The sequence below is a fragment of the Amycolatopsis sp. MJM2582 genome, assembly GCF_000754115.1.
Lineage (GTDB): Bacteria > Actinomycetota > Actinomycetes > Mycobacteriales > Pseudonocardiaceae > Amycolatopsis > Amycolatopsis japonica.
The window spans coordinates 398,212-453,224 of sequence record NZ_JPLW01000004.1 but is presented as its reverse complement, the minus strand read 5'-3'; the positions used below and the strand labels follow the sequence as shown (position 1 = coordinate 453,224).

Below are 55,013 nucleotides of genomic sequence, written 5' to 3'. Positions count from 1 at the left end.
TATGCTCCTCGAAAGTTGGAACGTTGTTCTAACTAATGGATCATTGTTACAGGAGGATAGCGATGACCACCGAGGAGATCATCACCGCGTTGGAACGTGCCTGGAACGCGGGCGACGGTGAGGCGTGGGCGGCGAACTTCGCCGAGGACGCGGACTTCGTCGACGTCGTCGGCCGGATCCAGCGCGGCCGCGCGACGATCGCGCGCGAGAGCCAGAACATCTTCGACACCATCTACCGGGGAAGCACGCTGAGGATCCGCCAGGTGTCGAGCCGCCCGCTCGGCGGCGGGTTCGACCTCGTGCACACCGCGACCGTGCTGACCATCCCCGCCGGGCCCCTGGCCGGGGAAGCACGGGCGGTGCAGACGAAACTCGTCCACGGCGGGCTGATCGTCGCGTTCCACAACACGATCCGCGGCGATATCGCGACGTTCACCCAGCACGACAAGGACCTCGCGGCCCGCTCGCCCCAAGAGTGGGAGCTCAAGCAGGGGCGTTGATCGGCCGCAGCCGTCGCGGCCCGGTGTCGGGACGGGACGGTGGCGGGCCCAGCACGATCCGGGCGTTGGCCACGAAAGCGCCGTCCGGCGAGGCGAGGATCGGGTCGAGCGTCATCGACCGGACCTCGGGGTTGTCCTCGGCGAGCGCCGCGACGCGCAGCACGATGTCCTGGAGCGCGGCCAGATCCGCCGGTTCGTCGCCGCGGTAGCCGGTGAGCAGCGGCGACGTCCTCGGTTCGCGGAGCAGGGTGGCGGCGTCGACGTCGGTCAGCGGCACGGCGCGGTAGGCCCGGTCCCCCAGCAGCGTGCTGACCAGACCGGACAGCCCGAACGACACGAGCGTGCCGAACGACGGGTCGTCCTGCAGCCCGATCACGCAGGACAGCCCCTTGGGCGCCATCCGCTGGACGTAGACCTCGTCGTCGCCGGAGATCTCCCGCAGATCGAGGTACGCCCGGCGCACTCCGTCCACAGAGGACAGATCGAGCCGCACCCCGGCGAGGTCCGGCCTCCCGCGCAGCCGTTCGTCGATGGCCTTGAGCGTGACCGGGAAGCCCAGGTCCTCGGCCGCTTTCACCGCTTCGTCCGCGGAGGTCACGACCCGGAACGGGACGACGTCGATGCCGTAGCAGCCCAGGAGCCGGACCACGTCGTCGTCGGAGAGCAGCGTCGTCTTGCCGTCCTCGGCCGCCAGCAGTTCGGCGACGATCACCTGCGCCTGCTCGGCGTGCAGGCCGGCGGGACGCACCAGGTTGCCCTGCGGCCGCTGCCGCCAGGCGGCGTACCGCACGACCCGCGCGAGCGCGTTCACCGCGCGTTCCGGGCTCGGGTACGACGGGACCGAACCCCGCGTCGGCACGCCGTCCTCCGACAGCACGGCCAGCTCGTCCGGCACGCCCTCGACGGCGAGGAAGGTCGACACGATCGGCTTGTTCTTGTCCATCTCGACTACGGCCTCCCGCAACGCACGGGCGTACGCGGTCCCCGGGATCGCGAGCGGTGGCACGAAAACCACGACGAGCGCGTCGGTGTCCGGGGAGTTGAGCGCCTCGCGCACGGCGGCGGCGAATTCCTCCGGGCTCGCCTGCGGCCCGACGTCGACCGGGTCGGCGGTCAGCCGGAGGCCGTGCGCCCGCGCCGTGTCGGCGGCGAGCAACCCGATGGCGCTGGAGTTGCCCACGATGGCGATCCGCGGCCCGGCGGGCAGCGGCTGATGGGCGAAGACCAGCGCGGTGTCGAAGAGCTGCGCGAGCGTGTCGACGCGGACGACACCCGCCTGCTCGAACAGGGCCTGGACACTGGATTCGTCGACCTCCGCCGAGGTCGCGGCGAGCTGCGGGCGGACGGCGTGCCTGCCGGATTTCACCGCCACCACCGGCTTCGTCCGCGCCAGCCGCCGCGCGAGCCGCGCGAACTTGCGCGGGTTGCCGAACGATTCCAGGTACAGCAGGACGAGATCGGTCGCCGGATCGGTCTCCCAGTACTGGAGCAGGTCGTTGCCCGAGACGTCGGCCCGGTTCCCCGCCGAGACGAACGTCGAAAGCCCGAGGCCGCGTGCTTCGGCGTCGGCCAGGATCGCGGTGCCCAGCGCGCCGGACTGGCAGAAGAACCCGGTGCGGCCGCGCGCGGGCAGGCGGGGCGCGAGGGTGGCGTTGAGCCGGACCGAGGCGTCGGTGTTGAGCACGCCCAGCGCGTTCGGGCCGACGACGCGCATACCGTGCGCCCTGGCCTCCCCGACCAGCCTCAGTTCGGCGTGCAGCCCGTGCGGCCCGGCCTCGGCGAACCCGCCGGAGACGATCAGGAGGGTCTTGACGCCTTTGGCCAGCGCACCGTCCAAAACGGACTCGACGGCCTCGGCGGGCACGGCGACCAGCGCGAGGTCGACGTCCTCGGGGATGTCCACGACGGACGGATAGGCACGGACGCCGCGGACGGACTTGTGCTCCGGGTTGACCGGGTAGACCGTGCCGGCGAAATCGGCGCTGAGCAGGTTGGTGAGGGCGACGTAGCCGATCTTCGTCGGATCGGTGGACGCACCGATCACCGCGACCGACTTCGGATGCAGCAGGTTGTGCACGCTGCGGGCCTCCGCGGCCTGCTCCCGGGAGCGGGCGACCGCGAGCGACTCCTCGGTCGGGTCGATGTCGAACTCCAGGTGCAGCACGCCTTCTTCGATCTCGCGGCTGACCTGGTAGCCCGCGTCACGGAACACGCGCACCATGCCCGCGTTCTCGGCGAGCACCTCGGCGACGAAGCGGCGCAGCCCGGATTCCGAGGCGGCCGCGGCCAGATGCTCCAGGAGGATCGACCCGAGCCCGCGGCCCTGATGGGCGTCGTCGACGACGAACGCGACCTCGGCCGACGGCCCGTGTTCCAGCCGTTCGTACCGGCCGACCGCGACGATGTCGTCGCCGAGCAGCGCGACGAACGCGACCCGGTCGTGGTGGTCGACGACGGAGAACCGTTCGAGGTCGCGCTGCGGGATCCGCGGATAGGCGCCGAAGTACCGGAAGTACCGGGTGCGTTCGGACAACCGGCCGTGGAAGGCGACGAGGCCGTCGGCGTCGCTCGGGATCACCGGGCGCAGGTGCACCGTGCCGCCGTCGGAGAGCAGGACGTCGGCCTCCCACTCACGCGGGTAGTCGTAGGGGTCGCGTTTGATGTCCTCACTGACCATGTTCAGTCCCTCGGATCGTCCGGATCGAGGCCGTGCAGGGGGAAGATCGCGCGGCGGGTGTCGCGGATGGCGATGTCGACCGGTTCGTCCTCGCCGTCTCCCCACGGGACGAAGGCGGTGTCGCGGTCGTCGGACATGCCGGGCGGGATCTCGGCCTTCGGCGCCGCCCTGGAGATCGACGCGACCCAGTTCGGCGGCAGCGACGTCGCCGGGTCGACGTCGCGGTCGAGCACGGTGGCGAGCAGATGGGTCCAGGACCGGGGCACCACCCGGATCAGCTGGTAGCCACCGCCGCCGACGGCCAGCCAGCGGCCATCGGTATGCGTCTCGGCCAGTTCGCGCAGCCTGCGGTAGATGGCGCGATGGCCGTCCACGGAAAGCGAGAGGTCCGCCAGCGGGTCTTCTTCGTGCGAGTCGACGCCGCATTGGGTGACGAGGATCTGCGGCCGGAACTGCTCCAGCAGCGACGGCACCACCGCCTCGAACGCCCGCAGCCAGCCGCCGTCACGGGTCCCGGGCGGCAGCGGCAGGTTGACCGAGGTGCCCTCGGCCCCGCCCTTGCCGATCTCCGCCGAATAGCCCGTGCCCGGCCAGAGCGTGAACGGGTGCTGGTGCAGGGAAACGGTCAGCACCCGCGGGTCGTCGTAGAACGCCGTCTGCACGCCGTCGCCGTGGTGGACGTCGGTGTCGACGTACGCGACGCGATCGAAGCCGTGGTCCAGCAACCACGAGATCGCGACCGAGCAGTCGTTGTAGACGCAGAAGCCCGACGCCTTGCCCGGCATCGCGTGATGCAGGCCGCCGGCGATGTTGACCGCCCTGGTCGCCTCGCCCTCGGCGATCTTCCGCGCGGCCAGCAGCGTCGAGCCGACGACGAGCGCGGAGGCCTCGTGCATCCCGGTGAACACCGGGTTGTCCTCGGTGCCGAGCCCGTGCGCGAAATCGGCACCGGTCATCGGCGCCTGCCGGACGGCCTCGATGTACTCGCCGAGGTGCACGCGGCGCAGCTCGTCCTCGCCCGCCGGGCCGGGGATCAGCAGTTCGACCCCGTCGAGCACGCCGAGTTCGGTGGCGAGCCGGATGGTCAGCTCGAGCCGCACCGGATTGAACGGATGCTCGCCGCCGAGGTCGTAACCCAGCAGCGAGGAGTCCCATACGACGGCCGGTGCTCGCATGGTCGGAACTCTAGTGCCCGGACGCGGCTCGTGCGCCGTTCCGCGGGTCAGCCGGGCAGATCCCCGGTGGCCACCGGGCGCTCCGGATCGCGGGACCAGTGCGACCACGAACCCGCGTACAGCGCCGCGGGCTCCGGGTGGCCGGCGACCTCGAGCGCGAGCACGACGGACGAGGCGGTGACGCCCGATCCACAGTAGACACCGACCGGTGTCTCCGGGGCCACGCCGAGCCCTTCGAACCGCTCGGCCAGCTCCGAGGCATCACGCCAGCGACCGTCCTCCCCGACGTGCCCGGAGAAGGGCGCGTTGACCGCGCCGGGGATATGCCCGGCGCGCGGGTCGATCGGCTCGGTCTCGCCCGCGTACCTCGGCCGCGCCCGTGCGTCGAAGAGCAGCCCGTCCCTCGCGAGTGTGGCGGCCCCGGCCGCGTCGAGCACCGGCATGCCGCCCGGCTCGACGACGATGTCGCCCTCCGCCGGTGACGGGATCTCGTCGGTGAGCGGGCGCTCTTCCTCCGCCCACGCGGCGAACCCGCCGTCCAGCACGGCGACCTCGGCGTGCCCGGCCCAGCGCAGCAGCCACCACGCCCGGGCCGCGACCGAACCGTCGGAGTCGTCGTAGACCACCACCGGGTGACCGGTGCGGACCCCGGCCGCCCGCAGGTGCCGCTGCAACGTCTCCGGCTCGGGCAACGGGTGACGGCCGCCCTCCCCCGGCTCCCCGGCGAGCGCCGTGTCGAGGTCGACGTACACCGCGCCCGGGAGATGCGCCTCACGGTAGGAATCGGCGCCGGGCGGCCCGGCGAGCCGCCAGCGGACGTCGAGGACTACGGAGCGTGCGGATTCCGGCCCGGAGAGCCGCTCGGCGAGTTCGCTGGTGGTGATCATGGGGCGCATGGGCCCATCTTCCCGTGCCCCACGTCTCCATGCCCAGCTTGGGGGACTTTTCCCGCCTCGGTGCTTGTTCTCCCCACGCCTGCGTCGCTGTCGGTGCCAGCGACTACGATGAGCAACGCGGACGAAGGGGACAGCGTGAACGATCTCATCGACACCACAGAGATGTACTTGCGTACCATCTACGAGCTCGAAGAAGAAGGTGTCGTCCCGCTGCGGGCCCGGATCGCGGAGCGGCTGCAGCAGAGCGGCCCGACCGTGAGCCAGACCGTCGCCAGGATGGAACGCGACGGACTGGTCGTGGTCGCGGACGACAGGCACCTGCAGCTGACCGAGCACGGTCGCGAGCTCGCCATCGCGGTCATGCGCAAGCACCGGCTGGCCGAGCGCCTCCTGGTCGATGTCATCGGCCTGGAATGGGAGCACGTCCACAACGAGGCCTGCCGCTGGGAACACGTGATGAGCGAGGCCGTCGAGCGCAAGCTGGTGAAGCTGCTCGACCACCCGACCACGTCGCCCTACGGCAACCCGATCCCGGGGCTGGACAAGCTCGGCGACGGTGATCCCGCCCCGCCCGCCGAAGCCGACCTCGTGCGGCTCGACGAGTTCGCCCGCATGGGCGGCGGCGAGGTCGAGATCCGCCGCATCGCCGAGCACGTGCAGCTGGACGAGACGCTCATGACGGAGCTCAAGTCGGTCGGCATCGTCCCCGGCAGCCGGGTCAAGGTCGGCAAGACGGCGCCCGGCGGCACCATCGAGGTCACCGGCGGGAGCAGCACCGCGCAGGTGCCCGTCTCGGCGTTGCACGCCGTGCTGGCGCAGGCCAGGTGAGCGCCGCGTCCGACGCCGCGGAGACCTTCCAGGACCTCCACGGCCGGGCTCCGGCCGGCGTCTGGTCCGCACCGGGCCGGGTGAACCTGATCGGTGAGCACACCGACTACAACGACGGTTTCGTGCTGCCGTTCGCCCTCCCGCACCGGCTCGCCGCCGCGGCGTCGCCGCGCGAGGACGGTGTGCTGACCGTGGCCACCCTCGGCTCGGACGGGCGGGTCCAGGAATCCGGCCCGCTCACCATCGCCGATCTGCGGCCCGGCTCGGTGGAGGGGTGGGCCGCGTACCCGGCCGGGGTCGCGTGGGTCCTGCGGGACCAGGGCCTCACCGGCGGCGCGGACGTGGCGCTCGCGGGGAACGTGCCCTCGGGGGCTGGCCTTTCCTCCTCCCACGCGCTCGAATGCGCCGTCGCGCTCGCCCTCCTGGGGCTGGCGGGCATCAACCCGGGGACCGGCGCGGGTGCGCCGACCCTGCACGAGGTGGCCCGCTGGGTGCAGCGTTCGGAGAACGACTTCGTCGGGGCGCCGACCGGCCTGCTCGACCAGACCGCTTCCCTGTGCTGCACGGAATCGAACGTGCTGTTCCTCGACGTCCGTTCCGGCGAGCTGGAGCAGGTGCCGTTCCCGCTGGAGGAATCCGGCGTCCGGATCCTGATCATGGACAGCCGCACGAAGCATTCGCACGCCGAGGGCGGCTACGGCGAACGCCGCCGGGGCTGTGAGCGCGCCGCGGAGCTGCTCGAAGTGAAGGCGCTGCGGGACATCGGCGTCGACGGGCTGGACACCGCCCTCGCCAAGCTGCCGGACGAGCTCGTGCCGCTGGTGCGCCATGTGGTGACGGAGAACCAGCGCGTCCTCGACACCGTGGACCTGTTGCGGGCGGGCCGGATCACCGAGATCGGCCCTCAGCTCGACGCCTCGCACGTGAGCATGCGCGACGACTACCGGATCTCCACCCGTGAACTCGACCTCGCCGTCGATTCGGCCCGCGAAGCCGGGGCGCTCGGCGCGCGGATGACCGGCGGCGGCTTCGGCGGGTCGGCGATCGCGCTGGTCCGCGAGTCCGATGTGGACACCGTGGGCCGGGCGGTGAAGGCCGCGTACGAAGCGGCGGAGCTGCGCCACCCCAGGCTGTTCACCGCCGTGCCGTCGCGTGGCGCGGGCCGCGACGAGCTCTAGCCGCCGCACCACCCCCGGGCGCGCACCGTGCCCGGGGGCGAGGACACTGGGCCGCGACCGCATCCGCAGCAGAAAGGCGCGAACGTGACCGACGAACCGACCAAGACCCTGAAGCTGATGGTGACGGGCGGAGCCGGTTATGTGGGCAGCGTCTGCGCGGCCCGCCTCATCGAGGCCGGGCACGACGTCACCGTGGTCGACGACCTCTCCACCGGGCACGCCGACGCGGTGCACCCGGACGCGACCTTCGTCGAGGGTGACGCCGCCGAGGTCGCCCGGCGCCTGCTCGGTGACGGCTTCGACGGTGTCCTCCACTTCGCCGCCAAGTCGCTGGTGGGCGAATCGATGACGGATCCGGCGAAGTACTGGGAAGGCAACGTCCTCACCTCGCTCCGCCTGCTCGAGGCGATGCGCGACCACGGCACGAAGCGGCTGGTGTTCTCCTCCACCGCGGCCACCTACGGCGAACCCGAGTCCTCCCCCATCCCGGAGACTGCGCCGACCCAGCCGACCAACACCTACGGCGCGACGAAGCTGGCCATCGACCACGCGATCACGTCGTTCTCGCGCGCCCACGGCATCGCCGCGGTCAGCCTGCGCTACTTCAACGTCGCCGGCGCCTACGGCTCCTTCGGCGAGCGGCACACCACCGAAACCCACCTGATCCCCCTCGTGCTCCAGGTCGCCACCGGGGACCGCGAGCGGATCCAGATCTTCGGTGACGACTACCCGACTTCGGACGGCACCGCCATCCGCGACTACATCCACGTGGTCGACCTCGCCGACGCGCACCTGCTGGCCCTGCGGCACGCGGCCGACGGCGAACACCGCATCTACAACCTCGGCAGCGGCACCGGTTTCTCGGTGCTCGAGGTGATCGAGGCGTGCCGCCGCACCACCGGTCACGAGATCCCCGCCGCGGTCGCGCCGCGCCGCGCGGGCGACCCGTCGGTGCTGGTGGCCTCCAGCGAGCGGGCCGGTGACGAGCTCGGCTGGAAGCCCGAGCGCACCGACCTCGACGGCATCGTGGCCGACGCCTGGGCGTTCACCCAGTCCCGCCAGAACGTCTGAGCCTGATTTCCGGTGGTCCTGCGGCTTGCTGCCGCAGGACCACCTCGATCAGATCGGACGGCGGCACCATCGCGTTGAGGGCCGTGCTCAGCAGCTCCGCCAGCCGGTGCCCGGGGTCGGCCTCGGCGGCCCTGGCCAAGGCCATCCCGGCGGTCGCCAGGTCACCTCGGACGTAGGCGGCGTGCGCCTTCAGGACGAGCGCCTCGGCCGCTTCGGGTGCCGGGAGCTCCCGGGCCAGGATGAGCCAGAGGTCCTCCGCCACGCGGGCGAGCGACGAGTCCGCGGGGACGGCCGTGAGCAGACAGGCGCCGCGAACCTCGACCAGGGAAAGCGCCCAGGCCAGCCGGACGGCTTGGTCGTCGCTGATCGCCCGGTCTCCGCTGTCGGCGCGGGTGAGGGCGGCGTTCACCTCGGCGACTCCGGCCGGGACGGGATCTTCCCCTCGCCACGGCGGATCGGCCATCCTGGTGAGCAGATCGGCACGTCTGGCGAGCGTCTCCGGCGCGACGGGGTCGAAGAGCCGCTCGACCTCGTCCCGGCTCGCGTGGGTGACGTGCCCGGCGCCGGTGACGACCGCTGCGGCCACCGAGTCCCGCGGATCCGGCAGGATCCCGCCACAGGTCCGCTCCCGGTAACAGCCCCACCGCACGTCGGCGGCGATCCGGGGCGCCCACACCGCATGTGTCACCGAGATCTCGTACTCGGCGAGCGAGGCTTCCAGGCGCCGGATGAACCGGCGCCGCGGTGGCCGCCCCGCCTTGTTCGCGGCGCCACCGCCGACCACCGCGAGGGTGGCACCGGTGTGGCCGGACACGGCGAGCCTGATCGCCAGGTCACGCGCCTGGTCTTGTTCCAGGCCGGGCGGCGGGAGGTCCACGCGCATGACGAGGCCTTGTTTCATCCGTCCCGGGCCGCGCAGGCCGAAGACGACGACGGAGTCCTCGGGGTGGAATCCGAGGAGGTACGGGATCGCGGCGAGCAGGTCCGCCGGATCCGTCAGATCGACCTTGGTCCTGCCGGTCGGGGTGGAAGTGGTCATGCCCCCACCCTGCGGCGGGAATGGGGCCGCGGGGTGGGGGCATGACAGATCTGTGGACAGCCGGGACCGTTGTGGACAACCGCCGCGGGACCGATCGTGGGACGCCGATCCTGTCGGTGAGGTGATCTACAGTGTCCGGCTCCGAGGGATCAGCCGCAGTGTTCGAACGGGCTCTCGTAAGCGTTCGATCCGACCGAACCGCCCCACTTGACGCAGGTCGAGGCGGCCGTCTTCTTCACCGGTCCGGCGTAGTAGGTGAAGCTGCCCGAGTCGGTCACGCGGGCCGAACCCTGCACCTCGAGGAACGCCGAAACCGGCGAGGCGGTGCCGAGCGAAACGGCCTTCAGCGTGGTGACGCAGTTGGCCCCGGTCGAGGCGTTGTACAGCAGGTACGCGGTTCCCGAACCGTTCGCGAGCCCCTGCGAGTCGACGACCGAGAAGCCGCTGCCGCACACCTCGGTGGCCTCGTACGGGTTGCCGCCGCACGAGTTCTTGCTGGTGAAGTTCGTGTGGCCGTAGTACGGCACCGCGACCCCGTTCAGCATCGCCTTCTGCACCACGCCGTTGAGCCGCTCTTCGAAGTGCAGGTGCGGACCGGTCACCCCGCCGGTCGCGCCGGCCGTGCCGATCTGCTTGCCGAGGCTGACGGCCTGGCCGACCGAGACGGACTGCGTCGACAGGTGGGCGTAGCGGGTACGCCAGCCGCCACCGTGGTCGATCTCGACCCAGCGCCCGTAGCTCGTGCTGCCTTCGTTGGCGACCCGGGTGACGGTACCGCCCGCCGAGGCCAGCACCGGCATCCCGGTGATCCCCGACTTCTGGAAGTCGACCGAGTTCGCCGGGCTGTGCCCGCTGAACGTCGCCGCCGTGACCGTGACGCCGCATTTGAAGGGGACCTGGAAGTTCGGGGCGGCCGACGCCTGCGTCGTACCGGCGAGGGTCAGGCCGAGCGCGGGGATGACGGCGGCCGCGGCGAGCACTGCGAAACGGCGCAACCTGGACATGGAGACCTCCATCAGGTGGGGAAGCCGGACAGGACGGAGCAAAGCCGGGGGAAATACATTTTCCGTACAAGCCCGAGGTCGGGTCGGCGTTTTCCATCCGAAACGCCGGATGCCACGTCCCGGGCGGGACGTGGCATCCGGAAAGCGCGGCCCTGATCAGCCGAAGGCGGCACGCAGCGCGGGTTTGCCGCCCGCCACCGGCAGCACCAGCGTGGTGCGGTTCAGTTCGACCGAGACACCGGCGCCCGGCTTCGGCCGGAGCGTGTAGTCGTGGTCGCTGGAGGCCACCAGGAACTCGATCTTGTGCCCGGCCGCGAGCAGGTAGTCCTTCGCGACCAGTTCCACCTCGACCTTGTAGTTCTCACCAGGGGTGATCGGGTCGGTGCGGGCGGGGTCGCGCCGGTTCTGCGGGTCGGTCCAGCCCCGGGTGATCACTTTCGCCGTCCCGTCCGGGGCGCGGTCGAGGAGCACCGCGGTCACGTTCGCGGCAGGCTTGTCGAAGGACAGCGACAGGTCGGTCTTCACGGTTCCGGAAAGCCGTACGGGCTGCTTCGCCGCGGTGGTCGAGTACAGCAGGCGGTTGCCCGAAGACGTGGCGGCCGCCAGCTGTTCGATCGTCTTGCCCGCGTCGTCCGCCAGCGTCTCGACGGCGGCCTTGCCCGGGACGGGGTTCCGCGTGTCGAGCTTGCCCTTCGAAGAACCGCCGGGCCACGGGTAGAGCTTGACGTCCTGGGTGCCGGGCAGCGGCCATTCCGGCTCGTCCACCCACGACTTGTCCTCACGCTGGATGGTGGCCTTCGGCTCGCGCTCGATGCCGTTGTCGATGCCGTAGAGGTAGTGCGACATCCACTTGTTCAGCGTGGCGAGCCAGACGTCGCGGCGGAGGCTGTACGGGTCGGCGTGCCCGGCCTGGTGCAGCCAGATCTTGTGCTCGACACCGCGCGCCTTGAGCATTTCGTACCAGCGGGTGCCCTGGTCGGTCTTGACGTTCCAGTCGCCGAGACCGTGCACCACGAGCACCGAAGCCCGCACCTTGTTCACGTCGTTGCGGTAGTTCCGCACGTCCCAGAAGCGGCTGTAGTCGCCGGTCACCCGGTCCTGGTCCACGGCGATCCGGTCGATCGACGGACGGCAAACGGCGCGATCCTGGCGCGTGTAGACGTAATCCGCGAGCACGTCCGCGTCCTCGCCCTGGAAACCACCGGCCGCAACGACGGCGCCGTCGTTGCGGTAGTAGTCGTACCAGCTGGAGATCGCCGCGATCGGCACGATCGTCTCCAGCCCTTCGACGCCGGTGCTGGCCACCGCGTTGGGCAGCGTCCCGTTGTAGGAGACGCCCGTCATGCCGGTCTTGCCGGTGCTCCAGTCGGCGACCGCGGCCTTGCCCGCCGCGTCGCGTGCCGTCGCACGGCCGTTCAGCCAGTCCACAATGGACTTCGCGCCGATGGTCTCGTTGACGTCGCCGGTGCTCGGGCAGCCGGTGGACTGACCGCTGCCGAGCGATTCCCCGTACACCACGGCGAACCCGCGGGCGGTGAAGTAGTCCTGGTAGCGCCAGCTGATCGGTGCCGCGTTGGGGCCGACGGTCTTCGTCGCGATCCGCGGGCCCGCCGGGGCGCGCTTCGCGCCGGGCACGTACAGCTCCACGTCGACGTTGTGGTTCGCGACGTCGTTGCCGCCCGCGTAGTACGGGCTGGCCTGGTAGACGACCGGGACCTTCATGCCCTGCTGTGTCGCGCGAGGACGCACGACCTCCGCGTGCACGAGGTCGTCCTTGCCGTCGTGGTCGCTGTCGACCGGCGCGGTGACCCAGACGTTCTCCCGGATGACGTCCGCCGGGTCGAACACCGGCTGGGCTTGGCCGTCCTTGAAGACCGGCGTTGGCGGCGCGTCGGCTTGGGCGGGCAACGCCGTCGCCGGAAGGACCAGGACGGCGGTGAACAGGGCGGCGAGCCTGGCGACTCTCACAAGACCCCCAAAAGGCTGGTGGGCAAGACGAAGCTGAGGCTTCCGGCCACCCGATCGGGTGTCAAGAGACTAACGTCGGAGGCATGCCGAGCACCCTGGAAGCACCGATCGTCGCCGTCACCGTCTATCCGCACCACGCCCGGATCACGAGGCGGGCTTCGGCGGCCCTCGACGGGGAAACGCGTTTCGCCTTCGCGGGCCTGCCGTGGAACCTGGACACGGATTCGGTCCGCGTCACCGGTTCCGGTCCGGCGGTCATCGCCGGGGTCGACGTCGCCGTCGAGCGCCATCCCGCGCCCGCGGACGCTTCACTACGCGCGCTGACCGAACAGCGCAAGGCCGATCAGGCGGTGGTCGACGAGGTCGCGGACGCGGTCTCCGCCGAGACGGCGAAGGTCGAACTGCTGACCGGCCTGGCGACCCGTAGCGGCAAGAGCTTCGCGAAGGCGCTCGCGGCCGGCACGGCGGAGCCGCCCCGCGTCGCCGAAGTCACCGACGCGCTGGGCACCCAGCTGGCCGAGGCTCTGGGCAAGCGCCGCGAACTCGGCATCCGCCTCGCCCGGCTCCGTGACGACCTCAAGGCGCTGGACCGCGAGATCGAGGCGAAACGAGGAGCGTCCGAAGTGGACAGCGCGACGGTCACGGTCGAGCTGGAGCCCGGGGAGGACGGGGCGGAGATCGGCCTCGAACTGTCCTATGTGGTCGCGAACGCGAGCTGGGAGCCGGGCTACGACGTGCGTGTCCGCGGCGAGGACGTCTCGCTGACCTGGTACGGGCGGATCACCCAGCACACCGGCGAGGACTGGCCGGAATGCGACCTGGCCCTCTCGACCGCGCGGCCGGCGAACACCGTCGAAGTACCGGAGCTCGAACCCTGGTTCCTCGACCGCGTGCGTCCGGTCCAGCCGTTGATGGCGCGCGCGGCGTACGGCAGCGCGTCGCCCGCGGGTGGCGGGATGCCGGAGGCGGCGGGCATGCCGGCGCCCGCCGGCCCCCCGATGGCCGCGCTGACGGCGTCCGTCGAACAGGGCACCACCGCGGTCACCTACCGGCCGAGCCGCCCGGTGGCGGTGCCGTCGGGGGCGCAGGGCCACCGCACGACGCTCGCCCAACTGGAGCTGACGGCGAAACTGGGCTACGTCACCGCTCCGACGGTGTCCCCGGAGGCGTTCCTGCGGGCGACGGTGGTCAACACTTCGGAGCACACGCTGCGGCCGGGGAAGGCTTCGGTGTTCCACGAGACGGAGTTCGTCGGCACCACGCGGCTGGACGTCTGGGCGCCGGGCGAGGAACTCGAACTCGCCCTCGGCGTGGACGACCGGATCCGGATCGAGCGCGAACTCACGCACCGCACGGCGAGCAAGGCGACGCTGTCCGGCGTCCGCAAACGGGAAGCCGCGTACACCACGACGATCGTCAACCACAGCCCGCGCGAAGCCGTCGTGACCGTCCTGGACCAGGCACCGGTCTCCCGGGACGACGCGATCACCGTCCGGGACGTGCGCACCACGCCGGAGCCGGTGGAGCGGACCGAGCTGGGCGAGTTCACGTGGCGGCTGACGCTCGCTTCGGGCGCGAAGGGCGTCGTGACGCTCGGGTACCGGGTGGACGTCGCGAAGGGGGTCGAGCTGTCGGGGTGGCGCGAGTAGCCGTCTCCGGATGCAATGAAAGGTCCTTTCCTTGCGAAATTTGCAAGGAAAGGACCTTTCATTGCACGGACCGGACCGGGGTCAGCCCTGCGAGATGTACGCCTCCAGCTGTTCCTGGCTCTGCTCCAGCTGTTCCATCCGGGTCTTCACGACGTCGCCGATACTCACGATCCCCGCCAGCCTGCCGTCCACCACGACCGGGACGTGCCGGATCCGGCGTTCGGTCATCAGGACCGACAGCTGGTCCACCGAATCCTCGGGGGTGCAGCTCGCGACCATCTTCGTCATGATCGCGGACACCGATCCGTCGAGCAGCTGGGGTCCGCGCTCGTTGAGCCGCCGCACCACGTCCCGTTCGGAGACGATCCCGACGATCCCGCCCTCGGGGTCGACGACCACCAAGGCGCCGACGTTGTGCTCCGCCAGTCTCTCGAGCAGTTCGGTTACGTTCGTCTCCGGCGAGACGGTCGCGACGGCCGCCCCCTTGTTCCGCAACAGATCGGAAATCCGCATACGCGCTCCTCCCGGATGGGTGACCTGAGTCACTCCAGGTTATGGCCTCACCGCCGTGCGCGAAAGTCCGGAGAGTCCGGTTCGAGACCGAGCCGGGTGGCGAGCGCGTCGTAGGCCTCGATGATCCCCAGGCCGTAAGGGTCGTCGCCGAGCGCGCCGAGTGTTTCCCGCCCGAGCGCCCAGTGCTTCTTCGCGGACTCGTGATCACCGAGTTTGCGGTAATCCTCGGCGAGGTTCAGGTGCAGCGAGGGGTAGAACCCGCGTACGGCGAGCGTCGCGTGGTACTCCTTGGCACGTTCGTCGGTGAGGGAATCGGCCGCCGCGAGCGCGCGGAGATCCCAGGCGAGTTCGTCGGCCGGGTCGTCGCACACGTCGGCCATGTAGTGCGCGAGCGCGCACCGGTGCAGCGGGTCGCCGTCCTCGCCGATCCGTTCCCACAACGCCGCGAACCTCTCGCGCGCGCCGGCGCGGTCACCGGAGATGTGCGCCTGGAGGCCGGTGTTGATCTCGGCCATCACCTCGTCGGTCATTTGACGTCCGAAGCGGGCGCCGCCCAGGTGTTGCACGCCGACGTCGTCTTCCCGGAGAACCCGGCCTTCGCCCATTTCAGCTGGTTACGACGGCTGCCGTGGGTGTCGCTGTCGTCTGCGCGGCCGTAGTCGTCGAGTGCCGCGTTGGCCAGCGACTTGCTGATCGAACCGCGCCCGGCGGCGGCCGCGAGGGCGAGCGCGCCGAAACAGTTCGCCTGCAGTTCGATGCGGCGGACGAGTTCCTTGTCGGCCGGGCTGTCCTCGCCCGGCGACGACATCTTCTCCGCGGCCGCCGACAGGATCCCGCTGGACCGCTGGATGTGGTGCCCGTATTCGTGGGCCATCGTCGCGAGATGACGGGACCGTTCGAGACCCGCGTCGCCCAGCATCCACTGGGTCGGCGCGTAGATCGTGGTGTCGCCGCCGCAGTAGTAGGCGACGGCCTCGTTCTCGCTCGGCGCCTTTCCGCACGCGCTGGTCTCGGGCAGCGTCACCTGCACGGTCACCGTCAGCGCGGGTTCGTTCGCCTGGTCCAAGGCGGGTTTCCAGGATTCGGCGAGACAGGACACGAAGGTCTTGTAGTACGTCTCCAGTTTCGCGGGCTCGCGGCTGATCGCGGGCAGCCGGCAGGTGACGGCACCGAGCGCGATCCCCTCCGCCAGCAGCGGGTTCGTCTCCAGTTCCCGCACCTCCTTCGGCGCGGGTTTCGCGTTCCCGGCGGGCGCTTTCGCCCCTTCGGAGGTGTACACACCGGACGCCGGGAGGGCTTGACCGTCGATCTTCCGCGGCCCGCCCGCCATCGCCATCCCGGTGGTGGTCAGCGCGGCGACGATGAGCAGACCGACGACGGCCGCCCCCAGGTTCCGGCGAGGCGGCGAGGGCGCGAACGGTCTGGGTACCTCGTCGGTGCCGGTCATGGTGTCCCCCAAACGTGCGAGCCCACAGCATACGGAATGCCACACCTGGTGGCGCCGGGACGGAGCACCCGGCGAGACTGTGGGCATGAGTGACGAGGACCCGTACCTGTGGCTGGAAGACGTGACCGGCGAAGCAGCGCTGGACTGGGTGCGAGCCCGCAACGCCGAGGCGCTGGCGGAACTGTCCACCGGCGAGCGGTTCGCCGGGATCCGTGACGAGGTCCGCGAGGTCCTCGACGCCGACGACCGGATCCCGTACATCCGGCGCCGCGGCGAATATCTGTACAACTTCTGGCAGGACTCGGCCAACCCCCGCGGCCTGTGGCGCCGCACCACCCTGGAGCAGTACCGGCTCGACGACCCGGAGTGGGAACTCCTGCTCGACGTCGACGCCCTGGCCGAGGCCGACGGCGAGAACTGGGTGTGGCAGGGCGCGGCCGTCCTCCGTCCGGGGTATCACCGCGCATTGGTCGAACTGTCGCGCGGAGGCGCCGACGCGACCGTGGTCCGCGAGTACGACCTCGACGAGCGCCGTTTCGTCGACGACGGGTTCTTCGTCCCCGAGGCCAAGACCAGGATCGGCTGGATCGACCAGGACCGCGTCTACGTCGGCACCGACTTCGGTCCGGGGACGCTGACCAGTTCGGGCTATCCGCGGCTGGCGAAGGAATGGCGTCGCGGCACGCCGCTCGAAGAGGCGACGGTGGTCTTCGAGGGCAAACCGGACGACGTCTCGGTGTCCGCGCACCACGACCCGACCGAGGGCTGGGAGCGCGACTTCGTCTACCGGTCGGTCGACTTCTACCGCACGGAAAGGTATGTCCGGACGGCCGCCGGTCTCGACCGCATCGAGGTCCCCGAAGACGCCCAGACGTCCTCGCACCGCGAGTGGCTACTGATCCGGCTTCGCTCGGACTGGACCGTCGAAGGCACGACGTACCCCTCCGGCACCCTGCTCGCGTCCGGCTTCGACGCGTTCATGGCGGGCGAGCGCACCTTCACGACGTTGTTCACGCCGGACGCGCACACGTCGCTGGAGTACTGGGCGTGGACGCACAACCACCTGCTGCTCTCGACGCTGTCCGACGTCCGGACGGAACTTCACGTGCTCACGCCGTCCGAAGGCTGGACCTCCCGGCCGCTCGCCGGCGCCCCGGAACTGGGCACCGCGCAGATCACCGGCACGGACCCCGACGTCAGCGACGAATACCTGCTCGACTCCAGCGGTTACACCCAGCCGTCGACCCTGAGCTATGGGCACGTCGGCGGTGACGTCGAGGTCCTCAAGCGGGCTCCGTCGTTCTTCGACAGCGAAGGCATGACGGTCTCGCAGTACTTCGCGACGTCCGAAGACGGCACGAAGATCCCGTACTTCGTCGTACGCCCCTCCGGTGCCGAAGGCGGCCCGACGCTGCTGACCGGCTACGGCGGCTTCGAGGTCTCACTGACCCCCGGCTACAGCGGCATCATCGGCCGCGGCTGGCTCGCGCGAGGCGGCACGTACGTCGTCGCGAACATCCGCGGTGGCGGCGAATACGGGCCGGACTGGCACACCTCGGTGACCAAAGCCAAGCGGTACAAGGTGTACGAGGACTTCTCGGCCGTCGCCGCCGATCTCGTCGAGCGCGGGATCAGCGAGCCGTCCCGGCTCGGGATCCAGGGCGGCAGCAACGGCGGGCTGCTGATGGGTGTCATGCTGACGCGCTATCCGCACCTGTTCGGCGCGATCGTGAGCCAGGTCCCGCTGCTGGACATGAAGCGGTACCACAAGCTCCTCGCGGGGGCGTCGTGGATGGCCGAATACGGCGACCCCGACGATCCGGCGGAATGGGACTTCATCGGGAAGTACTCGCCGTACCAGAACGTCCACGCGGACCGCGCGTACCCGCCGGTCCTGTTCGTCACCTCCACCCGCGACGACCGGGTGCATCCCGCGCACGCGCGCAAGATGGTGGCGCGGATGGCGGAGCAGGGGCACGACGTGCGGTACCACGAGAACATCGAGGGCGGGCACGGCGCGGCGGCCGACAACGAGCAGCTGGCGTTCAAATGGGCGCTGATGTTCGAGTTCCTGTGGGAGAAGCTCGCCTGACATGTCATGAAAGGGCCGTTCAGGACGAAAGATGTCCTGAACGGCCCTTTCATGACACTCGGAGCTCACTCGGTCACCTTCGCGAGCACCACCCCTCCGACGATCAGCGCCATCGCCGCGAACCGGCCGAAGCTGACCGGGTCCTTGTGGATCACGATGCCGAACACGATCGCGCCCACCGCGCCGATCCCGGTGAAAACGGCGTACGCGGTCCCCACCGGGATCGAGTCCATCGCCTTCGACAGCAGGTACACCGCGGCGACGCCGAGCACGAAGCACAGCACGGTCGGCCAGAACCGGGTGAAGTTCTCCGTCGGCTTGATGCTCTGCGACCAGGCGACCTCGACGGCTCCCGCCAGGAGCAGGATTCCCCAGCCCATCAGACTTCCCTCCCAGCCTTTTCGGCGCCGAGGAGCGCCTGCTCCCGCGACGCGATCCGGTCGGCGTCACGCGGGCTCAGCCGCGGGTCGACCAGGGCGTTCGTCAGTTCGGAGTGCAGGAAGGTGACGTCCCGGACGTCGTAGTGCCCGGCGAAGAAATCGCGCAGGTAGCGCTCGTGGTGGTCGACCGGCTCGCGCGGCGTACCCGGCAGGTACGTGCCGCCGCGCGCTCCCGCGACCACGAAAGCCTTGCCCGCCAAGGACATCTTCGGGAACGTCACCTGGTCGATCCACAGCTTGAGCGTCGCGGGGATCGAGAAGTTGTACATCGGCGCGCCGATCAGCACGACGTCGGCGGCGAGCAGTTCGGCCAGCAGCGGCTCGATGACCGCCCAGGCTTCGCGCTGCTCCGGCGTCTTCACCACGGAGGCGTACCCCTCCGGATCCGTGATCCCCGCCTGGAGGAGGGCGTCGCAGATCTCGGTCCAGGCCTGGCCGATCGGCGGCACCGGGTCGGCGGCCAGGTCGCGGTAGGTGTAGGCCGCGCCCGGGTTCGCGGCACGCCAGGCGCCGGCGAACCGGGCACTCAGCTCGCGGGAGAACGACGCGCTGCGGGCACTGGAGTCGAGGTGGAGAAGGTGGCTCATCGGGGCCTCCGGGACCAGGAAGTGGACACGGCGTCCACTTGCTTCGCCGGGTACAAGTGGACGCCGCGTCCGGATATTCCCTAGGCTGCGAAACATGCCGGAAGATCTGCTCGCGAACGGTCCGGGACGGGAACGTTCGGACGCCGCCCGTAACCGCGCGAAGATCCTGGAGGCCGCCGAAGGGCTCTTCGCCGCACGTCCGGCGGCTGACATCACCATGGAGGACATCGCCAAAGCGGCCGGAGTCGGCCGCGCGACGCTGTACCGCCGCTACCCGGACCGCTCGGCGATCGCCGTGGCCCTGCTGGACGAACACGAGCGGGAACTCCAGGAGCGGCTGCTCACCGGCCCTCCCCCGCTGGGGCCCGGCGCGCCGCCCGCCGAGCGGCTGGCCGCGTTCTACGCGGCGATGATCGGATTGCTCGCCCGGCACGCTCATCTCGTCCTCGGCACCGAGGTCGGGCACTCGCGGTTCACCATCGGGCCGTACCGGCTGTGGCGCACCCATGTCCGGCATCTCGCGGAGCAGGCGGGCGCCCCGGATCCGGACGTGCTCGCCGACGTCCTGCTGGCGCCGCTCGCCGTCGAAGTGTTCCTGCATCAAACAGGCGAGCTCGGCCTGAGCGTCGAACGGATCACCGACACCCTGGCCGAGCTCGCCCGGCGAACGTTCTCCTGATCAGCCGGCGAGACCGTCGACGACCAGCTTCATCACGGCCTGCCAGTGCTCGCGCTGCGCGGCGCGCTCTTCCGGGCCGGTCAGCCGCTCCTGGTGGAAGACCACGGTCGTCTTGCCCGGCCCGGCCGGACGGAGCCCGACCTGGACCGTGCTCTCGTGATCCCAGTCCTTCGGCCGCCAGGTGAGACGGATCTTCTCGCGTTCGCGGTACCCGCGGACCTCGCCGACGGTGCCCTCGGCCGTCTCGTACGGCGCGCCCTTCTCCGGCTCCAGCGACACTTCGCCCAGCCAGGCCGCCAGGCCCGGACCCGAGAGGTACTCCCAAACCTCGTCCAGCGGATACGCCACCGTCTTGGACACGCCGATCTCCCAGCCCGCGTCCTTCGTCTTGCCGATCATCACGCCTCCGCTGTAACCGTCTTACCTGGTTTCTGAAACCGACTATAGTGGTTACATGACTCCGGGAACAAGAGTGCTCGTCAACGCCCAGGGCGAGCGGTACCGGTTCGACCCGGGCAGCCTCAGCCTCGAACTCATGCTGACCGGCGGCCCCGGCCCGTACGAGCGTTATGAGATCGCGCATACGCCGTCCGCCCTCGCCGACTGGTTCACCGGCTCCCGGCTGGCGCTGACCGCTCCCCTGACCGACGTCCGGATCCGGCCCGCCGAACTCACCGCGCTCAAGGAACTGCGGGACACGCTCTACCGCGTCGCACCCGCCCTCGCCCGGGGCGAAGCACCGTCGGCCGGCGACCTCGCCGTGCTGAACAGCGCGACCGAAGCCACCCCGAGGCCGCTCGTGGACCCGGAGACCCGGCGGCTCGCCTGGGCGCCACCCGTCACCGGGAAGCAACTCCTCGGCGCCGTCGCCCGCGACGCCATCGGCCTGGTCGCGGGCGAACGCTCCGGCCGCGTCCGCGAATGTTCCGCGAGCGACTGCTATCTGCTGTTCTTCGACACCTCGCGGTCGGGCAACCGCCGCTGGTGCTCGATGGAGCGCTGCGGCAACCGCGCCAAGATCCGGGCGTACCGGGCCCGGACCGAAACCGCGTGATCGCTAGGATTCCCGGCGATGCAGGGTGAAGCGAAACTGGAGCAACGCGTCGTCGAGACGGCGGAAAAGCTGCTGGCCAAAAAGAAGTCGGTGACCGCGCTCGGCATCCTCACCGGCATCGGCTGGCTCTCGGAGAACGTCGTCGACGCCTGGCAGCGCGGCCGGATCCCCGTGCTGACGGGGGCGCTGTCGGTGGCACCGGAGAAGCTGACCTTCGCGCTCGGCGCCCTGCAACGCTGGGCCGCGGCGAACGGCCTCGAAGCGTCGGAGATCGAGCATGTCGGTGCGACCCGGGACCGGACGGCCCTCCAGGTGACCTCCGGCGAGCTCGCCGGTCTCGAACCGCTGTTCCGGACGCACTGGATCATGCCGGGACTGTCCGAAGCCAAACGCGCGCAAGTCGAAGCAAGGCAACGGAAAGCACCCGATCTCATGGTGTCGGTGGCACTGCGGGATTGGACGTGCGCCGACTGCGGCGGCACCGGCGACCTGTGGTTCGCGGAGAACGAAAAGCCGCATTGCCTCGACTGCGCCGACCTCGGCCACCTGGTCTTCCTGCCCTCCGGCGACGCCACCCTGACCCGCCGCGCGAAGAAGGCGAGCCGGCTTTCGGCCGTCGTCACCAAGTTCAACCGGTCGCGGAAACGCCATGAGCGGCAAGGGATCCTGGTCGAAGAAGCGGCACTGCGCGCCGCCGAGGAACAATGCCTCGCCGACGAGGACATCCGGGAACGGCGCCGTGGCCGCGATCGGGAACGCCGCGCCCACGAAGACGTCGAGTTCACCGCCCGGTTCCACACCGCGATCACCGAGATGTTCCCCGGCTGCCCGCCGGACCGGGCACGCGCCATCGCCGAACACGCGGGCCTGCGCGGCAGCGGCCGGGTGGGCCGGTCCGCCGCCGGACGGGAACTGGCCGAACGAGCGGTGTTCCTCGCCGTCGTCGCCTCGATCCGGCATCTGGACACCGAGTACGACGACCTCCTCATGGCAGGAGTTGAACGCCAGGCCGCCCGCGACCGCATCCGGCCCGCCATCGACGCGGTGCTCGACCGCTGGCGTTCCTGACCGCTGTCACGTTCCGGGCGCGGGCCTCGTCCACGGGGCATGTTCACCGCATACCTCATCGTGGCCATCGTGACGATCGCCCTCAACGCCGGGGCGGCGATCGCCGATTTCGTCCATGCCCCGTTCGTTCTCGAGAATTCCGCCGCCGTCGACGTACCCCGTTCCTGGATCGTGCCCCTGGGGCTGGTGAAGGCCGCGGGCGCGGCGGGGCTGATCCTCGGCCTGTTCGGGGTCCCGTACCTCGGGGCCGCCGCGGCCACCGGACTCGTGCTGTTCTACATCGGCGCGGTCGTCGCGCATGTGCGCGCCCGCGTTTTCGGCAACATGATCGTCCCGGGCGGACTCCTGGCGCTGGCCGCGGTCGTCCTGGTCCTGGATCTCGCTCAGGCCAGGTAGGGAGCGAAGTGCCCGGCGACGACATCCGCGATCGCCTCGGCGTCTTTCGAGCCGTCGACCCACAGCACCCGGATCCCTAACCTTTCCGCGCTCCGGACGGCGTCCTCGCCGACGAGCCGGTCTCGCGCGATCCGGTTGCGCTGCGCCCGTTCGGGGTCACTGACCCGCTGTGTCACCGCCCCGGCACGGGGCAGCACACGAAGCTGGTGCTCGCGGAACTCGTCCGTGGGCACCAGCACGATCATCCGCCGGGGTGATTCCAGGAGTGGCGCGACCAGTTCCGGGCGCAACCCCCAGCCCTCGGCGAGGATCGGGCGCCCGGACACCAGCGCGCGCAGATCGTCCAGCGCCCAGGCGAACCGGGTCGGGAAACCGGCGATCGTGTCGGCGGCCATCCGTTCGGGTGTCGTCTCGACCCAGACGGTCTCGGGGTCGGGATCCTCGACGGGCGAACCGTTCCGGACGCGGTGGGCGATGCGGCGGTCCTGATGGGCGCGGGCGTCGTGGAAGTCGTAGTGGTAGACGGTGATGCCGTGACGGCGGGCGAGCAGGCGGGAGACGGTGGACTTGCCCGCCCATTGCCCGCCGCAGATCCAGAGCGCCTGCTTGAGTGTGCCGAAAGGATCAACGATGGTCACGCACGCGCCTCCGGTGTCATGAAAGGGCCGTTCAGGACATATATCGTCCTGAACGGCCCTTTCATGACATTCGCTTTGATCTAGCTGCAGCCGGAGGTCGCTCCGCACCCTTCGCAGGCGTAGCACGAACCGGCGGGCCGCATCTTGGTGCCGCAGGTCATGCAGAGCGGCGCGTCGGAAGCGGTGCCCAGGTTCAACTCCACCAGTTCCGCCGTCGAGTGCGCGACCTTGGCGGGCTCAGCGGACGAGGAGTCCACAGTGGACCGGAGGGCGTCGATGTCGACGTTCTCCGGTTCCGCGGCGGGAGCGGTGCCGTAGCTCGCTTCGACCTGCGCCGAACGTTCGTCGGCGGTGAAGATGCCGAGCTGCGAACGCTTCTCGTACGGCAGGTAGTCCAGAGCCAGCCTGCGGAACAGGTAGTCCATGACGCTGGTGGCGATCCGGATGTCCGGGTCGTCGGTCATGCCGGCGGGCTCGAAACGCAGGTTGGAGAACTTCGAAACGTAGAACTCCAGCGGGATCCCGTGCTGCAGGCCGACGGAGATCGACATCGAGAACGCGTCCATCACGCCCGAAAGGGTCGACCCCTGCTTGCCGAGCTTCACGAAGATCTCGCCGAGGCCGTCGTCCGGGTACGAACCGGCGTGCAGGTAGCCCTCGGCGCCGCCGACGGTGAACGACACCGTCTGGCTCGGGCGCTTCTTCGGCAGGCGCTTGCGGACCGGCCGGTACTCGACGACCTTTTCGGCCTCGGGCTCGGCCTTCTCCTTCTTGCCGCTGGACAGCGGCTGGCCGACCTTGCAGTTGTCGCGGTAGATCGCGAGCGCCTTGAGGCCGTACTTCCAGCCCTGGAAGTAGATCTCCTCGACCTCTTCGACGGTCGCCGACTCCGGCATGTTGACCGTCTTGGAGATCGCGCCCGACAGGAACGGCTGCACCGCGGCCATCATCCGGACGTGTCCCATCGGCGCGATGGACCGCTCCCCCACCGCGCAGTCGAACACTTCGTAGTGCTCCTGGCGCAGGCCGGGGGCGTCGACGACATGGCCGTGCTGAGCGATGTATTCGACGATCGCTTCGATCTGCTCGCCCTGGTAACCGAGCGCGGCCAGCGCGCGCGGGATGGTCTGGTTGACGATCTGCATCGAGCCGCCGCCGACCAGCTTCTTGAACTTGACCAGCGAGAAGTCCGGCTCGATGCCGGTCGTGTCGCAGTCCATCATGAAGCCGATGGTGCCGGTGGGCGCGAGCACGGAGGCCTGCGCGTTGCGCCAGCCGCTCTTCTCGCCCAGTTCGATGCCGCGCTTCCATTCCTGGGTCGCGAGCGCGCGGACCGCGGCGTCGTTCGAGTGGTAGGTCCGCACGAGTTCGTTGGCGGCGGCGTGCTTGCGCATGACCCGCTGGTGCGCCTCGGCGTTGCGCGCATAGCCCTCGTACGGCCCGACGACCGCGGCGAGTTCCGCGGAACGCCGGTACGAGACGCCGGTCATCAGCGACGTGATCGCGGCGGCGAGCGCGCGGCCGCCGTCGGAGTCGTACGCGTGGCCGAGCGCCATGAGCAGCGCGCCGAGGTTCGCGTAACCGATGCCCAGCTGGCGGAACTTGCGGGTGGTGTCGCCGATCGCCTCGGTCGGGAAGTCGGCGAAGCAGATCGAGATGTCCATCGCGGTGATGACCAGCTCGACGGCCTTCGCGAACAGCGGCGCGTCGAAACCGCCGTCCTCGGTGGCGAACTTGAGCAGGTTCAGCGAGGCGAGGTTGCAGCTGGAGTTGTCCAGGTGCATGTACTCCGAACACGGGTTGGACGCGGTGATCCGGCCCGATTCGGGGCAGGTGTGCCAATCGTTGATCGTGCCGTCGTACTGCAGCCCCGGGTCGGCGCATTCCCAGGCGGCCTGCGCGATGGTGCGGAACAGCTTCTTCGCGTCGACCCGGTCGATGACCTCGCCGGTCGTCCGGGAGCGCAGGCCGAAGTCGCCCTCGGTCTCGACGGCCTGCATGAACTCGTCGGACACGCGGACCGAGTTGTTCGCGTTCTGGTACTGGACGGAGGCGATGTCCGAGCCGGACAGGTCCATGTCGAACCCGGCGTCGCGGAGGACCTTGATCTTCTCCTCTTCGCGGGCCTTGGTCTGCACGAACTCCTCGACGTCCGGGTGGTCGACGTCGAGCACGACCATCTTCGCCGCGCGCCGGGTGGCGCCGCCGGATTTGATGGTGCCCGCGGAGGCGTCGGCGCCGCGCATGAAGGAGACCGGACCGGACGCGGTGCCACCGGAGGACAGCAGCTCACGCGAGGACCGGATGCGGGAGAGGTTCAAGCCGGCACCAGAGCCGCCCTTGAAGATCAGGCCCTCTTCGCGGTACCAGTTGAGGATCGACTCCATGGTGTCGTCGACCGCGAGGATGAAGCACGCGCTGACCTGCTGCTTCGACGTCGTGCCGACGTTGAACCACACCGGCGAGTTGAAGCTGAACACCTGGTGCAGCAGCATCCAGGTCAGCTCGTGTTCGAAGACCTCGGCGTCGGCGGGGCTCGCGAAGTAACCGTGTTCGCGGCCGGCGTTGACGTAGGAGTGGACGACGCGGTCGATCAGCTGCTTCAGGCTCTGCTCGCGCTGAGGCGTCCCCACGGCACCGCGGAAGTACTTGCTCGTGACGATGTTCGTCGCGTTGACCGACCAGAAGTCGGGGAACTCGACACCGCGCTGCTCGAAGTTGACCGTGCCGTCGCGCCAGTTCGTCATCACGACGTCCCGGTTCTCCCAGGTGACCTGGTCGTACGGGTGGACGCCCTCGGTGGTGAAGACGCGGCGCACGGTGAGCCCGCCCGCCTGCTTCTTCTTCCCGTTCGTCCGCGCTGTGGCCGGGTTGCCTGTTCCCACGGTCTCGGTCATGGGTCTTTCCCTCACTCCCACGCGGGAGGCGGCATCAGCCGTCTTTCGCGTCTTGATCGCTCTCGTCCGGTGTGGCAGCCATGGCCTCGCGGAGGTCCGAGATCTCCTTCTCGAAGTCCTCGACCGAGGAGAAGGAGCGGTAGACACTGGCGAACCGGAGATAGGCGACGCCGTCGAGTTCGCGCAGGGGGCCCAGGATCGCCAGGCCGACCTCGTGACTCGGGATCTCCGCCAGCCCCGCCGACCGGATCGATTCCTCGACCCGCTGCGCGAGCTGCTGCAACGCGTCGTCGTCGACCGGCCTGCCCTGGCAGGCGCGGCGCACCCCCCGGACCACCTTGTCCCGGCTGAACTGCTCGGTGACCCCGGATCGTTTGACGACGGCGAGCACCATCGTCTCCGAAGTGGTGAAGCGCCGGCCGCAAGCGGCGCAGGAGCGCCTCCGCCGGATCGCCTGACCCTCATCCACCTCTCGGGAGTCGACGACCCGAGAGTCCGCATGCCGGCAGAACGGGCACCTCATCCGCCGATCACCTTCCCCTCCGCGCCGGCCGGTCCCGAGTGGACGCCCGCTCCCGTCGCCACGCAACGACGGAAAAGATCGACATGTGGATCGATCTGTGGACATCCGGTGGGTGAACACCGGCCAGCTGTGGACAACTGGTACCGAGTCTACCCCAAGCTATGGACCAACTACAGCCATGTAACTACTACATATAGCGGTGGAGACTAGATCGCTGGTCGGACGCACGCAAGCGCAACGGCCGGGTCGATCAGACACGAAAGAGGAGCTCACCCACGACGGGTGAGAGCGCCCTTCGGGATCACCTCCCGCCTTCCGCGACCTCGGCCGCGACGGGCACCGTGAGCGGCAGCCCGGGTACGAGGACGGCGTTTTCCAGGGAGTTGAGCTCCTTGATCTTGGCGACGACCGCGCCGGTGTCACTGCCTGGCGCGAACCGTGCCGCGATCTCCGTCAGCGTCTCGCCCGCGGAAACGGACACCGTGGTGGTCCGTTCGGGCACCGCGGCGCCGGGAACACCGGCCAAGAACAGACCCAATCCGGTGATGACCCCGGCGACGAGCAAGGCCATCCCGACGAGCGACGGCCACCTGAGCGGGAGCCGCCGCGGCGCCGGGCACGCCGGGGCGACGGTGGCGACGCCGGGGCGACGGCCCGCCACGACCCGCGCCCTGGTCGGCGGACGCAAGGGCTCGGCACGCCTGCCCCGCACCACCCGCACGGGCCGGGCCGCCCCTGCCGGAACGGGCCCGGGGGAACTGGGCCGCACCAGTCCTCGATCGGCCAGAATCGACATCGGAACCTCCTCGCAGTCCTGCTGCACTCGCCGCCGGGCCGGGACCCGGCATCAAGATCGAACACGCGTTCTATCGAACGCCCGTGCGAATGTGTACCACCTTCCACCGACAAAAATCGAGCGACACGGCGTGTCCATCGAACAGATGTTTGAAATCGTCGTCCCGGCGGGCTAACGTCGTTGACCAGGGCGTCTGCTGCGCGGACGCCGCCGGTGCCGTGGGCGGGGAAGATCGTCCGCCACCGGCGAAAACACGCGAAGTCGGTCCGGGCGACCGGACGTACTGGGAGGCGACGCAGGAGATGAAGGAGCGAGACGGTGGCTAAGGAGAGCAAGGCGGGGAACGCGCCTAGGGGCTCGGGCAAGGTGCGCGCCTTGCCCGAGGTCTACGAGGTGGACGAGACCCTGACCGTGCGGCAGCAGCAGGTGCTCGACGTGATCAAACTGTGGGTGAGCCGGTTCGGCTACCCGCCGAGTGTGCGTGAGATCGGCGAGGCGGTCGGGCTGACCTCCACCTCGTCGGTGTCGCACCAGTTGCAGGCCCTGCAGCGCAAGGGTTATCTGCGACGCGACCCGAACCGCCCGCGCGCGGTGGGTGTGCTCGCCACGACGGACGACAACCCGATGGGCATCGACGTCGAGCAGCCGCAGTCGGCCGCGAAGGCCGCGTACGTGCCGCTCGTCGGCCGGATCGCGGCCGGTGGCCCGGTGCTGGCGGAGCAGGCGATCGAAGACGTCTTCCCGTTGCCGAGGGAGATCGTCGGCGAGGGCGAACTGTTCCTGCTCAGCGTCACCGGCGACTCGATGGTCGACGCCGCCATCACCGATGGCGACTGGGTCGTCGTGCGCCAGCAGCCCACGGCGGACCCTGGCGAGATCGTGGCGGCGATGATCGACGGCGAAGCGACGGTCAAGACGTTCAAGCGCAAGGACGGCCACATCTGGCTGATGCCGCACAACGAGGCGTACGAGCCCATCCCGGGTGACGACGCCACGATTCTCGGCAAGGTCGTCGCCGTTCTTCGCAGGCTGTAGCCCCAAGCCGGAGCACGCCGGGATCCCGGGTCAGCCGACCCGGGTCAGGCTCGGCAGCTTCGGCAGCTCTTTCGCTTCCCGGTCAAGCACGCCGCTTGCGCAGCCTGCCGACCAGGAGAAGGCCGCCGATCACGACGACCGCGGCGATACCGACCTGCACGTACGGGAAGTCGGACCCCTGGCCCGTGCCACCGGCCGCGGAGGTCCCGCCCGACGTGCTGCCCTCGGATTTCGCCGCGTCCACGGCGAGGGCAGCCGCGCCCTTCACCGCCCGGATCTGTTCGCCGACGCCCTCCCCGCCGGACAGCAGCGTCCCGTCCGGATCGAAGGCGATCGCCTCCCCCTGCTTCTCGTTCGGCAGGGGTACCCGCACGGGCTCGCGCTGCAGCGCGCTCTTGAGATCCCCGTCGGTGACGGCGTAGAGGTAGGCGTCGGTGTAGGTGCGCAACGCGACCACCGAGCCGTCCGCCATCGACGCCGCGCCGGTGACGGTCATCGAACCGATCGACCCGACGGGCCCGCCGGGGGTCGAGGTCTCCTTGATCTGCAGTGACCCCACACTCTCCAGCGGGGTCGGCCCGGGACTGGCGAGCGGCCCTGTCGGCCGGTACACCTTCGCGTCGCCGAAGACGTCCTTGGTGATCAGGTACGGCGTGCCGGAGCGGTCCATGATCAACGCCTCGACGTCGTGCTGCCCGTCGGGGTACGTGAGCCGGTGCAGCGTCGCTTTGCCTTGCGGCGTCAGCGAGATCAGCGCGACCGTGTCCCGCCGCTTGCGGTTGTCGCCGGTGTCGGATAGCCAGAAGGTGCCGTCCGCGGTACGGGCGAGGTCTTCGGGGTCGTACGGGTCCGTGGGCGCAGAGATGACTTTTTGGACCTTGCAGTCGCGGCCGAGGACGAAGACCTGGGTCTTGGTGCCGCCGTCGTTGAGGGCGTACAGGTGCTCGCCGTCGGAAACCAGCCCGGAAAGCTCGCTGAGCCGGGAGTCGCTGTTCTTGCACACCGGCTGCGGAGCCGGGACCTCCTGCGCCAGGGCGGGAGCCGTCCCGCCGATGAACGCCGCCAGCACGACCGTCGCCGCGACAATCCCCCGCACATCCACCTCCGTACCGTGGAACCCCTGAAGCCCCACACTACGGAGACGTCCGGGACGGCGCGCAGTTCGGTGCGGACGCCGAGATGGGGCGGAATGTCGCGAAGGCCACTTTCAGCGCTGACTGTCGAACTCCTCCAGCCATACCTGGAAGTCGACCGGGCCATGCAAGTGACTCGACGGTGAAGTCATCAGGTCGGCGCCGAACAACCGGTCGAGTGCCTGCCGGACCAGTTCGTCCTCTACTGGGAAGCGGTCGTCGACGAGCCAGGGACGCGCCCAGTCGTCGGCTTGTGCAGGCGTGATCGCACCGTCGACGAGAGCCTGCAGCACTTCACGGACCTCAGCGCGGGTCGGCACGGTCACGAATCCACCACCAGCGTCGAAGGGACGTGAAGGCCCCCTTCACTGCGTCTTGCGCAGTGAAGGGGGCCTTCACGTACTTGCCTACAGAGCCGAACCGTTCGTCTGGAAGTCGCTCAGCGCCGCGGCCAGCTCGGGCCTGCCGCGGACGACCAGCCGGGTACCGGTCTCGACGTGCTCTTCCTCCAGCACCTCGCCGTCGGCGTGGGCGCGGGAGACGAGCTCGCCCCGCGAGTACGGGATCAGCACCTCGACCACGACCTCCGGCCTCGGCAGCCGCTCCGCGATCACCTCGGCCAGCTCCGTGATCCCGGTGCCGGTCCGCGCCGACACCTGCACCGAACCGGCCAGCTGGTGCCGCAACCGGGCCAGCGACACCTCGTCGGCGGCGTCGGCCTTGTTGATCACCAGCAGCTCCGGCGGGAGCGGCTCGGAACGGCGCTTCGTGATCTCGGCGAGCACTTCGCGCACCGCGTTGACCTGCTCTTCCGGCGTCGGGTCGGCGCCGTCGACGACGTGCACGAGCAGGTCGGCGCTCGCCGCCTCCTCCAGCGTCGACCGGAACGCGTCCACCAGCTGGTGCGGCAGGTGCCGGACGAAACCGACGGTGTCGGTCAGCGTGTAGGTGCGGCCGTCGGGGGTCTGCGCCCGCCGGGTCGTCGGATCCAGCGTGGCGAACAACGCGTCCTCGACGAGCACCCCGGCGCCGGTCAGCGCGTTGAGCAGGCTCGACTTGCCGGCGTTGGTGTAGCCGACGATCGCGACGCTCGGCACCTCGTTGGCCACCCGGCGACCGCGTTTGGTCTCGCGGATGGTGTCCATCGCGGCGATCTCGCGACGCAGCTTGGCCACGCGCTTGTTGATCCGGCGGCGGTCGGTTTCGAGCTTCGTCTCACCGGGACCACGCAGACCCACACCACCGTTGGCGCCACCCGCGCGGCCACCGGCCTGCCGGGACAGCGCCGCACCCCACCCGCGGAGCCGCGGGATCAGGTACTGCAGCTGGGCCAGCTCGACCTGCGCCTTGCCCTCCTTGGAGCGAGCGTGCTGCGCGAAGATGTCGAGGATCAGGGCGGTGCGGTCGATGACCTTCACCTTGACCTTCTCCTCCAGCTGACGCAGCTGGCCGGGCGAGAGCTCACCGTCGCAGATCACCGTGTCGGCGCCGGTGGCCATCACGATGTCCCGCAGTTCCTTGACCTTGCCCGAGCCGATGTAGGTGGCGGGATCCGGGCGGATCCGCCGCTGCACCAGGCCTTCCAGCACCTCGGAGCCCGCCGTTTCGGCGAGCCGCGCGAGTTCGGCGAGCGAGGCCTCGGACTGGAGGGCACTGCCCTCGGTCCACACACCGACCAGAACGACGCGCTCCAGGCGCAACTGCCGGTATTCGACCTCGGTGACATCCGCGAGTTCGGTGGACAGGCCCGCTACCCGGCGGAGCGAGGCGCGGTCCTCGAGCTCCAGTTCGCCGGTCGAAGGGTCCATGTCGTTCAGATCGTTGTGTGTCAGTTCCGTCATCGTGCCTCCATGGTCCCACGTTTCGGCGGCGGGACCGAATTCATTACCTGCTGGGATACTTCGACAGGTAGATGGCCGTGCGTTTCGCTTCCGGGTCGACCGGCCGGGACATGAAGTCGTCGACGAGCTCCATCAGCCGTGTTTCGAACTCGATGATCTGCTCGTCCGGCACCTGGACGACCAGGCGCGTCTGCTGCACCTCGTCGAATCCCACGTCGGCGATCTCGGCCAGATAAGCCTCGAAGATCGCCTGATCGATCCCCCTGTCGCGGGAATCAAGATGCCATGACAACCCGGTCGAGCGATACGGAATTTCTTTCGCACCGCGCGTGCCGCGTCGCGGCGGGAGCGCTTCGAGGAAGCCGGTGTCGACGAGCTTGCGCACGTGGTGCAGCGTCGTCGCCGGATCGCGATCGAGCCGTTCGGCGAGCTCCTTGTTGGTGAGCGCCTCGGAGTAGGTCAACCGGATGATGCGCAGCCTTATTCCGGAGGCCATCGCGGCGATCTCGGCCTCGGTGGCGGCGCGTCGTGGAGTGGGCACCGGGACAGCCTAGAGCGATTAGTGATTGACAGTTTCCAATCACTGGCGCCAAGGTGGCGTCGTGCGCAGAGACTCCCTCTTCTTCCACGCGGACTTCCGGCGGCTCTGGGCGGGTGACACGGCCAGTCAGGTGGGTGCTTTCGCCGGCCACACCGTGATCCCCCTGCTCGCGGCCACCGTGCTGGCCGCGACGCCGTTCCAGATGGGACTGCTGACCGCGGCCGAGACCATCGCGTTCCTGATCATCGGGCTGCCCGCCGGGGTGTGGGTCGACCGGATGCGGCGCCGGGTCCTGATGCTGCGGGCCGACTTCGTCCGCGCGGCGTTGCTGTTCACCGTTCTGCTCGCCTGGTGGGCGGGGGTCCTGTCGCTGACACAGCTGATCATCGTCGCCACGCTCGTCGGCGTCGCGACGGTGTTCTTCGACGTCGCCTATCAGTCGTATCTGCCGTCGTTGGTCGGCCGCGAGCATCTCCTGGAGGGCAACGCGAAACTCCAGGCGAGCCAGTCGGTCGCGTTCCTGACCGGCCCGGGCATCGGCGGCGGGCTCGTGCAGCTGGCGGGCGCGGCCAACGCCGTGCTGATGACCGGCGTGGGCTTCCTGACCTCGGCGCTGTGCCTGCTGCGGATCCGCACCGTCGAGGAAGTACCCGAGCAACACGAAGAGGCGAAACTGCTCCCCCAGATCGCGGAGGGACTGCGGTTCGTCTTCACCGACGCCGCCCTGCGCTCGATCGTCGCCTGCACCGCGACCGCGAACCTGTTCAACGGCGCCTTCACCGCGGTGGAGATCCTGTTCCTGAACCGGGAACTGGGCCTGTCACCGGCGGTCGTCGGCGTCGTCCTGGCGACCGGCGGCGTGGGCGGGATCGTCGGGGCGATCCTGGCCGGGCGCATCACCCGGCGGATCGGGCAGGCGCGGTCGATCTGGTTCGTCCCGCTGCTGACGTGGCCGTTCCAGCTGCTGCTGCCGCTCGCCGCGCCGGGCTGGCGGATCGTGCTGTTCCCCGCGGCGCTGGCGATCGCGGGGTTCGGGATCATCGTCTACAACGTCGCGCAGGTGTCCTACCGGCAGGCCGTCTGCCCGGACCGGCTGCTCGGCCGCATGAACGCCAGCGTGCGCTTCGTGGTGTGGGGGATGCTGCCGCTGGGCGGGCTGATCGGCGGCGTGCTGGGCGAGGCGATCGGGATCCGGGGGACGCTGTGGTTCGTCGCGGTCGGCGAGACGGCCGCGCTGCTGTGGGTGGTGTTCTCGCCGATCCGGAAGCTTCGCGACCTTCCCAAGGAGCCGATCGCGGTCGGTTAAGCGAGCCCGGCCCACCACGTCTCGTCGAGTTCCCCGCGGGCGACGATCTCCGCCGGCCCGGTCAGCGTGGACCCGCCGCGGCGGATCTCGACCACCACGCGGCCGCCGGGGATGTCGACGGTCGCCTCACCGGTGTCGGTACCCGCGAGGTGCAGGGCGGCGGCGACCGCGGCGACCGTGCCGGTGCCGCAGGACCGCGTCTCGCCGACGCCGCGTTCGTGGACGCGCATCTTCAGCGCGTTGTCGCCCAGCAGGTTGATGAACTCGAGGTTCACGCCGTCGGGGAACACGTCGGAGTCGAAGTCGGGCTGGTCGCGCAGGTCGAGCACGTCGACGTCGTCGTCGACGACCGACACCAGGTGCGGGTTGCCGACGTTGACCGCGACCCCGGAGAAAGGCTTGCCCGCGACCACGGTGACCGAGGTGCCGGTGATCGCCGCCGGTCCCATCTGCACGGTCACCGAGCCGTCGGCGTGCATCCGCACCGGCCGGTCACCGGCGCGGGTGCCGATGACGAACTCGCGTTCGGGCACGAGCCCGGAATCGACGAGGTACCGGACGAAGACCCGGACGCCGTTGCCGCACATCTCCGCGATGGACCCGTCGGCGTTGCGGTAGTCCATGAACCATTCGCCTTCGGACTCCATACCCAGAGCCGCCGAGCGCACGATACGCAGCACGCCGTCGGCACCGAGACCACGCTGCCGGTCGCACAACGCGGCCACCTGCGCTTCGGTCAGCTCGAGGCGGCCGTCGGGGTCGGGAAGCAGCACGAAATCGTTCTGTGTGCCGTGTCCCTTGAGGAATTCGATGCCGCCCATGGCCCCAAGATTACTGGGCCACCGCTTCGAGGACGCGCTCGGCCAGCCGCTCCGAACCGCCGTCGAACCACCGGATGCGCTTGTCCCGCCGGAACCAGGAACGTTGTCTCCGCACGAACCTCCGGGTGGCCTGTGCGGTGGCCGCCGAGGCGGCCGGGAAGTCGCCGTCGCCGTCGAGCGCGGCGATCACCTGTTGGTAGCCCAGCGCCCTCGAAGCGGTGAGCCCGTCACGGAGTCCTTGGCCCAGCAACGTCCGGACCTCGTCGACGAGTCCGGCTTCGAACATCAGCTCCACGCGGCGGTCGACGCGGATGTCGAGCTCCTCCGGTTCGCGGTCGATGCCGATCAGGACGGTGTCGTAGCGCGCGGGCCCCGGTTTCGGCAGGTTCGCCGAGAACGGTTCGCCGGTGATCTCGATGACCTCCAGCGCGCGCACGATCCGGCGGCCGTTGGTCGGCAGGATGGCCGTGGCGGCGACGGGGTCCAGTTCCGTGAGCCGGGCGTGCATCGCGGCGACGCCGAGTTCGTCGGTCTCGGCGGTCAGCCGGGCGCGCACGTCCGGATCGGTACCTGGGAACTTGAGATCGTCGAGCACGGCTTGGACGTACAGCCCCGACCCGCCGGTGAGAATCGGCACGCGACCGGCTTCGAGGAGTTCCTCGACCCGCCGACGCGCATCGCGCTGGTACGCGGCGACGGAGGCGGTCTCGGTGACGTCGAGGACGTCGAGCAGGTGATGCGGCACGCCTCGCCGCTCCTCGACAGTCGCCTTCGCCGTCCCGATGTCCATCCCCCGGTAGAGCTGCAACGCGTCCGCGTTGACCACCTCACCCCCGAGGGTGAGGGCGAGTTCGACCGCCAGCGCGGTCTTCCCGGTCGCCGTGGGCCCGACGACCGCGACTGGCCGGATCACGCGCGTTCCCAGACCGCGACGTGGTAGCCGACGCCGAACGGCGCGGCCGAGTAGAGGACCTCGGCGGTCCAATCCCCGTCCGCCAGACCGGCGAGGACCTGCCAGGGCGCGCGGCCACCGGCCCCGAGTTCGGCGGCCAAGGCGGGGTCGAGCGCGGCCAGCGCTCCCGTGTCGGCCTTGGCCAGGGCGTCGCGGACCCCGGCGTCGAAATCCTCGGCGCGCGCGTCCTCACCTCCGGGGGAACGGGGGCCGTGCCTGCTCGAACCGTCACCGAGAACGAGCACGGCGGAGTGGTCGCCCACCGCGCGGGCGAACTGTTCACACTGGTCGGAGGGGGTGGCGGCATCCACGAGATGGACGCGGACGGACGACGCGCCGACCTGTTCACGAAGCCAGCCGGCGACGAGCGCGGGCAACGGCAGCTCGGTTTCGGGGGCCGTCACCCGGCTGAGTGAGACGCCGAGGTCGACGCCGAAACCGCGGAACGACCCGCTCGCGTGTTCCGGCACCTCGGGGGCGCCGGTGGCCGCGCCGATGACAATCCAGTCCGGCGAAGCACTGGTCAGGCGCCTCACCGCGGCGAGGCAGGCTTCGCGCAGCTCGGCGCACTCGTCCGCCGCTCCGGCGGCCAGTTCGGGGATGAGCAGCGGGGGTTGCGGGAGCACGGCGACACGGCGGATCACGGCCGCCGACGTTACCTTCCCCGCCACCTACCACCCGCAACCGACCGACACGGAGGGTCCTCCGGAAGTAGGATCACTGCCCTCTGGTGGTTCATCCGGTTCCACGGTGGACGCTGAGCTGCTTGAATGCCGCAAGGGGTTGATGCCCCCGAAGCAAGACGGCAACGCATTACCCGGCCCCGCCGCTAGGCGGGGCGCCCGCGCCAGCGGGCGTACAGGCGATAAGGAGCCTGCGATGGCCCAGGAGAACACGTCCACCGGTACCCCGGCACCGCACCCGGTACCGCACGCGCTCGGTGGCGGGCATCCCGCACCCCCCGTGCCGCCCGCCGAGCCCAGCCCGTCCGCTTGGGGCAGGGTCGACGAAGAAGGAACGGTCTACGTCACCACGGCCGACGGCGAACGCGCGGTCGGTGTCTGGCAGGCCGGGAGCCCGGACGAGGGTCTGCTCCACTACGCGCGCCGCTTCGACGACCTGCGCACCGAGGTCGAGCTGCTGGAGACCCGGCTGGAGTCCGGCGCGGGCGACCCGAAGCACGCGCTGGCGACGGCGACACAGCTGCGTGACGGCCTCGCCGAAGCCGCCGTCGTCGGCGACATCGCCGCGCTGAACGGCCGCATCGAGCAGGTCATCGCCCACGCCGAGAAGGCGCTGGCCTCGGCCAAGCAGGAGCGCGAGGAGGCCCGCGCGGCCGCCGTCGTCCGCAAGCAGGCCCTCGCCGACGAGGCCGAGAAGCTCGCCGCCGAGTCGACCCAGTGGAAGGCCGCCGGCGACCGGCTGCGCGCGATCCTGGACGAGTGGAAGACCGTCAAGGGCGTCGACCGCAAGACCGACGACGAGCTGTGGAAGCGGTTCTCCAAAGCCCGTGAGGCGTTCAACCGCCGCCGTGGCTCGCATTTCGCCGAGCTCGACAAGCAGCGCGCGGGCGCCAAGCACCGCAAGGAAGAGCTGATCGCCGAGGCCGAATCGCTCTCGGAGTCGTCGGACTGGGGCGAGACGGCGGGTCGCTACAAGGACCTGATGACCGAGTGGAAGGCCGCCGGCCGCGCCCCCAAGGACAGCGACGAGGCGCTCTGGCAGCGGTTCCGCGCCGCGCAGGACAAGTTCTTCGCCCGGCGGTCCGCGGTGTTCTCCGAGCGGGACGCCGAGTTCGCGACCAACGCGCAGCAGAAGGAAGAACTCCTCGTCGAGGCCGAGAAGATCGACCCCGCCGCGAACCTGGAGGCGGCGAAGCAGCACATGCGCCGCATCCAGGACCAGTGGGACGAGATCGGCAAGGTCCCGCGCGAGCGCATCCGCGAGCTGGACGGGCGGCTGAAGGCCGTGCAGGACGCGATCAAGTCGGCCGAGGACAGCAAGTGGCGGCGGACCGACCCGGAGGCGCAGGCCAGGGCGGCGCAGTTCCGCGAGCGGGTCGAGCAGTTCGAGTCGCAGGCGGCGAAGGCCCGTGCGGCGGGCGACGAGCGGCGCGCGAAGAAGGCGGACGAGCAGGCCGCGCAGTGGCGTGAGTGGCTCGAGGCGGCGGAAGCGGCCATCGCGGACCGGTAGGTCTTTCGGCGTTCTGTAGTGCCATGAAAGGTCCTTTCCTTGCGAATTTCGCAAGGAAAGGACCTTTCATGGCGTTCGGGGGCGGGCGCACGCGTCACTCCACTGTGGAGGGACGCCTGGCACCTTCGTGCGTATTCGGGCGCTCTCCGCGCTCAACCGTGGTCGACTTCGATCATGAACCAGACACTGATTCCCCCAGCACGCCGGGCGTTCGCCGCCCTGGCGATCAGTTGTGCTCTGGTGGCCGGGCTCGCCCCGGCCGCGTCGGCGACGGCCGCCCCGGCACCGGCCCCGGCCTCCGCCGAAGCGGGCAAGAAGAAGGTCAAACTCGACGCCTCGCTCAGCAAGAAGGAGGCGAAGGTCAACGAAAAGGTCACCCTCAAAGGAACGCTGCAAGCCGCGGAGGGCGCCGACGGGACGGAAAGCCTCGAAGCGATCATCGTGCAGCAGCTTCAGGGCAGCGTGTGGGTGAACATCGCCGACACGACCTGCCGGCCCAACTCGACGTTCTCCCTGAAGCTGAGCTTCTCCTTCAGCGCGGTGGTCACGCTGCGGGCCTACCACCCGGAAACGACGCTCTACGCGAGCGCGTACACGTCCAGCAACCTCACCCTGCGGGTCGGCTAGCTGCGGGAGAAGGCCGCACGCATCCAGTAGATGGCCAGCGCGACGGTGGCGATCCAGGCGACGATCAGCCCGAAGCCCGGACCGCCACCGGCCGCGCCGGTCGCGTGCGAGGACTGCTGGGACCAGATCGCGAGCATCCCGTCGACGGAGGCGAACCAGCCGCCCGCGGCGCAGACCCAGGCCAGCCACCAGCGCCGGGTCACCAGCGCGACAGCGCCGACGAACACCCCGATGCCGGTGGACGTCGCGGCGAACAGCTGCGGGATCCCGCCGCCCCGGCCGAGCAGCACCTCCCAGCCGGCGTGCTCGCCGACCCAGGGCAGCAGCTGCGCGATCAGCAGCACGAACACCAGCACGGCGATGGAGAACCCGCGCCTGCCCAGCTCGATCGTCTTGGCCGCGCGCGCACCGACCTCGTCGATCTCGGCGGCGAGTTCGTCGATCTTCGGTTCGGTCACAGCGCACACCCGCTCACCGGTTCCGGCGTGACGGCCGGGGCGCCGAAGCCCGGCAGGCCCAGCGTCACGCCGTTGGTCTTCGGCCGCAGCCCGGCCTCGGAGTTGTCCCCCGCCTTGGTGCGGCGGTGCGACAGCAGGTCACCGTCGGCGACGAGGTGGTGCGGCGCGCCGTAGGTCACCACGGTCTCGACGACGTCGCCCGGCCGCACGAGGCGGTCCACGAGCGGCCCCGTCGGCGTGAAGTGGACGAGCCTGCCGTCACGGGCACGACCGCTCATCCGTTGTGTCTCGGTGTCCTTGCGGCCTTCGCCGGAGGCCACCAGCAGCTCGACCCGCCGTCCGACGATCTTCTTGTTCTCGTCCCAGGAGATGTCGTTCTGCAGTTGCACGAGCCGCTCGTAGCGCTCCTGCACGACCTCCTTCGGCAGCTGCCCGTCCATCTCGGCGGCGGGCGTGCCCGGCCGGATCGAGTACTGGAAGGTGAACGCGCTGGAGAACCGCGCCTGCGCGACGACGTCGAGCGTCGCCTGGAAGTCTTCCTCGGTCTCGCCGGGGAAGCCGACGATGATGTCGGTGGTGATCGCGGCGTCGGGCATGGACTCGCGCACGCGGTCGAGGAGCTTGAGGTAGCGCGCCGAACGGTAGGACCGCTTCATCTCGCGCAGCACCCGGTCCGAACCGGACTGCAGCGGCATGTGCAGCTGATGGCACACGTTCGGCGTCTCGGCCATCGCGTCGATGACGTCCTCGGTGAACGCCGCCGGATGCGGCGAGGTGAACCGGACGCGCTCCAGCCCGTCCACCGAACCGCAGGCGCGCAGCAGCTTCCCGAACGCGAGCCGGTCGCCGAATTCGACGCCGTAGGAGTTCACGTTCTGGCCGAGCAGGGTCACTTCCAGCACGCCTTCGGCGACGAGCGCCTCTACCTCGGCCAGGATCTCGCCGGGACGGCGGTCGCGTTCCTTGCCGCGCAGCGCCGGGACGATGCAGAAGGTGCAGGTGTTGTTGCAGCCGACCGAAATCGACACCCAGCCCGCGTACGCCGAGTCGCGCTTCGCCGGGAGCGTCGAGGGGAAGGTCTCGAGCGATTCGAGGATCTCGACCTCGGCCTCGGCGTTGTGCCGCGCGCGTTCCAGCAGCGTCGGCAGCGAGCCGATGTTATGTGTGCCGAAGACGACGTCCACCCAGGGCGCGCGTTTGACGATCTCGCCGCGGTCCTTCTGCGCGAGGCAGCCGCCGACGGCGATCTGCATGTCCGGCTTCGCGGTCTTCTGCGGGCGCAGATGACCGAGGGTGCCGTACAGCTTGTTGTCCGCGTTCTCCCGCACCGCGCAGGTGTTGAACACGATCAGGTCGGGTGTGGCCTCGCCGTCACCCGGAACGTAGCCGGCGTCCTCGAGCTGCCCGGCAAGACGTTCGGAGTCATGCACGTTCATCTGGCAGCCGAAGGTGCGGATCTGGTAAGTGCGCGCGCTCATCTCGCCTTCGAGGGTACGCGGGCGGGGTTACATGGCACGATCGACCCTCATGAGGAGACCAGGAGTGCTCGCGGTGGTGATCGCCGTGGTCTGTGCCCTGGTCGCCGGGTGCGGACCCGATCTGTCCGGGACGAAGGTGCGGATCGCGGCGGGGCTCAACGGCGGCGTCTACGACAAACTGGCCGAGGCGCTGGCCGACGCGTGGGCCGCTCAGCTGGACACCGAGCGACCCGAGATCCAGGAGACGCACGGCTCGCCGGACAACGTCGACCGGGTGCGGGCGGGGAAGGCCGACGTCGCGTTCGTGGCCGCCGACGTCGCCGCCGCCGACAAGAGCCCCGGCCTGGCCGCGCTGGCCCGCGTGCACGACGACTACCTGCACGTCATCGTGCGCGCCGACTCGTCGATCAAATCGTTCGCGCAGTTGCGCGGCCGCAAGGTCGCGATCGGCTCGCCGGACTCGGGGGTCGAGTTCCTGTCGAAGCAGCTGCTGAAGGCGTCGGGGCTGACCGGCGCGATCGACCGGCGCAACCTGGGCCTTCCCGAGGCGCTGCCCGCGCTGGAGAACCGGCAGATCGACGCCGTCATCTGGTCGGGTGGGCTGCCGACACCGTCGATCACCGAGAAGGTGCACACCGTCGGCCTGCGGCTGCTCGACATCACCGACCTCGCGGACGCGCTGCGGGCCACCAGCCCGGTGTACCGGACCGCGACCATCCCGGTGACCGCCTACAACCTGCCGTCGCCGGTGACCACGCTCGTGCTGCCGAACTTCCTGGTGGTGCCCACGTCGATGCGCGACGACGTCGCCGAGGCGCTGGTACGCGGGCTGTTCGACGCGCGGGACCAGCTGGTCAAGGCGGCGGGCGCGGCGTTGTCGATCGACGTCCACCCCGCCATCGAGACCGCTCCCCTGCCATTGCATCCGGGGGCGCTGCGCTACTTCCGGTCACTCAAGGATTAGAGGCAGCGTCACGGTCACCTGGAGACCGCCGCCTTCGGGTGAACCGAGCCGCAGCGAACCGTCCGATCTGGCCAGGATCTCGGTGACGATCGCCAGGCCGAGGCCGGAGCCGGGCACGTTCTGATGCGCGGTGCTGCGCCAGAACCGGTCCGCCGCGCGGTCCAGTTCGTCGTCGCGCAGGCCGGGGCCGTGGTCGCGGACGGCGATGTCCACCTTCCCGTCCGCCGTGGTGACGTCGACCCGCACCTCGGTCCCCGGCTCGGTGAACTTGAGCGCGTTGTCCAGCAGCGCGTCGAGGACCACTTCGAGGCCGCGCGCGGGCGTGAGCACCCTCAGCCCACCACCCAGCCCGGACGCGACCAGGGTGATGTCGCGTGCCGCGCCGACGACGGTCCAGTCGGCGACCCGGGCGCCCACCGTCTCGTCGAGGCCGACCGGCACCAGTTCGCCGCCCGAGGATTCGGCCCTGGCCAGCGAAAGGAGCTCGTCGAGGATCTGGTTGAGCCGTCGCGCGTCGACGAGGGCGGCTTCGAGATCGGCCGCGGCCAGGTCGTCGTCGACGTGCCCGTCGAGGTTGCCGAGCCGGATCTTCAACGCGGTCAACGGGTTCCGCAGCTGGTGGGAGGCATCGGCGACGAACGCGCGCTGCGCGGACAACGCCTCGTCGACGCTGGCGGCCATCCGGTCGAAGGAGCGTTCGAGCTGCCGCAGTTCCGGCGGGCCGCCCGTCTCCCCCACCCGTTTGACCTCGCGGCCGCTGACCACGGAGGCGACCAGTTCGCCGGTGGCGTCGTCCAGCCGTCGGACCGGGCGCAGGATCCAGCGCACCACCGGCACCGCGACCAGCAACGCGAGCCCGAACGCCAGCACCGCGCCCGCCGCGATGAGCAGCCACCACCACAGCAGCGCGGTGCGGGCCTTGTCCGTCGAGGAGACGGTGATCACCGCGCCCCGCACCTCGCCGTCGATCAGGATCGGCTCGGCCAGCACCAGCGGCTCGGTGGACCACGGCAGCAGCAGCGGACCGGGTTCCGAACGCCGCCCGGCCAGCGCCTGCTGCAGATGTGAGGCGATGACGGGATCCTTGAGGTCGATCCCGTCCGTCTCCCCCGGCCCCCTGGCGACGGATTCGCCGTCCTGGTCGACGATCGCCACCGGCACCCCGTAGACCTCGGTGTAGCGGCGGAGCTCGTCCTCGATCAGGTCCGGCCGGTTCTCCACCAGCGGGCGCTGGGCCAGCGACGCGAACCGGGAGGTGTCGGTGAGCCGGTCGAGGAAGAGGTCGAGCTGCGCACTGGCCGCCACGCTGAGCGAGAGCGGGATGCCGAGGCCGAACACGAGCGCCGCGACCAGCGTCAGCACGATCGCCTGGAGCCGGACGCGCACCGGCTCAGCCCTCCTCGGCCGGGCCGTAGGCGCCGCCGAGGCGGTACCCGACGCCGCGGACGGTCTCGATCAGCGCGGGCCTGCCGAGCTTGGTCCGCAGGGTGGCGACGTGGACGTCGAGCGACCGGCTCTCCGCGGGGCCGCGATGCCCCCAGACCTCGTTCAGCACGTGGTCGCGGGCGCAGACCGCGCCGCGGGCGGTGACCACCAGCGCGAGCACCTGGAATTCCTTGCGGGACAACGAAACGGGCTGTCCGTCGACCTGCACCTCATGGCGTCCGATATCGACGGTGACATCACCCGCGCGGATGACGCCCGCCGGTTCGGGCGAGGCGGGCCGCTCCCCTCGGCGACGGCGCACGGCCTCGACGCGGGCGACCAGTTCGTCGACGTCGTAGGGCTTCACCAGATAGTCGTCGGCACCGGACCGCAGTCCCTGGATCCGGTCGTCGACCTCGCCCCGCGCCGAAACGACGATCACCGCGACGTCGCTGACCGCGCGGATCCGGCGGCACAGCACGATCCCGTCGATATCGGGGAGCCCCAGGTCGAGCAGCACGACGTCGACCTCGTGCACCAGATCGAGCACCCCGGCGCCGGAGGCCAGGCGTTTGATCGTCAGGCCGCGCCGGGTCAGCGCGGGCGTCAAGGCACCCGCGACCCGGTCGTCGTCCTCCACCAGCAGTACCCGCACCCGTGTTTCCCTTTCACGCCGTCCCCGCACCGCGACGACTTGAGGAACGACTCTATGGGGTGAGTCACCACTCGCGCTGCCCGTACCGCTGGGCCGGATGGCCCTGTGAGGGACCCGCTGCACGCGGTAATGGTCACGATGCGTCACAGATCTTGTGTGACCCCGGTTACGAGGCACCCCCGCTTTGTCTAGGCTGATCAGCGCCGGACGGCGGCGGATCGGGCCGTCCGGTGGCTTGAGAACGATACGGACTTGAAACCCTAAGTATTGGTCAAGCCGCCTTTACAAGCGGTCCGACGGGAGTAGGTTTCCGCCATCGCGTGGTGCCTGACCCCGCAGTCCCCTGCAAACGAACGCTCCTGGAGGCCAGATGACCGCGGAGGTGGCGGCGCCGATGATCAAGGCGGCCGCCGTGAACAAGTACTTCGGCGACCTGCACGTGCTCAAGGAGATCAACCTCGAGGTGCCGCGTGGGCAGGTCGTGGTCGTGCTCGGGCCGTCCGGGTCTGGCAAGTCGACGCTGTGCCGGGCGATCAACCGGCTGGAACCCATCAACTCCGGCGAGATCGCGGTGGACGGCGTTCCGCTGCCCGCCGAAGGGAAGGCGCTGGCCGCGCTGCGCGCCGACGTCGGCATGGTGTTCCAGTCGTTCAACCTGTTCGCGCACAAGACGATCGTCGAGAACGTCATGCTCGCGCCGATGAAGGTCCGCAAGGTCAACTCGGCCGAGGCCCGCAAGACCGCGATGGACCTGCTCGAACGTGTCGGCATCGCCAACCAGGCCGACAAGTACCCCGCCCAGCTCTCCGGCGGGCAGCAGCAGCGGGTGGCGATCGCCCGCGCGCTGGCCATGCGCCCCAAGGTGATGCTGTTCGACGAGCCGACCTCGGCGCTGGACCCGGAGATGGTCCAGGAGGTCCTCGACGTGATGACCACGCTCGCCAAGGACGGGATGACGATGCTCGTCGTCACCCACGAGATGGGCTTCGCGCGGCGCGCGGCGAACCGGGTGGTGTTCATGTCCGACGGCGAGATCGTCGAGGACTCCACCCCGGACGACTTCTTCACCAAGCCGAAGACGGATCGCGCCAAGGACTTCCTCGGCAAGATCCTGACCCACTAAGCGTTTCCGCGGCGCGGGCTCGTGCCGCATCGACGGAAGAAACAGGAGAGGTTCACATGAGGATCCGCACCCTTGCGGTGGGTCTGCTCGTCGGCAGTCTCGCACTGACCGCTTGTGGCAAGGAAGGCACGCCCAGCTCGCCGGGCGGCAGCTCCGAAGGCGCGAACGCCGGTGCCCAGCTGCCCCAGTACACGGTGGCGTCGAACGTCGACCTCGCGGGCTCCCCGGTCTTCGCGAAGATCAAGGCAGCGGGCAAGCTGACCCTGGGCGCCAAGGACGACCAGCCCGGTCTCGGCAAGAAGGACCCGACGAGCGGCAAGTTCGCCGGTTTCGACATCGAAATCGCGAAGCTCGTCGCCGCGAGCCTCGGCTTCGGCGAAGACAAGATCACCTTCAAGACGGTCGACTCGGGTGCCCGTGAGCAGGCCATCGTGAACGGTGACGTCGACTACTACGTCGGCACCTACACGATCAACGACAAGCGCAAGGCGCAGATCTCCTTCGCCGGCCCGTACTTCGAGGCCGGCCAGGACCTGCTGGTGCGCAAGGACGAGACGACGATCACCGGCCCGGAGACCTTGAAGGGCAAGAAGGTCTGCTCGGTCACCGGCTCGACCCCGATCCAGCGCGTCCGCGAGCAGAACCTGACCGAGCCCGGCAACATCGTCGAGTTCCAGAAGTACTCGCAGTGCGTCGAGAAGCTCAGCACCAAGGAGGTCGACGCGGTCACCACCGACGACGCGATCCTGAAGGGCTTCGCTTCGGAGGACTCCGACAGCTTCAAGGTCGTCGGCAAGACCTTCTCGAAGGAGCCGTACGGCATCGGTCTGAAGAAGGACGACAAGGTCCTTCGCGACAAGATCAACGACACCCTGCAGAAGGCGCTGGACGACGGCACCTGGCAGAAGATCTACGACGCCACCCTCGGCAAGTCGGGTTCGGCGGCGCAGAAGCCCACCCTGCAGAAGTACTGATGTAACCAGCGGCCGGTGGACCCGTGACGGGTTCACCGGCCGCTCCACACCCACCTCCAGTCGACGGCAGCGGGGAAAGGCTCCATGAACGTCCTGCTCGACAACCTGGATCTCTACGGTCCGTTCTTCCTCACCACGATCGAATTGTTCCTCTGGTCGGCGGTCGGCAGCCTGATCCTCGGCACGATCCTGGCGATGCTGCGGGTGAGTCCGGTCCTGGCGTTCCGCGCGGCGGGAACGACCTATGTGACCCTCATCCGCAACACCCCGCTGACGCTGGTGTTCGCGTTCTTCGTGTTCGCGTACCCCCTGCTCGAAATCGTGAAGCTCAACTTCTTCACCGCCGCGGTCGTCGCGCTGATCGTGTACACCTCGGCGTTCATCTGCGAGGTCGTCCGGTCGGGCATCAACACGGTCCCGGTCGGCCAGGCCGAGGCCGGGCGCGCGCTGGGACTGACGTTCGGCCAGATCCTCGGCCAGATCGTCCTGCCGCAGGCGCTGCGCTCCGTGGCGCCGCCACTGATCAGCACCCTGATCGCGTTGCTGAAGAACACCACGATCGCCGCGGGCTTCTCGGTCGCCGAGGCCGGCGCGATCCGGTCGTACCTCTCGGAACGAGGTGACAACCAGTTGATCGGCCTGCTGTGGGTCGCCCTGGGCTTCATCATCCTCGTCGCCGTACTTTCTCTCATCCAGCGGAGCCTGGAGAAGCGCTGGAGCGTGGCCCGATGAGCAGTGTCCTGTTCGACGTCCCCGGCCCCAAGGCGCGGATGCGCCACCGCATCTACGCGGTCATCGGCGTCGTCGCCATCGCCGCGTTCATCGCCTTCGTCGTCTACCGGTTCTACGACACCGGCCAGTTCACCGCGCGCAAATGGGAATGGCTCCAGTACCAGCAGGTTCAGATCGACCTGCTGAACGCGGTACTGGAAACGCTCCGGGCGTTCGCGGCGGCGGCGGTCCTCGCGCTGATCTTCGGTGCGGTCTTCGCGGCCGGGCGGCTCTCCGACCACGCCTGGATCCGGCGCATCTCCGGCGTGATCGTGGAGTTCTTCCGCGCCATCCCCGCGCTGATCCTGATGTTCCTGTTCTACTTCGGCCTCCCGGCCGTCGGCGTCCCGATGACGCCGTTCCTCGGCGTGGTCTTCGGTCTCACGCTGTACAACGGCTCGGTGCTCGCGGAGGTCTTCCGCGCCGGCATCCAGGCCCTGCCGAAGGGCCAGGCCGAAGCCGCGTACGCACTCGGCATGCGCAAGACCCAGGTGATGTTCACCGTCCTGCTGCCGCAGGCGATCCGGGCGATGCTGCCGACGATCATCAGCCAGATGGTGGTGCTCCTGAAGGACACCGCGCTCGGCTTCATCATCACCTTCCAGGAACTGCTGTACTACGCCCGCTACATCGGCACACAAGGCGAATTCGGTCGGCCGATCGTGCCGTCGACGCTGGTCGCGACCGGTATCTACATCTGCCTGTGCCTGCTGCTGACGGCGCTGGCGACGTATCTGGAGAAGCGCAACCGGCGCAGCAAGAAGCACATCGACCTGGACGAGAAGAAGGCCGAGGAGACCGGACTGGGAGCCGCCGCCTCCGCTTGATCTGTCCAGAAATCCGGAAGAGGCCCCGCCGCGCAGCGCGCGACGGGGCCTCTTGCTGTGCTCGCGCTTTGCCGAGGATGCGGCAGTGCCGCATCACCGGATTCCGCTGTGACCACAGCTATCCGCGGGTCGCCGGCTACATAACCCAAGCAAGTGTCGAGATAGGCCTCTTGGTCCTGTCGGGACAGCAGCCGCTCGGCTAGCGTCGGCCGTATGGCGGACCAGGCCGCGACGCTGCTCGAAGCGCTGCCGGACCTGGCGGGCAGGGCGGTCCTGGTCGTCGGGTGCGGTGATGGCCGCTATCCGCGCTTGTTCCGGCGAGAGGGCGCGCGCCGCGTGGTCGGTGTCGACGCGGATCAGGCCTCGATCGCAGCCGCGCAACGCGAAGAGGAACGCGACCCCGTCGGGATCTCGTACGAGGTCCACCAGCTCGTCCGGCTGCCGGTGATGGGGGCCTTCGACGTCGTCGTCGCTTTCCTGGAATCGCCGGCCCATCTCGGTCGCGTCGCCGCGAGCCTGGTGACGGGCGGGCTGCTGGTGGTCGTCGCCACGAACGGGCTCAACCTGGAAGAAAGCCTGCGCGACAACGGTTTCCAGGATCTCGTCCTGCGCCGCCACGAAAGCGGCGACGTGCACAGCGCCCGCAAGACGGGCTGAGTCGCGCACCCTGGTGTCGAGCCAGGCTGGCCGGGGCTATGAATCCCGGCCGGTCGCCGGACCGTGCGCGTCTGGCGGTATGGGAGACACGGACCCCACACCGCCGCACCGGTACGACGGAACAGGTTTCCCCGCCGTGCCGGGGCGTAGCGCGTGTGGGAGTCGAACCCACGTCACCGGGGTGAAAACCCGGTATCCATTCCGCTGGACCAACGCGCCTTGGCCTGGAACACAGTCCGGCACGCGTCGCGTACCGGACTGCTTCGTTCCAGAAAACAGGGTCACCGCAAAGAAAAAGCCGCCCGGTTCGGTTTCTCGAAGGGCGGCTCCACGTACGCGTCGTCCGGCTAGGACGGCGGCGTGGAGCCGTGTTTCTCTTCCATGCCAAGGAACATGGCGTAACAACGTCGCGTCATGTGTCCTCCTTGGTCGGTGTGCGGTAAGTGTGCGACAGGCGAGTGAGTGGGGGCAACCGATTAAAAGCCGTGAAGGCCTCCTTCCCTACTCTCAGGGTAGGGAAGGAGGCCTTCACGGACTTCCTCGTGACTACTTGTCCCGCCGGAACAGTTTGTTCCCCAGCCACACGATGGGGTCGTACTTCCGGTCCGCGACGCGCTCCTTCATCGGGATCAGCGCGTTGTCGGTGATGTGGATGCCCTCCGGGCACACGTCCGAGCAGCACTTGGTGATGTTGCAGTACCCGAGCCCGTGCTCCTCCTGCGCCTCGTCACGCCGGTCGGCGACGTCGAGCGGGTGCATTTCGAGTTCGGCGATCCGCATCAGGTACCGGGGCCCGGCGAAGGCCTCCTTGTTCTCCTCGTGGTCACGCACCACGTGGCAGGTGTTCTGGCACAGGAAGCATTCGATGCACTTGCGGAACTCCTGCGAGCGCTCGACGTCCACCTGCTGCATCCGGTACTCCCCCGGCTTCAGCTCCGGGGGCGGGGTGAACGACGGGATCTCGCGGGCCTTGGTGTAGTTGAACGACACGTCGGTCACCAGGTCGCGGATCACCGGGAACGTCCGCATCGGCGTCACGGTGATGACCTCGTCCTCGGTGAAGGTCGACATCCGCGTCATGCACAGCAACCGCGGCTTGCCGTTGATCTCCGCCGAGCACGAACCGCATTTGCCCGCCTTGCAGTTCCACCGCACCGCCAGATCCGAGGCCTGGGTGGCCTGCAACCGGTGGATGATGTCGAGGACGACCTCGCCTTCGTTGACCTCGACGCTGTAGTCCTGCAGTTCACCCGAATCGGCGTCGCCGCGCCAGACCCGGAAACTCGCCTTGTAGCTCATGCCGGACTCCCGGGGTGCGAAGTCAGTTCTTCGTCGGTGTAGTACTTCCCCAGCTCGGACAGTTCGAAAAGCTCCAGCAGGTCCTGCCGCAACGGGACCTGGGCCTTGACCTCGACGCCGATGTCCGGCACCACCGGGTTGTCGCCCGGAGTCGCCGAGCAGACCAGGAGTTTGTTGCGCCACTGGGCGTCCATGCCCGGATGGTCGTCCCGCGTGTGCCCGCCCCGGCTCTCGGTCCTGGTGAGCGCGGCCCTGGCGACGCATTCGCTGACCATCAGCATGTTCCGCAGGTCGACGGCGAGATGCCAGCCGGGGTTGAACTGCCGGTGCCCTTCGACGGTGACCCGCTTGATCCGCTCGCGCAGTTCCCCGAGCTTCTCCAGCGCCCGCTCGATCTCCTCCGCCTTGCGGATGATGCCGACCAGGTCGTTCATCGACTGCTGCAGTTCGGTGTGCAGGCTGTACGGGTTCTCCTCGACACCGTCACCCGGCGGGTCGAACGGCGCGAGCGCCATCGCCGCGGCGGCGTCCACATCGGACTGACTGACCTTCGGGCGGTCCTTCAGGTCCGCGACGTAGGACGCGGCGCCGAGGCCCGCACGACGGCCGAAGACCAGGAGATCCGACAGCGAGTTGCCGCCGAGCCGGTTCGAGCCGTGCATCCCGCCCGAGCACTCGCCGGCGGCGAACAGCCCCGGCACGCTCGACGACGCGGTGTCCGGGTCGACCTCGATCCCGCCCATCACGTAGTGACAGGTGGGGCCGACCTCCATCGGTTCCTTCGTGATGTCGACGTCGGCGAGTTCCTTGAACTGGTGGTACATCGACGGCAGCCGTTTGCGGATCTCCTCCGCGGGCAGCCTGCTGGCGATGTCGAGGAAGACCCCGCCGTGCGGCGATCCCCGGCCCGCCTTGACCTCCGAGTTGATCGCGCGCGCCACCTCGTCGCGCGGCAGCAGATCCGGCGTGCGGCGGTTCTTCTCCTGGTCGGTGTACCAGCGGTCGGCTTCCTCTTCGCTGTCCGCGTACTGCCCCTTGAAGACGTCGGGGACGTACTCGAACATGAACCGCTTGTCCTCGGTGTTCTTGAGGACCCCGCCGTCACCTCGGACGCCTTCGGTGACCAGGATCCCCTTCACACTCGGCGGCCAGACCATGCCCGTCGGGTGGAACTGGACGAACTCCATGTTGATGAGCGTCGCCCCGGCCCGCAGCGCCAGCGCGTGCCCGTCGCCGGTGTACTCCCACGAGTTCGAGGTGACCTTGAAGGATTTCCCGATACCGCCGGTCGCCAGCACCACCGCCGGCGCCTCGAACAGGATGAACCGGCCGCTCTCGCGCCAATACCCGAAGGCGCCGGAGATCCGGCCGTCTTCGGTCAGCAGCTCGGTGATCGTGCATTCGGCGAAGACCTTGATCCTCGCCTCGTAGTCGCCGGTCTCCTTGAAGTCCTCTTGTTGCAGCGAAACGATTTTCTGCTGCATCGTGCGGATCAGTTCGAGCCCGGTGCGGTCGCCGACGTGCGCCAGCCGCGGGTACGTGTGCCCGCCGAAGTTGCGCTGGCTGATCCGGCCGTCGGCGGTGCGGTCGAACAGCGCGCCGTAGGTCTCCAGTTCCCAGACCCGGTCCGGCGCCTCCTTGGCGTGGAGTTCGGCCATCCGCCAGTTGTTGAGGAACTTCCCGCCACGCATGGTGTCGCGGAAGTGCACCTGCCAGTTGTCGTTCGAGTTCGCGTTGCCCATCGACGCCGCGCAGCCGCCTTCGGCCATCACGGTATGCGCCTTGCCGAAAAGCGATTTGCACACCACCGCGACGCTGAAGCCGCGTTCACGGGCTTCGATGACCGCGCGGAGGCCGGCACCGCCGGCACCGATCACCACCACGTCGTAGCTGAGCCGTTCGACCTCGGTCATGAAAAGAGCCACCTCGAAGCTTGTCGCCGGGGACGGGAGATTCCCGCGCCGCTAGTTGATGAACCGCAGATCCGAAATCGCACCGCTCGCCACGAGCATCACGTAGAGGTCGGTCAGCACGAGCGTGCCGAGCGTCGTCCACGCCAGCGCCATGTGGCGGGTGTTGAGTTTCGTCACCTGGGTCCAGATCCAGTAGCGCACCGGATGTTTGGAGAAGTGCTTGAGCCTGCCGCCGGTCACGTGACGGCACGAGTGGCACGACAACGTGTACGCCCACAACAGGATCACGTTGCCGAGCAGCACGATGTTGCCGAGCCCGAAACCGAATCCGCCGGTCTTGCCGTGGAAGGCGGTGATCGCGTCGTAGGTGTTGACCAGCGAGACGACCACGGCCACGTAGAAGAAGTAGCGGTGGGCGTTCTGGATGATCAGCGGCAGCCGGGTCTCCCCGGTGTACTTCGCGTGCGGTTCGGCGACCGCGCAGGCGGGCGGCGAGAACCAGACGGCCCGGTAGTAGGCCTTGCGGTAGTAGTAGCAGGTCAGCCGGAAGCCCAGCAGGAACGGCAGGACCAGGAAGCCGAGCGGGATGAAGCCCGGCAGTTCGCCGATCCAGGCCCCGAAATGCCGGGAGCCTTCGACGCAGGATTCCGAGACACAGGGCGAATAGAACGGCGTCAGGTAGTGGTACTCGGGCACCCAGTACGCGGTGCGCACGAAGGACCTGATCGTCGCGTAGATGATGAAGGCGGAAAGGCCGAGGACGGTCAGCAGCGGGGACAGCCACCATCGGTCGGTGCGCAGCGTTTTTTCGGCGATCCGGGCCCGCGACGGTGCGCGGACCCCCGTACCCCGTCCGGCTCCCTGGCCGGCGGGGGCGCTCACCGCTGGTCGCGCTTGTAGCCGCCGACGCCTTCGTCATCGGCGCCGTGCCACAGCGCCGGGTCATAGGGCGTATCGGGAACTTGGACCCGATCGGCGGCCTTCGCCTGCGCGGGCACCGCGTTCGGGGTCGTGTCGAGGTCGGTCGCGTCGATGTCGAGCCGCTCGACGTCGTTCGCCAGGCGCCGTACCGCCGAGGCGTCGCCGTATCGGGACCGCAGCGCGCCGACGCACTGCCTCAGCTGACCGATGGCTCGCCGAAGCTCGGCGATCTCTGTGGTGGACATCGGTACCTCCCGATGGTCGGTTCGGTTGGCCGCTTGAGCCTTCGAGGGCAAGCGATTCCTCGCCATCCCGACTCTGCCGCGCGTTGTGCAATGTGACAAGTAGCACAGTAGAACCTAGGGGCGTGACGCAGGTCACGCGAGTCGATCTTCTGTATCGATTTTGATTCGGGCTTTCCCCTGAGCTACTGTGGCCACTGTCACGACCCAGCGACGTCAGCGTTGCCGTCCCGCGGACCACCACGACCAGTGATCCGGAGCCGGACAATGAGCACCGCCCCGAACGTCCACCCCATCATCGCCGAAGTCACCGAACGCGTCGCCGCCCGCAGCGCCGAAACCCGCGCCGCGTACCTCGAGCGCGTCGCCGCCGCCCACGAGGAAGGGCCGGTGCGGCGCGGCCTCGACTGCAGCAACCTCGCCCACGGCTTCGCCGCGATGGAAGGTGTCGACAAAGCGGCACTGCGCGCCGCGCGGGCGCCGGGAGTCGCGATCGTCTCGTCCTACAACGACATGCTTTCGGCGCACCAGCCGATGCAGGAGTACCCCGCGATGCTGAAGGGCTCGGTCCGCCAGGCGGGCGGCGTCGCCCAGTTCGCCGGTGGTGTACCCGCGATGTGCGACGGCGTCACCCAAGGCCGCCCGGGGATGGAACTGTCGCTGTTCAGCCGCGAGGTGATCGCGATGTCGACCGCGATCGCGCTGTCCCACGACATGTTCGACGCGGCGCTGCTGCTCGGCGTCTGCGACAAGATCGTCCCCGGCCTGCTGATCGGGGCGCTGTCCTTCGGGCACCTCCCGGCGATCCTCGTGCCCGCCGGGCCGATGAACTCCGGGCTGCCGAACAAGGAGAAGGCGCGCGTGCGCCAGCTCTACGCCGAGGGCAAGGCGACCCGCGAAGACCTCCTGGACGCCGAAGCGGCTTCGTACCACTCGGCGGGCACGTGCACCTTCTACGGCACCGCCAACTCGAACCAGATGGTCGTCGAGGTGATGGGCCTGCACCTGCCGGGCGCCAGCTTCGTGCAGCCGAACTCGCCACTGCGGCGGGTGCTCACCGAAGAGGCCGGGCGTCGCGTCGTGAAGCTCTCGCGCGGCGAGGAGTACACGCCGGTCTCGCGCGTGATCGACGAGAAAGCCGTCGTCAACGGCGTCATCGCGCTGCTCGCCACCGGCGGTTCGACCAACCACACGATGCACCTCGTCGCGATCGCCGCCGCCGCGGGCATCCAGCTGACCTGGGACGACTTCTCCGATCTGTCGTCGGTGATCCCGCTGCTGGCCCGCGTGTACCCGAACGGCAGTGCGGACATCAACCACTTCCACGCCGCCGGGGGTATCCAGTTCCTGGTCGGCACGCTGCTCGACGCGGGTCTGCTGCACGAGGACGTCCAGACCGTAGCCGGACCGGGCCTGCACCGCTACCGGCAGGAGCCGATCCTTTCCGAAGGCGAGCTGGTCTGGCGCGACGTCCCGACGCGCAGCCTCGATGAGGACGTCTTGCGCCCCGCGTGGCGGCCGTTCGCCGCCGACGGCGGGCTGCGGATGGTCGCGGGCAACCTCGGCCGCGCGGTGATCAAGGTGTCCGCGGTGGCACCGGAACACCGGATCGTGCAGGCCCCCGCGCGGGTCTTCACCGACCAGAAGTCCTTCAAGGACGCTTTCGAGGCCGGCGAGCTGGACCGCGACGTCGTCGTGGTCATCCGCCAGCAGGGCCCGCGGGCCAACGGCATGCCGGAACTGCACGGGCTCACCCCGGCGCTGGGGGTGCTGATGGACCGCGGGCACCAGGTGGCGTTGCTCACCGACGGCCGGATGTCGGGCGCGTCGGGCAAGATCCCCGCGGCGATCCAGGTGACCCCGGAAGCCGCCGCGGGCGGCCCGATCGCGCGGATCGCCGACGGCGACGTCGTCCGCCTCGACGCCAAGGCCGGGACGCTCGACGTCCTCGTGGGTGACGAAGAACTCGCCCGTCGTGAACTGGTGGACTCCCCGCCTTCGGAGGCATCCTGGACCGGCACCGGCCGGGAGCTGTTCGCGGCGCTGCGCCGCGCGGTCGGCCCCGCCGATCAGGGCGCGAGCGTGTTCGGACCGCTCACGCCGGAACACTTCGGCGCTCCGGCGCACACGTTGACCCCTGTGGAGGTAACCCAGTGACCACCGGCGCCGACCTGCTCGGCCTGTCCCCCGTGATGCCCGTCGTCGTGCTCGACGACGCCGCCGACGCCGTGCCCACCGCGCGGGCCCTGCTCGCGGGCGGGATCGGCGTGATCGAGCTGACCCTGCGCACCCCGGCGGCACTCGCCTCGATCGAGCGGATCGCCGCGGAGGTCCCGGAGATCGTCATCGGCGCCGGGACCGTCACGGCGCCCGAACACGCCAAGCAGGCGGCCGACGCCGGTGCGAAGTTCCTGGTGACCCCTGGCTGCACGGACGCCGTGCTGGACGCCGCGTTCGACACCGGCCTGCCGTTCCTGCCGGGCGCGAGCACGGTTTCGGAGGCGATGCGGCTGGCCGAACGCGGGCTGACCGCGCTGAAGTTCTTCCCCGCCGAGGCCAGTGGCGGCGTGGCGTACCTGAAGTCGATCGGCGGGCCGCTGCCCGGGCTGAAGTTCTGCCCGACCGGCGGGATCACCGTGAAGACCGCACCGGACTATCTCGCGCTGTCCAATGTGGGCTGCATCGGCGGTTCCTGGCTGACGCCGAAGGATGCCTTGGCCGCCAAGGACTTCGGGAAGATCGAGGCGTTCGCGGCGGAGGCTTCGAAGCTCTGATCCGTGTTGTGAAGGCCACCTTCGCGAAGGTGGCCTTCACTGCTTTCAGAGCGGGAGCTGGTACTGGATGAAGCCCCGGTTGACCGCGACCCGGTCGTACAGGCGGCGCGCCGTCGCGTTGGATTCCTTGGTGTGCCAGTAGACCCTGCCGCACTCGCGGGAACGCGCCCAGTCGGCGACGGCCTCGATCAGCGCCCGCGCGACCCCCTTGCCGCGGGCTTCCGGCGCGGTGAACAGATCCTGCAGGTAACAGACGTCGGTGAGCGCGGAAGTGCTGGGGTGCACCAGGAAATGCACGATCCCGACGAGCTCGCCGCCCACGTGGGCACCGAGCGCGTGCATCCGCTCCCCCGTTTGGAACTCGCGCCAAGCCCGGTCGTAGACCTCTTGCGGCGCAACACGTTCGTAGAAGGCGATGTACGCGCGGAACAGGCCTTCCCAGGCTTCGCGGTCTTCAGGCTTCAAGGGCTCGATGGTGATCATGTTCGTCCTCCCAGTGATCACCCGAGCCTAGGGTTTCCCCGCCGTCCCGCGTGTGGCCACTCACGCGGTAAAGCGGGCTGCCACTCCCGTCAGCTGACGGCTTGCTTCACCAGGGCGGCGATGCGCTGCTCCACGTCGGGCGTGACGCCTGTCAGCGCGAAGGCGGTCGCCCACATCGCGCCGTCGTCCAGCTGAGCCGCGTCGTTGAAGCCGAGCGTCGCGTACCGCGTCTTGAACTTGGCCGCGGGCTGGAAGAAGCAGACGAGCTTGCCGTCCAGCGCGTAGGCGGGCTGGCCGTACCAGAGTTTCGGCGCGAGCATCGGGGCGTTGGCCTTCACGACGGTGTGGACCAGCTCCGCCAGCGCCCGGTCCTCATCGGACATCTCGGCGATCTTCGCGATCACGTCCTGCTCCGCGGCCGCCGCTTTGTCGGCGGCCGAGCTGCGACGCGCCGCCTTCTTCATGTCCTGGGCGTGTTCCTTCAT

Annotated in this window: 55 protein-coding genes and 1 tRNA gene (1 of these 56 running past the window's edge); 22 read left to right on the top strand and 34 right to left on the bottom strand. The window is 69.4% G+C overall.

Going from position 1 to position 55,013, the window contains the following annotated elements; all coding sequences use genetic code 11:
• The first annotated feature begins 62 nt into the window (after nt 1–62).
• The gene (locus ED92_RS27445) at nt 63–500 is read left to right on the top strand and encodes an SgcJ/EcaC family oxidoreductase (RefSeq protein ID WP_037343342.1); all 438 of its coding nucleotides are present in this window, start codon (nt 63–65) and stop codon (nt 498–500) included.
• Here the strand turns inward: ED92_RS27445 and ED92_RS27440 are convergent.
• The 3 genes from ED92_RS27440 to ED92_RS27430 are packed head-to-tail and all read right to left on the bottom strand — an operon-like array spanning nt 484 to nt 5,248.
• Nucleotides 484–3,177 carry a bifunctional GNAT family N-acetyltransferase/acetate--CoA ligase family protein gene (locus tag ED92_RS27440; RefSeq protein ID WP_037343339.1) on the bottom strand — a complete coding sequence of 898 codons (2,694 nt, stop codon included), beginning with the start codon at nt 3,175–3,177 and terminating at the stop codon, nt 484–486. The genes ED92_RS27445 and ED92_RS27440 overlap by 17 nt on opposite strands.
• Nucleotides 3,178–3,179: 2 nt before the next feature.
• Nucleotides 3,180–4,352: an acetoin utilization protein AcuC gene (locus ED92_RS27435; protein ID WP_037343337.1), complete on the bottom strand. Its 1,173-nt coding sequence runs from the start codon at nt 4,350–4,352 to the stop codon at nt 3,180–3,182.
• 47 nt (nt 4,353–4,399) lie between these two features.
• Complete coding sequence (locus tag ED92_RS27430) at nt 4,400–5,248, bottom strand: sulfurtransferase (protein ID WP_037343335.1); 849 nt, start codon at nt 5,246–5,248, stop codon at nt 4,400–4,402.
• Between the two features lie 108 nt (nt 5,249–5,356).
• Between ED92_RS27430 and ED92_RS27425 the strand changes: the two genes are divergently transcribed.
• The 3 genes from ED92_RS27425 (at nt 5,357) to galE (ending at nt 8,325) form a co-directional block, all read left to right on the top strand.
• Nucleotides 5,357–6,076: a metal-dependent transcriptional regulator gene (locus ED92_RS27425; protein ID WP_016332755.1), complete on the top strand. Its 720-nt coding sequence runs from the start codon at nt 5,357–5,359 to the stop codon at nt 6,074–6,076.
• The gene (gene galK, locus ED92_RS27420) at nt 6,073–7,254 is read left to right on the top strand and encodes a galactokinase (RefSeq protein WP_037343332.1); all 1,182 of its coding nucleotides are present in this window, start codon (nt 6,073–6,075) and stop codon (nt 7,252–7,254) included. The genes ED92_RS27425 and galK overlap by 4 nt, the downstream gene beginning before the upstream one ends.
• A 117-nt stretch (nt 7,255–7,371) precedes the next feature.
• Nucleotides 7,372–8,325 (top strand): UDP-glucose 4-epimerase GalE, encoded by a 954-nt coding sequence (galE, locus tag ED92_RS27415; RefSeq protein WP_143202595.1) that lies wholly within the window; start codon nt 7,372–7,374, stop codon nt 8,323–8,325.
• Here galE and ED92_RS27410 read toward each other — a convergent pair.
• From ED92_RS27410 to ED92_RS27400, 3 genes are all read right to left on the bottom strand, one after another.
• Nucleotides 8,300–9,364 carry a DUF4192 domain-containing protein gene (locus tag ED92_RS27410; RefSeq protein ID WP_037343329.1) on the bottom strand — a complete coding sequence of 355 codons (1,065 nt, stop codon included), beginning with the start codon at nt 9,362–9,364 and terminating at the stop codon, nt 8,300–8,302. The two genes, galE and ED92_RS27410, sit on opposite strands and share 26 nt — an antisense overlap.
• A 149-nt stretch (nt 9,365–9,513) precedes the next feature.
• Nucleotides 9,514–10,368, bottom strand: coding sequence for a M23 family metallopeptidase (locus tag ED92_RS27405; RefSeq protein WP_037343326.1), 855 nt, complete (start codon nt 10,366–10,368; stop codon nt 9,514–9,516).
• Between the two features lie 156 nt (nt 10,369–10,524).
• On the bottom strand, nt 10,525–12,336 hold the full coding sequence (locus ED92_RS27400; protein WP_037343324.1) for a Xaa-Pro dipeptidyl-peptidase: 1,812 nt from the start codon (nt 12,334–12,336) through the stop codon (nt 10,525–10,527).
• A gap of 83 nt (nt 12,337–12,419) precedes the next feature.
• Here ED92_RS27400 and ED92_RS27395 point away from each other — a divergent pair, with 83 nt between their 5' ends.
• Complete coding sequence (locus ED92_RS27395; RefSeq protein ID WP_037343320.1) at nt 12,420–13,985, top strand: DUF4139 domain-containing protein; 1,566 nt, start codon at nt 12,420–12,422, stop codon at nt 13,983–13,985.
• An 81-nt stretch (nt 13,986–14,066) separates the two neighbouring features.
• Here the strand turns inward: ED92_RS27395 and ED92_RS27390 are convergent, their stop codons facing one another.
• The 3 genes from ED92_RS27390 to ED92_RS27380 are packed head-to-tail and all read right to left on the bottom strand — an operon-like array spanning nt 14,067 to nt 15,945.
• The gene (locus tag ED92_RS27390) at nt 14,067–14,498 is read right to left on the bottom strand and encodes a CBS domain-containing protein (RefSeq protein ID WP_037343317.1); all 432 of its coding nucleotides are present in this window, start codon (nt 14,496–14,498) and stop codon (nt 14,067–14,069) included.
• A gap of 47 nt (nt 14,499–14,545) precedes the next feature.
• Complete coding sequence (locus tag ED92_RS27385; RefSeq protein ID WP_037343313.1) at nt 14,546–15,028, bottom strand: hypothetical protein; 483 nt, start codon at nt 15,026–15,028, stop codon at nt 14,546–14,548.
• Entirely contained in the window at nt 15,025–15,945 is a 921-nt protein-coding gene (locus tag ED92_RS27380; RefSeq protein ID WP_037343310.1) for a neutral zinc metallopeptidase, read from the bottom strand. Before ED92_RS27380 ends, ED92_RS27385 begins: the two co-directional genes overlap by 4 nt.
• Before the next feature lie 85 nt (nt 15,946–16,030).
• Here ED92_RS27380 and ED92_RS27375 point away from each other — a divergent pair, with 85 nt between their 5' ends.
• On the top strand, nt 16,031–18,037 hold the full coding sequence (locus ED92_RS27375) for a prolyl oligopeptidase family protein (RefSeq protein WP_037343308.1): 2,007 nt from the start codon (nt 16,031–16,033) through the stop codon (nt 18,035–18,037).
• Between the two features lie 65 nt (nt 18,038–18,102).
• Here ED92_RS27375 and ED92_RS27370 read toward each other — a convergent pair whose 3' ends face one another.
• Entirely contained in the window at nt 18,103–18,417 is a 315-nt protein-coding gene (locus ED92_RS27370) for a multidrug efflux SMR transporter (protein WP_037343307.1), read from the bottom strand.
• Entirely contained in the window at nt 18,417–19,064 is a 648-nt protein-coding gene (locus tag ED92_RS27365) for an FMN-dependent NADH-azoreductase (protein ID WP_037343306.1), read from the bottom strand. The genes ED92_RS27370 and ED92_RS27365 overlap by 1 nt, the downstream gene beginning before the upstream one ends.
• Before the next feature lie 94 nt (nt 19,065–19,158).
• Here ED92_RS27365 and ED92_RS27360 point away from each other — a divergent pair, with 94 nt between their 5' ends.
• Nucleotides 19,159–19,743, top strand: coding sequence for a TetR/AcrR family transcriptional regulator (locus ED92_RS27360; RefSeq protein WP_037343305.1), 585 nt, complete (start codon nt 19,159–19,161; stop codon nt 19,741–19,743).
• On the opposite strand, the gene ED92_RS27355 is transcribed toward ED92_RS27360, so the two are convergent.
• Nucleotides 19,744–20,142: an SRPBCC domain-containing protein gene (locus ED92_RS27355; protein ID WP_037343302.1), complete on the bottom strand. Its 399-nt coding sequence runs from the start codon at nt 20,140–20,142 to the stop codon at nt 19,744–19,746.
• A 55-nt stretch (nt 20,143–20,197) separates the two neighbouring features.
• Here ED92_RS27355 and ED92_RS27350 point away from each other — a divergent pair, with 55 nt between their 5' ends.
• Genes ED92_RS27350 through ED92_RS27340 form a run of 3 tightly spaced genes read left to right on the top strand, consistent with a single transcriptional unit; the run spans nt 20,198 to nt 22,261 of the window.
• On the top strand, nt 20,198–20,797 hold the full coding sequence (locus ED92_RS27350; RefSeq protein ID WP_037343299.1) for an ABATE domain-containing protein: 600 nt from the start codon (nt 20,198–20,200) through the stop codon (nt 20,795–20,797).
• An 18-nt stretch (nt 20,798–20,815) separates the two neighbouring features.
• Nucleotides 20,816–21,865, top strand: a complete 1,050-nt coding sequence (locus ED92_RS27345) for a DUF2293 domain-containing protein (protein ID WP_037343296.1) — start codon at nt 20,816–20,818, stop codon at nt 21,863–21,865.
• 39 nt (nt 21,866–21,904) lie between these two features.
• Nucleotides 21,905–22,261, top strand: coding sequence for a DoxX family protein (locus tag ED92_RS27340; protein ID WP_037343294.1), 357 nt, complete (start codon nt 21,905–21,907; stop codon nt 22,259–22,261).
• Here the strand turns inward: ED92_RS27340 and ED92_RS27335 are convergent.
• From ED92_RS27335 to ED92_RS43430, 4 genes are all read right to left on the bottom strand, one after another.
• A complete protein-coding gene (locus ED92_RS27335; RefSeq protein ID WP_037343292.1) occupies nt 22,249–22,899 on the bottom strand; it encodes a hypothetical protein in 651 nt (216 codons plus the stop codon). The genes ED92_RS27340 and ED92_RS27335 overlap by 13 nt on opposite strands.
• Before the next feature lie 80 nt (nt 22,900–22,979).
• Nucleotides 22,980–25,796, bottom strand: a complete 2,817-nt coding sequence (locus ED92_RS27330; protein ID WP_037343291.1) for a vitamin B12-dependent ribonucleotide reductase — start codon at nt 25,794–25,796, stop codon at nt 22,980–22,982.
• A 34-nt stretch (nt 25,797–25,830) separates the two neighbouring features.
• Nucleotides 25,831–26,319: a transcriptional regulator NrdR gene (nrdR, locus tag ED92_RS27325; RefSeq protein ID WP_034311932.1), complete on the bottom strand. Its 489-nt coding sequence runs from the start codon at nt 26,317–26,319 to the stop codon at nt 25,831–25,833.
• Between the two features lie 301 nt (nt 26,320–26,620).
• The gene (locus ED92_RS43430; RefSeq protein WP_037343290.1) at nt 26,621–27,115 is read right to left on the bottom strand and encodes a LysM peptidoglycan-binding domain-containing protein; all 495 of its coding nucleotides are present in this window, start codon (nt 27,113–27,115) and stop codon (nt 26,621–26,623) included.
• A 318-nt stretch (nt 27,116–27,433) separates the two neighbouring features.
• On the opposite strand from ED92_RS43430, the gene lexA reads away from it, so the two are divergent.
• Nucleotides 27,434–28,150, top strand: coding sequence for a transcriptional repressor LexA (gene lexA / locus ED92_RS27315; protein ID WP_037343289.1), 717 nt, complete (start codon nt 27,434–27,436; stop codon nt 28,148–28,150).
• Between the two features lie 82 nt (nt 28,151–28,232).
• On the opposite strand, the gene ED92_RS27310 is transcribed toward lexA, so the two are convergent.
• The 4 genes from ED92_RS27310 to ED92_RS27295 all read right to left on the bottom strand — a co-directional run bounded on the left by ED92_RS27310 (nt 28,233) and on the right by ED92_RS27295 (nt 31,665).
• The gene (locus ED92_RS27310) at nt 28,233–29,246 is read right to left on the bottom strand and encodes a hypothetical protein (protein ID WP_037343287.1); all 1,014 of its coding nucleotides are present in this window, start codon (nt 29,244–29,246) and stop codon (nt 28,233–28,235) included.
• A gap of 111 nt (nt 29,247–29,357) precedes the next feature.
• Nucleotides 29,358–29,609, bottom strand: a complete 252-nt coding sequence (locus tag ED92_RS27305) for a hypothetical protein (protein ID WP_052120894.1) — start codon at nt 29,607–29,609, stop codon at nt 29,358–29,360.
• An 81-nt stretch (nt 29,610–29,690) separates the two neighbouring features.
• The gene (hflX, locus tag ED92_RS27300) at nt 29,691–31,124 is read right to left on the bottom strand and encodes a GTPase HflX (RefSeq protein WP_037343286.1); all 1,434 of its coding nucleotides are present in this window, start codon (nt 31,122–31,124) and stop codon (nt 29,691–29,693) included.
• A gap of 43 nt (nt 31,125–31,167) precedes the next feature.
• The gene (locus tag ED92_RS27295; protein ID WP_037343284.1) at nt 31,168–31,665 is read right to left on the bottom strand and encodes a transcriptional regulator; all 498 of its coding nucleotides are present in this window, start codon (nt 31,663–31,665) and stop codon (nt 31,168–31,170) included.
• 61 nt (nt 31,666–31,726) lie between these two features.
• On the opposite strand from ED92_RS27295, the gene ED92_RS27290 reads away from it, so the two are divergent.
• Entirely contained in the window at nt 31,727–32,971 is a 1,245-nt protein-coding gene (locus ED92_RS27290) for an MFS transporter (RefSeq protein ID WP_037343282.1), read from the top strand.
• Here the strand turns inward: ED92_RS27290 and dapF are convergent.
• Genes dapF through ED92_RS27275 form a run of 3 tightly spaced genes read right to left on the bottom strand, consistent with a single transcriptional unit; the run spans nt 32,968 to nt 35,388 of the window.
• Nucleotides 32,968–33,792, bottom strand: a complete 825-nt coding sequence (gene dapF, locus ED92_RS27285) for a diaminopimelate epimerase (protein WP_081975929.1) — start codon at nt 33,790–33,792, stop codon at nt 32,968–32,970. The genes ED92_RS27290 and dapF overlap by 4 nt on opposite strands.
• 10 nt (nt 33,793–33,802) lie before the next feature.
• Entirely contained in the window at nt 33,803–34,705 is a 903-nt protein-coding gene (gene miaA, locus ED92_RS27280) for a tRNA (adenosine(37)-N6)-dimethylallyltransferase MiaA (protein WP_152611022.1), read from the bottom strand.
• A complete protein-coding gene (locus tag ED92_RS27275; protein WP_037343280.1) occupies nt 34,702–35,388 on the bottom strand; it encodes a class III extradiol dioxygenase subunit B-like domain-containing protein in 687 nt (228 codons plus the stop codon). The genes miaA and ED92_RS27275 overlap by 4 nt, the downstream gene beginning before the upstream one ends.
• Before the next feature lie 235 nt (nt 35,389–35,623).
• Here ED92_RS27275 and ED92_RS27270 point away from each other — a divergent pair, with 235 nt between their 5' ends.
• Both ED92_RS27270 and ED92_RS27265 read left to right on the top strand, forming a co-directional pair.
• Entirely contained in the window at nt 35,624–36,937 is a 1,314-nt protein-coding gene (locus ED92_RS27270) for a DUF349 domain-containing protein (protein WP_037343278.1), read from the top strand.
• A gap of 174 nt (nt 36,938–37,111) precedes the next feature.
• A complete protein-coding gene (locus ED92_RS27265; RefSeq protein ID WP_037343275.1) occupies nt 37,112–37,564 on the top strand; it encodes a hypothetical protein in 453 nt (150 codons plus the stop codon).
• Here the strand turns inward: ED92_RS27265 and ED92_RS27260 are convergent.
• Nucleotides 37,561–38,022, bottom strand: coding sequence for a hypothetical protein (locus tag ED92_RS27260; RefSeq protein ID WP_037343272.1), 462 nt, complete (start codon nt 38,020–38,022; stop codon nt 37,561–37,563). The two genes, ED92_RS27265 and ED92_RS27260, sit on opposite strands and share 4 nt — an antisense overlap.
• On the bottom strand, nt 38,019–39,500 hold the full coding sequence (miaB, locus tag ED92_RS27255; protein WP_037343270.1) for a tRNA (N6-isopentenyl adenosine(37)-C2)-methylthiotransferase MiaB: 1,482 nt from the start codon (nt 39,498–39,500) through the stop codon (nt 38,019–38,021). The genes ED92_RS27260 and miaB overlap by 4 nt, the downstream gene beginning before the upstream one ends.
• 49 nt (nt 39,501–39,549) lie before the next feature.
• Here miaB and ED92_RS27250 point away from each other — a divergent pair, with 49 nt between their 5' ends.
• Nucleotides 39,550–40,464, top strand: coding sequence for a TAXI family TRAP transporter solute-binding subunit (locus ED92_RS27250; protein WP_125737822.1), 915 nt, complete (start codon nt 39,550–39,552; stop codon nt 40,462–40,464).
• On the opposite strand, the gene ED92_RS27245 is transcribed toward ED92_RS27250, so the two are convergent.
• Together ED92_RS27245 and ED92_RS27240 are read right to left on the bottom strand one after the other, a co-directional pair.
• Entirely contained in the window at nt 40,450–41,850 is a 1,401-nt protein-coding gene (locus ED92_RS27245; protein WP_037343265.1) for a HAMP domain-containing sensor histidine kinase, read from the bottom strand. The two genes, ED92_RS27250 and ED92_RS27245, sit on opposite strands and share 15 nt — an antisense overlap.
• Before the next feature lie 4 nt (nt 41,851–41,854).
• Nucleotides 41,855–42,544 carry a response regulator transcription factor gene (locus tag ED92_RS27240; RefSeq protein ID WP_037343264.1) on the bottom strand — a complete coding sequence of 230 codons (690 nt, stop codon included), beginning with the start codon at nt 42,542–42,544 and terminating at the stop codon, nt 41,855–41,857.
• Nucleotides 42,545–42,938: 394 nt separating this feature from the next.
• Here ED92_RS27240 and ED92_RS27235 point away from each other — a divergent pair, with 394 nt between their 5' ends.
• The 5 genes from ED92_RS27235 (at nt 42,939) to ED92_RS27215 (ending at nt 46,896) form a co-directional block, all read left to right on the top strand.
• Complete coding sequence (locus tag ED92_RS27235; RefSeq protein ID WP_007029281.1) at nt 42,939–43,667, top strand: amino acid ABC transporter ATP-binding protein; 729 nt, start codon at nt 42,939–42,941, stop codon at nt 43,665–43,667.
• A 56-nt stretch (nt 43,668–43,723) separates the two neighbouring features.
• A complete protein-coding gene (locus ED92_RS27230; protein WP_037343263.1) occupies nt 43,724–44,641 on the top strand; it encodes a glutamate ABC transporter substrate-binding protein in 918 nt (305 codons plus the stop codon).
• A gap of 84 nt (nt 44,642–44,725) precedes the next feature.
• Nucleotides 44,726–45,373: an amino acid ABC transporter permease gene (locus tag ED92_RS27225; RefSeq protein WP_037343260.1), complete on the top strand. Its 648-nt coding sequence runs from the start codon at nt 44,726–44,728 to the stop codon at nt 45,371–45,373.
• Nucleotides 45,370–46,239: an amino acid ABC transporter permease gene (locus ED92_RS27220; RefSeq protein ID WP_037343257.1), complete on the top strand. Its 870-nt coding sequence runs from the start codon at nt 45,370–45,372 to the stop codon at nt 46,237–46,239. The genes ED92_RS27225 and ED92_RS27220 overlap by 4 nt, the downstream gene beginning before the upstream one ends.
• A 213-nt stretch (nt 46,240–46,452) precedes the next feature.
• Nucleotides 46,453–46,896 (top strand): class I SAM-dependent methyltransferase, encoded by a 444-nt coding sequence (locus ED92_RS27215; RefSeq protein WP_037343254.1) that lies wholly within the window; start codon nt 46,453–46,455, stop codon nt 46,894–46,896.
• A 147-nt stretch (nt 46,897–47,043) separates the two neighbouring features.
• On the opposite strand, the gene ED92_RS27210 is transcribed toward ED92_RS27215, so the two are convergent.
• The 5 genes from ED92_RS27210 to ED92_RS27190 all read right to left on the bottom strand — a co-directional run bounded on the left by ED92_RS27210 (nt 47,044) and on the right by ED92_RS27190 (nt 51,274).
• Nucleotides 47,044–47,115: transfer RNA gene (locus ED92_RS27210), tRNA-Glu, on the bottom strand.
• Nucleotides 47,116–47,442: 327 nt separating this feature from the next.
• Nucleotides 47,443–48,195: a succinate dehydrogenase/fumarate reductase iron-sulfur subunit gene (locus ED92_RS27205; protein WP_005164720.1), complete on the bottom strand. Its 753-nt coding sequence runs from the start codon at nt 48,193–48,195 to the stop codon at nt 47,443–47,445.
• The gene (locus ED92_RS27200; protein WP_037343482.1) at nt 48,192–50,108 is read right to left on the bottom strand and encodes a fumarate reductase/succinate dehydrogenase flavoprotein subunit; all 1,917 of its coding nucleotides are present in this window, start codon (nt 50,106–50,108) and stop codon (nt 48,192–48,194) included. The genes ED92_RS27205 and ED92_RS27200 overlap by 4 nt, the downstream gene beginning before the upstream one ends.
• 51 nt (nt 50,109–50,159) lie before the next feature.
• Nucleotides 50,160–50,990 (bottom strand): hypothetical protein, encoded by an 831-nt coding sequence (locus ED92_RS27195; protein ID WP_037343251.1) that lies wholly within the window; start codon nt 50,988–50,990, stop codon nt 50,160–50,162.
• Nucleotides 50,987–51,274 (bottom strand): hypothetical protein, encoded by a 288-nt coding sequence (locus ED92_RS27190; RefSeq protein ID WP_005164726.1) that lies wholly within the window; start codon nt 51,272–51,274, stop codon nt 50,987–50,989. The genes ED92_RS27195 and ED92_RS27190 overlap by 4 nt, the downstream gene beginning before the upstream one ends.
• Before the next feature lie 264 nt (nt 51,275–51,538).
• Between ED92_RS27190 and edd the strand changes: the two genes are divergently transcribed.
• Both edd and eda read left to right on the top strand, forming a co-directional pair.
• A complete protein-coding gene (edd, locus tag ED92_RS27185) occupies nt 51,539–53,428 on the top strand; it encodes a phosphogluconate dehydratase (RefSeq protein ID WP_037343250.1) in 1,890 nt (629 codons plus the stop codon).
• On the top strand, nt 53,425–54,045 hold the full coding sequence (gene eda / locus ED92_RS27180; protein WP_016332712.1) for a bifunctional 4-hydroxy-2-oxoglutarate aldolase/2-dehydro-3-deoxy-phosphogluconate aldolase: 621 nt from the start codon (nt 53,425–53,427) through the stop codon (nt 54,043–54,045). The genes edd and eda overlap by 4 nt, the downstream gene beginning before the upstream one ends.
• Nucleotides 54,046–54,090: 45 nt before the next feature.
• Here eda and ED92_RS27175 read toward each other — a convergent pair whose 3' ends face one another.
• Nucleotides 54,091–54,528 carry a GNAT family N-acetyltransferase gene (locus ED92_RS27175; RefSeq protein ID WP_037343248.1) on the bottom strand — a complete coding sequence of 146 codons (438 nt, stop codon included), beginning with the start codon at nt 54,526–54,528 and terminating at the stop codon, nt 54,091–54,093.
• 89 nt (nt 54,529–54,617) lie between these two features.
• Nucleotides 54,618–55,013 carry the 3' portion of an iron chaperone gene (locus tag ED92_RS27170; protein WP_037343247.1) on the bottom strand. It continues 45 nt past the right edge of the window, so 396 of the gene's 441 nt are visible here — the last part of the coding sequence; the start codon falls outside the window, past its right edge; it ends in the stop codon at nt 54,618–54,620.

Excerpts from the sequence above, each read along its gene's own strand:
- ED92_RS27445 (WP_037343342.1), top strand. The coding sequence starts at position 63 with ATGACCACCGAGGAGATCATCACCGCGTTGGAACGTGCCTGGAACGCG.
- ED92_RS27440 (WP_037343339.1), bottom strand. The coding sequence starts at position 3,177 with ATGGTCAGTGAGGACATCAAACGCGACCCCTACGACTACCCGCGTGAG.
- ED92_RS27435 (WP_037343337.1), bottom strand. The coding sequence starts at position 4,352 with ATGCGAGCACCGGCCGTCGTATGGGACTCCTCGCTGCTGGGTTACGAC.
- ED92_RS27430 (WP_037343335.1), bottom strand. The coding sequence starts at position 5,248 with ATGCGCCCCATGATCACCACCAGCGAACTCGCCGAGCGGCTCTCCGGG.
- ED92_RS27425 (WP_016332755.1), top strand. The coding sequence starts at position 5,357 with ATGAGCAACGCGGACGAAGGGGACAGCGTGAACGATCTCATCGACACC.
- galE (WP_143202595.1), top strand. The coding sequence starts at position 7,372 with ATGGTGACGGGCGGAGCCGGTTATGTGGGCAGCGTCTGCGCGGCCCGC.
- ED92_RS27410 (WP_037343329.1), bottom strand. The coding sequence starts at position 9,364 with ATGACCACTTCCACCCCGACCGGCAGGACCAAGGTCGATCTGACGGAT.
- ED92_RS27405 (WP_037343326.1), bottom strand. The coding sequence starts at position 10,368 with ATGTCCAGGTTGCGCCGTTTCGCAGTGCTCGCCGCGGCCGCCGTCATC.
- ED92_RS27395 (WP_037343320.1), top strand. The coding sequence starts at position 12,420 with ATGCCGAGCACCCTGGAAGCACCGATCGTCGCCGTCACCGTCTATCCG.
- ED92_RS27390 (WP_037343317.1), bottom strand. The coding sequence starts at position 14,498 with ATGCGGATTTCCGATCTGTTGCGGAACAAGGGGGCGGCCGTCGCGACC.
- ED92_RS27385 (WP_037343313.1), bottom strand. The coding sequence starts at position 15,028 with ATGACCGACGAGGTGATGGCCGAGATCAACACCGGCCTCCAGGCGCAC.
- ED92_RS27380 (WP_037343310.1), bottom strand. The coding sequence starts at position 15,945 with ATGACCGGCACCGACGAGGTACCCAGACCGTTCGCGCCCTCGCCGCCT.
- ED92_RS27375 (WP_037343308.1), top strand. The coding sequence starts at position 16,031 with ATGAGTGACGAGGACCCGTACCTGTGGCTGGAAGACGTGACCGGCGAA.
- ED92_RS27370 (WP_037343307.1), bottom strand. The coding sequence starts at position 18,417 with ATGGGCTGGGGAATCCTGCTCCTGGCGGGAGCCGTCGAGGTCGCCTGG.
- ED92_RS27365 (WP_037343306.1), bottom strand. The coding sequence starts at position 19,064 with ATGAGCCACCTTCTCCACCTCGACTCCAGTGCCCGCAGCGCGTCGTTC.
- ED92_RS27360 (WP_037343305.1), top strand. The coding sequence starts at position 19,159 with ATGCCGGAAGATCTGCTCGCGAACGGTCCGGGACGGGAACGTTCGGAC.
- ED92_RS27355 (WP_037343302.1), bottom strand. The coding sequence starts at position 20,142 with ATGATCGGCAAGACGAAGGACGCGGGCTGGGAGATCGGCGTGTCCAAG.
- ED92_RS27350 (WP_037343299.1), top strand. The coding sequence starts at position 20,198 with ATGACTCCGGGAACAAGAGTGCTCGTCAACGCCCAGGGCGAGCGGTAC.
- ED92_RS27345 (WP_037343296.1), top strand. The coding sequence starts at position 20,816 with ATGCAGGGTGAAGCGAAACTGGAGCAACGCGTCGTCGAGACGGCGGAA.
- ED92_RS27340 (WP_037343294.1), top strand. The coding sequence starts at position 21,905 with ATGTTCACCGCATACCTCATCGTGGCCATCGTGACGATCGCCCTCAAC.
- ED92_RS27330 (WP_037343291.1), bottom strand. The coding sequence starts at position 25,796 with ATGACCGAGACCGTGGGAACAGGCAACCCGGCCACAGCGCGGACGAAC.
- nrdR (WP_034311932.1), bottom strand. The coding sequence starts at position 26,319 with ATGAGGTGCCCGTTCTGCCGGCATGCGGACTCTCGGGTCGTCGACTCC.
- ED92_RS43430 (WP_037343290.1), bottom strand. The coding sequence starts at position 27,115 with ATGTCGATTCTGGCCGATCGAGGACTGGTGCGGCCCAGTTCCCCCGGG.
- hflX (WP_037343286.1), bottom strand. The coding sequence starts at position 31,124 with ATGACGGAACTGACACACAACGATCTGAACGACATGGACCCTTCGACC.
- dapF (WP_081975929.1), bottom strand. The coding sequence starts at position 33,792 with ATGGGCGGCATCGAATTCCTCAAGGGACACGGCACACAGAACGATTTC.
- ED92_RS27270 (WP_037343278.1), top strand. The coding sequence starts at position 35,624 with ATGGCCCAGGAGAACACGTCCACCGGTACCCCGGCACCGCACCCGGTA.
- ED92_RS27265 (WP_037343275.1), top strand. The coding sequence starts at position 37,112 with ATGAACCAGACACTGATTCCCCCAGCACGCCGGGCGTTCGCCGCCCTG.
- miaB (WP_037343270.1), bottom strand. The coding sequence starts at position 39,500 with ATGAGCGCGCGCACTTACCAGATCCGCACCTTCGGCTGCCAGATGAAC.
- ED92_RS27250 (WP_125737822.1), top strand. The coding sequence starts at position 39,550 with ATGAGGAGACCAGGAGTGCTCGCGGTGGTGATCGCCGTGGTCTGTGCC.
- ED92_RS27235 (WP_007029281.1), top strand. The coding sequence starts at position 42,939 with ATGATCAAGGCGGCCGCCGTGAACAAGTACTTCGGCGACCTGCACGTG.
- ED92_RS27230 (WP_037343263.1), top strand. The coding sequence starts at position 43,724 with ATGAGGATCCGCACCCTTGCGGTGGGTCTGCTCGTCGGCAGTCTCGCA.
- ED92_RS27225 (WP_037343260.1), top strand. The coding sequence starts at position 44,726 with ATGAACGTCCTGCTCGACAACCTGGATCTCTACGGTCCGTTCTTCCTC.
- ED92_RS27220 (WP_037343257.1), top strand. The coding sequence starts at position 45,370 with ATGAGCAGTGTCCTGTTCGACGTCCCCGGCCCCAAGGCGCGGATGCGC.
- ED92_RS27215 (WP_037343254.1), top strand. The coding sequence starts at position 46,453 with ATGGCGGACCAGGCCGCGACGCTGCTCGAAGCGCTGCCGGACCTGGCG.
- ED92_RS27205 (WP_005164720.1), bottom strand. The coding sequence starts at position 48,195 with ATGAGCTACAAGGCGAGTTTCCGGGTCTGGCGCGGCGACGCCGATTCG.
- ED92_RS27200 (WP_037343482.1), bottom strand. The coding sequence starts at position 50,108 with ATGACCGAGGTCGAACGGCTCAGCTACGACGTGGTGGTGATCGGTGCC.
- ED92_RS27190 (WP_005164726.1), bottom strand. The coding sequence starts at position 51,274 with ATGTCCACCACAGAGATCGCCGAGCTTCGGCGAGCCATCGGTCAGCTG.
- edd (WP_037343250.1), top strand. The coding sequence starts at position 51,539 with ATGAGCACCGCCCCGAACGTCCACCCCATCATCGCCGAAGTCACCGAA.
- ED92_RS27175 (WP_037343248.1), bottom strand. The coding sequence starts at position 54,528 with ATGATCACCATCGAGCCCTTGAAGCCTGAAGACCGCGAAGCCTGGGAA.